The 56,556-nt window shown below is 72.1% G+C and carries 55 protein-coding genes and 1 riboswitch (2 of these 56 running past the window's edge); of the genes, 8 read left to right on the forward strand and 47 right to left on the reverse strand.

What is annotated here, in order from left to right:
• Together lnt and BMZ30_RS06075 are read left to right on the forward strand one after the other, a co-directional pair.
• Positions 1–1,214: the 3' portion of an apolipoprotein N-acyltransferase gene (gene lnt, locus BMZ30_RS06070; protein ID WP_093376193.1), read on the forward strand. Its footprint begins 319 nt before the window's first position; the window shows 1,214 of its 1,533 coding nt (coding positions 320–1,533); its start codon lies off the left edge, out of view; its stop codon occupies positions 1,212–1,214.
• A gap of 27 nt (positions 1,215–1,241) precedes the next feature.
• On the forward strand, positions 1,242–2,000 hold the full coding sequence (locus tag BMZ30_RS06075) for a polyprenol monophosphomannose synthase (RefSeq protein ID WP_093376195.1): 759 nt from the start codon (positions 1,242–1,244) through the stop codon (positions 1,998–2,000).
• 92 nt (positions 2,001–2,092) lie between these two features.
• Here BMZ30_RS06075 and BMZ30_RS06080 read toward each other — a convergent pair whose 3' ends face one another.
• Positions 2,093–2,437: an RNA polymerase-binding protein RbpA gene (locus BMZ30_RS06080; RefSeq protein ID WP_093376197.1), complete on the reverse strand. Its 345-nt coding sequence runs from the start codon at positions 2,435–2,437 to the stop codon at positions 2,093–2,095.
• A gap of 341 nt (positions 2,438–2,778) precedes the next feature.
• Here BMZ30_RS06080 and BMZ30_RS06085 point away from each other — a divergent pair, with 341 nt between their 5' ends.
• Positions 2,779–3,093, forward strand: a complete 315-nt coding sequence (locus BMZ30_RS06085; RefSeq protein ID WP_093376199.1) for a GNAT family N-acetyltransferase — start codon at positions 2,779–2,781, stop codon at positions 3,091–3,093.
• A 134-nt stretch (positions 3,094–3,227) separates the two neighbouring features.
• Here BMZ30_RS06085 and BMZ30_RS06090 read toward each other — a convergent pair whose 3' ends face one another.
• Complete coding sequence (locus BMZ30_RS06090; protein ID WP_093376201.1) at positions 3,228–5,324, reverse strand: SpoIIE family protein phosphatase; 2,097 nt, start codon at positions 5,322–5,324, stop codon at positions 3,228–3,230.
• Between the two features lie 125 nt (positions 5,325–5,449).
• On the opposite strand from BMZ30_RS06090, the gene BMZ30_RS06095 reads away from it, so the two are divergent.
• A complete protein-coding gene (locus BMZ30_RS06095) occupies positions 5,450–6,703 on the forward strand; it encodes a phospholipase D-like domain-containing protein (protein WP_093377328.1) in 1,254 nt (417 codons plus the stop codon).
• Between the two features lie 6 nt (positions 6,704–6,709).
• Here BMZ30_RS06095 and BMZ30_RS06100 read toward each other — a convergent pair whose 3' ends face one another.
• From BMZ30_RS06100 to BMZ30_RS06125, 6 genes are all read right to left on the reverse strand, one after another.
• Positions 6,710–7,291: a MerR family transcriptional regulator gene (locus BMZ30_RS06100; RefSeq protein ID WP_093376203.1), complete on the reverse strand. Its 582-nt coding sequence runs from the start codon at positions 7,289–7,291 to the stop codon at positions 6,710–6,712.
• A 191-nt stretch (positions 7,292–7,482) separates the two neighbouring features.
• Complete coding sequence (gene ftsR / locus BMZ30_RS06105) at positions 7,483–8,253, reverse strand: transcriptional regulator FtsR (RefSeq protein WP_229828557.1); 771 nt, start codon at positions 8,251–8,253, stop codon at positions 7,483–7,485.
• Positions 8,250–8,744: an FHA domain-containing protein gene (locus BMZ30_RS06110; protein ID WP_093376205.1), complete on the reverse strand. Its 495-nt coding sequence runs from the start codon at positions 8,742–8,744 to the stop codon at positions 8,250–8,252. The genes ftsR and BMZ30_RS06110 overlap by 4 nt, the downstream gene beginning before the upstream one ends.
• Positions 8,745–8,874: 130 nt before the next feature.
• On the reverse strand, positions 8,875–9,711 hold the full coding sequence (locus BMZ30_RS06115; protein WP_093376208.1) for a DUF881 domain-containing protein: 837 nt from the start codon (positions 9,709–9,711) through the stop codon (positions 8,875–8,877).
• On the reverse strand, positions 9,708–10,040 hold the full coding sequence (locus BMZ30_RS06120; RefSeq protein WP_093376211.1) for a small basic family protein: 333 nt from the start codon (positions 10,038–10,040) through the stop codon (positions 9,708–9,710). Before BMZ30_RS06120 ends, BMZ30_RS06115 begins: the two co-directional genes overlap by 4 nt.
• Positions 10,037–10,984: a DUF881 domain-containing protein gene (locus BMZ30_RS06125; protein ID WP_143073138.1), complete on the reverse strand. Its 948-nt coding sequence runs from the start codon at positions 10,982–10,984 to the stop codon at positions 10,037–10,039. Before BMZ30_RS06125 ends, BMZ30_RS06120 begins: the two co-directional genes overlap by 4 nt.
• Positions 10,985–11,265: 281 nt before the next feature.
• On the opposite strand from BMZ30_RS06125, the gene BMZ30_RS06130 reads away from it, so the two are divergent.
• Positions 11,266–13,122, forward strand: coding sequence for a DEAD/DEAH box helicase (locus tag BMZ30_RS06130; protein WP_093376215.1), 1,857 nt, complete (start codon positions 11,266–11,268; stop codon positions 13,120–13,122).
• 135 nt (positions 13,123–13,257) lie between these two features.
• On the opposite strand, the gene BMZ30_RS06135 is transcribed toward BMZ30_RS06130, so the two are convergent.
• From BMZ30_RS06135 to efp, 28 genes are all read right to left on the reverse strand, one after another.
• On the reverse strand, positions 13,258–13,722 hold the full coding sequence (locus BMZ30_RS06135; protein WP_229828555.1) for a PH domain-containing protein: 465 nt from the start codon (positions 13,720–13,722) through the stop codon (positions 13,258–13,260).
• A gap of 11 nt (positions 13,723–13,733) precedes the next feature.
• Positions 13,734–14,579, reverse strand: coding sequence for an ATP phosphoribosyltransferase (hisG, locus tag BMZ30_RS06140; RefSeq protein ID WP_093376218.1), 846 nt, complete (start codon positions 14,577–14,579; stop codon positions 13,734–13,736).
• Positions 14,580–14,611: 32 nt separating this feature from the next.
• On the reverse strand, positions 14,612–14,875 hold the full coding sequence (locus BMZ30_RS06145; protein WP_093376220.1) for a phosphoribosyl-ATP diphosphatase: 264 nt from the start codon (positions 14,873–14,875) through the stop codon (positions 14,612–14,614).
• Positions 14,876–14,949: 74 nt separating this feature from the next.
• On the reverse strand, positions 14,950–15,417 hold the full coding sequence (ribH, locus tag BMZ30_RS06150) for a 6,7-dimethyl-8-ribityllumazine synthase (RefSeq protein ID WP_093376223.1): 468 nt from the start codon (positions 15,415–15,417) through the stop codon (positions 14,950–14,952).
• Complete coding sequence (gene ribB, locus BMZ30_RS06155; RefSeq protein ID WP_177191295.1) at positions 15,414–16,691, reverse strand: 3,4-dihydroxy-2-butanone-4-phosphate synthase; 1,278 nt, start codon at positions 16,689–16,691, stop codon at positions 15,414–15,416. Before ribB ends, ribH begins: the two co-directional genes overlap by 4 nt.
• The gene (locus BMZ30_RS06160) at positions 16,688–17,392 is read right to left on the reverse strand and encodes a riboflavin synthase (protein WP_093376225.1); all 705 of its coding nucleotides are present in this window, start codon (positions 17,390–17,392) and stop codon (positions 16,688–16,690) included. Before BMZ30_RS06160 ends, ribB begins: the two co-directional genes overlap by 4 nt.
• Positions 17,393–18,493 (reverse strand): bifunctional diaminohydroxyphosphoribosylaminopyrimidine deaminase/5-amino-6-(5-phosphoribosylamino)uracil reductase RibD, encoded by a 1,101-nt coding sequence (gene ribD, locus BMZ30_RS06165; RefSeq protein WP_093376227.1) that lies wholly within the window; start codon positions 18,491–18,493, stop codon positions 17,393–17,395.
• Between the two features lie 73 nt (positions 18,494–18,566).
• Positions 18,567–18,710, reverse strand: a riboswitch (FMN riboswitch).
• Positions 18,711–18,760: 50 nt separating this feature from the next.
• On the reverse strand, positions 18,761–19,423 hold the full coding sequence (gene rpe, locus BMZ30_RS06170) for a ribulose-phosphate 3-epimerase (protein WP_093377339.1): 663 nt from the start codon (positions 19,421–19,423) through the stop codon (positions 18,761–18,763).
• A 10-nt stretch (positions 19,424–19,433) separates the two neighbouring features.
• Positions 19,434–20,933: an RsmB/NOP family class I SAM-dependent RNA methyltransferase gene (locus tag BMZ30_RS06175; RefSeq protein ID WP_093376229.1), complete on the reverse strand. Its 1,500-nt coding sequence runs from the start codon at positions 20,931–20,933 to the stop codon at positions 19,434–19,436.
• Positions 20,930–21,886: a methionyl-tRNA formyltransferase gene (gene fmt, locus BMZ30_RS06180; RefSeq protein ID WP_093376231.1), complete on the reverse strand. Its 957-nt coding sequence runs from the start codon at positions 21,884–21,886 to the stop codon at positions 20,930–20,932. Before fmt ends, BMZ30_RS06175 begins: the two co-directional genes overlap by 4 nt.
• Positions 21,887–22,005: 119 nt before the next feature.
• The gene (locus BMZ30_RS06185) at positions 22,006–24,045 is read right to left on the reverse strand and encodes a YhgE/Pip domain-containing protein (RefSeq protein ID WP_177191296.1); all 2,040 of its coding nucleotides are present in this window, start codon (positions 24,043–24,045) and stop codon (positions 22,006–22,008) included.
• A 422-nt stretch (positions 24,046–24,467) separates the two neighbouring features.
• On the reverse strand, positions 24,468–26,459 hold the full coding sequence (locus BMZ30_RS06190; protein ID WP_177191297.1) for an acyltransferase family protein: 1,992 nt from the start codon (positions 26,457–26,459) through the stop codon (positions 24,468–24,470).
• A gap of 89 nt (positions 26,460–26,548) precedes the next feature.
• Positions 26,549–28,654 (reverse strand): primosomal protein N' family DNA-binding protein, encoded by a 2,106-nt coding sequence (locus tag BMZ30_RS06195; protein ID WP_229828553.1) that lies wholly within the window; start codon positions 28,652–28,654, stop codon positions 26,549–26,551.
• Between the two features lie 13 nt (positions 28,655–28,667).
• Positions 28,668–29,876 carry a methionine adenosyltransferase gene (gene metK / locus BMZ30_RS06200; RefSeq protein ID WP_093376237.1) on the reverse strand — a complete coding sequence of 403 codons (1,209 nt, stop codon included), beginning with the start codon at positions 29,874–29,876 and terminating at the stop codon, positions 28,668–28,670.
• A 57-nt stretch (positions 29,877–29,933) separates the two neighbouring features.
• Positions 29,934–31,184: a bifunctional phosphopantothenoylcysteine decarboxylase/phosphopantothenate--cysteine ligase CoaBC gene (gene coaBC, locus BMZ30_RS06205; protein ID WP_093376239.1), complete on the reverse strand. Its 1,251-nt coding sequence runs from the start codon at positions 31,182–31,184 to the stop codon at positions 29,934–29,936.
• A gap of 59 nt (positions 31,185–31,243) precedes the next feature.
• Positions 31,244–31,522, reverse strand: coding sequence for a DNA-directed RNA polymerase subunit omega (gene rpoZ / locus BMZ30_RS06210; protein WP_093376241.1), 279 nt, complete (start codon positions 31,520–31,522; stop codon positions 31,244–31,246).
• An 86-nt stretch (positions 31,523–31,608) separates the two neighbouring features.
• Complete coding sequence (gmk, locus tag BMZ30_RS06215; protein WP_093376243.1) at positions 31,609–32,226, reverse strand: guanylate kinase; 618 nt, start codon at positions 32,224–32,226, stop codon at positions 31,609–31,611.
• The gene (gene mihF / locus BMZ30_RS06220; RefSeq protein ID WP_093376245.1) at positions 32,219–32,530 is read right to left on the reverse strand and encodes an integration host factor, actinobacterial type; all 312 of its coding nucleotides are present in this window, start codon (positions 32,528–32,530) and stop codon (positions 32,219–32,221) included. Before mihF ends, gmk begins: the two co-directional genes overlap by 8 nt.
• Before the next feature lie 97 nt (positions 32,531–32,627).
• The gene (gene pyrF / locus BMZ30_RS06225) at positions 32,628–33,491 is read right to left on the reverse strand and encodes an orotidine-5'-phosphate decarboxylase (protein ID WP_219810197.1); all 864 of its coding nucleotides are present in this window, start codon (positions 33,489–33,491) and stop codon (positions 32,628–32,630) included.
• A complete protein-coding gene (gene carB / locus BMZ30_RS06230; RefSeq protein WP_093376247.1) occupies positions 33,488–36,826 on the reverse strand; it encodes a carbamoyl-phosphate synthase large subunit in 3,339 nt (1,112 codons plus the stop codon). Before carB ends, pyrF begins: the two co-directional genes overlap by 4 nt.
• A complete protein-coding gene (gene carA / locus BMZ30_RS06235; protein WP_093376250.1) occupies positions 36,826–38,076 on the reverse strand; it encodes a glutamine-hydrolyzing carbamoyl-phosphate synthase small subunit in 1,251 nt (416 codons plus the stop codon). Before carA ends, carB begins: the two co-directional genes overlap by 1 nt.
• Complete coding sequence (locus BMZ30_RS06240) at positions 38,073–38,618, reverse strand: PH-like domain-containing protein (protein ID WP_093376253.1); 546 nt, start codon at positions 38,616–38,618, stop codon at positions 38,073–38,075. Before BMZ30_RS06240 ends, carA begins: the two co-directional genes overlap by 4 nt.
• A complete protein-coding gene (locus BMZ30_RS06245; protein ID WP_093376256.1) occupies positions 38,618–39,991 on the reverse strand; it encodes a dihydroorotase in 1,374 nt (457 codons plus the stop codon). Before BMZ30_RS06245 ends, BMZ30_RS06240 begins: the two co-directional genes overlap by 1 nt.
• A complete protein-coding gene (locus tag BMZ30_RS06250; RefSeq protein ID WP_093376258.1) occupies positions 39,988–40,959 on the reverse strand; it encodes an aspartate carbamoyltransferase catalytic subunit in 972 nt (323 codons plus the stop codon). Before BMZ30_RS06250 ends, BMZ30_RS06245 begins: the two co-directional genes overlap by 4 nt.
• A complete protein-coding gene (pyrR, locus tag BMZ30_RS06255; RefSeq protein WP_093376261.1) occupies positions 40,956–41,546 on the reverse strand; it encodes a bifunctional pyr operon transcriptional regulator/uracil phosphoribosyltransferase PyrR in 591 nt (196 codons plus the stop codon). Before pyrR ends, BMZ30_RS06250 begins: the two co-directional genes overlap by 4 nt.
• Before the next feature lie 115 nt (positions 41,547–41,661).
• Positions 41,662–43,398 carry an AMP-binding protein gene (locus tag BMZ30_RS06260; RefSeq protein ID WP_093376263.1) on the reverse strand — a complete coding sequence of 579 codons (1,737 nt, stop codon included), beginning with the start codon at positions 43,396–43,398 and terminating at the stop codon, positions 41,662–41,664.
• A 126-nt stretch (positions 43,399–43,524) separates the two neighbouring features.
• Positions 43,525–43,941: a transcription antitermination factor NusB gene (gene nusB, locus BMZ30_RS06265; RefSeq protein WP_093376264.1), complete on the reverse strand. Its 417-nt coding sequence runs from the start codon at positions 43,939–43,941 to the stop codon at positions 43,525–43,527.
• Position 43,942: 1 nt separating this feature from the next.
• Entirely contained in the window at positions 43,943–44,506 is a 564-nt protein-coding gene (efp, locus tag BMZ30_RS06270) for an elongation factor P (protein WP_093376265.1), read from the reverse strand.
• 241 nt (positions 44,507–44,747) lie between these two features.
• Here efp and BMZ30_RS06275 point away from each other — a divergent pair, with 241 nt between their 5' ends.
• The 3 genes from BMZ30_RS06275 (at position 44,748) to BMZ30_RS06285 (ending at position 46,834) form a co-directional block, all read left to right on the forward strand.
• Positions 44,748–45,410: a winged helix-turn-helix transcriptional regulator gene (locus BMZ30_RS06275; protein WP_143073139.1), complete on the forward strand. Its 663-nt coding sequence runs from the start codon at positions 44,748–44,750 to the stop codon at positions 45,408–45,410.
• On the forward strand, positions 45,407–45,820 hold the full coding sequence (locus BMZ30_RS06280; protein ID WP_229828549.1) for a hypothetical protein: 414 nt from the start codon (positions 45,407–45,409) through the stop codon (positions 45,818–45,820). The genes BMZ30_RS06275 and BMZ30_RS06280 overlap by 4 nt, the downstream gene beginning before the upstream one ends.
• Positions 45,821–45,922: 102 nt before the next feature.
• Positions 45,923–46,834 carry a type IV toxin-antitoxin system AbiEi family antitoxin domain-containing protein gene (locus BMZ30_RS06285; protein WP_093376267.1) on the forward strand — a complete coding sequence of 304 codons (912 nt, stop codon included), beginning with the start codon at positions 45,923–45,925 and terminating at the stop codon, positions 46,832–46,834.
• 74 nt (positions 46,835–46,908) lie between these two features.
• On the opposite strand, the gene BMZ30_RS06290 is transcribed toward BMZ30_RS06285, so the two are convergent.
• The 11 genes from BMZ30_RS06290 to BMZ30_RS06340 form a co-directional block, all read right to left on the reverse strand.
• Complete coding sequence (locus tag BMZ30_RS06290) at positions 46,909–47,340, reverse strand: type II 3-dehydroquinate dehydratase (protein ID WP_093376269.1); 432 nt, start codon at positions 47,338–47,340, stop codon at positions 46,909–46,911.
• A 44-nt stretch (positions 47,341–47,384) separates the two neighbouring features.
• Positions 47,385–48,503: a 3-dehydroquinate synthase gene (gene aroB, locus BMZ30_RS06295; RefSeq protein WP_093376271.1), complete on the reverse strand. Its 1,119-nt coding sequence runs from the start codon at positions 48,501–48,503 to the stop codon at positions 47,385–47,387.
• Positions 48,503–49,069 (reverse strand): shikimate kinase, encoded by a 567-nt coding sequence (locus BMZ30_RS06300; protein ID WP_093376273.1) that lies wholly within the window; start codon positions 49,067–49,069, stop codon positions 48,503–48,505. The genes aroB and BMZ30_RS06300 overlap by 1 nt, the downstream gene beginning before the upstream one ends.
• Before the next feature lie 18 nt (positions 49,070–49,087).
• On the reverse strand, positions 49,088–50,305 hold the full coding sequence (gene aroC / locus BMZ30_RS06305; RefSeq protein ID WP_093376275.1) for a chorismate synthase: 1,218 nt from the start codon (positions 50,303–50,305) through the stop codon (positions 49,088–49,090).
• Positions 50,306–50,413: 108 nt separating this feature from the next.
• Positions 50,414–51,139, reverse strand: a complete 726-nt coding sequence (locus BMZ30_RS06310) for a hypothetical protein (protein ID WP_177191298.1) — start codon at positions 51,137–51,139, stop codon at positions 50,414–50,416.
• Between the two features lie 8 nt (positions 51,140–51,147).
• Entirely contained in the window at positions 51,148–51,882 is a 735-nt protein-coding gene (locus BMZ30_RS06315) for a hypothetical protein (protein WP_093376279.1), read from the reverse strand.
• Positions 51,879–52,946, reverse strand: coding sequence for a type IV pilus assembly protein PilM (gene pilM, locus BMZ30_RS06320; RefSeq protein WP_093376281.1), 1,068 nt, complete (start codon positions 52,944–52,946; stop codon positions 51,879–51,881). The genes BMZ30_RS06315 and pilM overlap by 4 nt, the downstream gene beginning before the upstream one ends.
• A gap of 110 nt (positions 52,947–53,056) precedes the next feature.
• Positions 53,057–53,824 carry a prepilin peptidase gene (locus BMZ30_RS06325; protein ID WP_093377349.1) on the reverse strand — a complete coding sequence of 256 codons (768 nt, stop codon included), beginning with the start codon at positions 53,822–53,824 and terminating at the stop codon, positions 53,057–53,059.
• A 12-nt stretch (positions 53,825–53,836) separates the two neighbouring features.
• Positions 53,837–55,492 (reverse strand): hypothetical protein, encoded by a 1,656-nt coding sequence (locus BMZ30_RS06330; RefSeq protein WP_244887038.1) that lies wholly within the window; start codon positions 55,490–55,492, stop codon positions 53,837–53,839.
• Positions 55,493–55,557: 65 nt separating this feature from the next.
• Entirely contained in the window at positions 55,558–56,247 is a 690-nt protein-coding gene (locus BMZ30_RS06335; RefSeq protein ID WP_093376284.1) for a PulJ/GspJ family protein, read from the reverse strand.
• Positions 56,244–56,556, reverse strand: partial view of a prepilin-type N-terminal cleavage/methylation domain-containing protein gene (locus tag BMZ30_RS06340; RefSeq protein WP_093376286.1) — the 3' end only. It continues 1,049 nt past the right edge of the window; only the last 313 of its 1,362 coding nucleotides appear in the window; its start codon lies off the right edge, out of view; it ends in the stop codon at positions 56,244–56,246. Before BMZ30_RS06340 ends, BMZ30_RS06335 begins: the two co-directional genes overlap by 4 nt.

The raw sequence follows: 56,556 nt of genomic DNA on the forward strand, positions 1-56,556 counted from the left end.
CTGTGCTGCGCAGCGCGGTCCTCGCACCGCTCGTGTTCGCCGTCGTGTGGACCGCCGGTGAGGTGCTGCGGTCCTCCTGGCCCTTCGGCGGGTTCCCCTGGGGTCGGCTCGCGTTCGCGCACGCCGACTCGCCGCTGGGACGCCTCGCGTGGCTCGGTGGTCCGACGCTGGTCAGCTTCGCCGTCGCGGTCGTGGGCGTCCTCGTCGGTCTGGCGCTCTGGCGCCTGACGCGGCTCCAGGTCGGCCACGCAGCCGGCGCGGTGATCGTCGCGTCGCTCGTCCTCGTGAGCGGGCTCTTCGTGCCGCTCAACACCCAGGCCCAGGAAGGGCGCCTCGCCGTGGGCATCGTCCAGGGCAACGTCGCGGAGCCTGGGCTCGGTGCCTTCGCCAACCGCCGTGAGGTGCTCAACAATCACCTCACCGGCACGTACGCGCTGCTGGACACGACAGCACCGGGCTCCCTTGACCTCGTGCTGTGGCCGGAGAACGCCTCCGACGTGGACCCGCGCGTCGACGCCGACGCGGCCCAGCAGATCGACGCAGCCGCGGCTGCGGTGGACGCGCCGATCCTCGTCGGGACCCAGCGCTACGCCGACGGCGGCCGGTACAACGAGGGCGTGCTGTGGGAGCCCGGGCAGGGCATCACCAACGTGTACGCCAAGCAGCACCCGGTGCCGTTCGCCGAGTACGTGCCGCTGCGGGACCTCGCGCGGCGCTTCTCCTCGGCGGTCGACCTGGTCACGACGGACATGCTGGCGGGTGAGGGGGCGGGACATCTCGCGCTCGACTCCGAGCGCCTGGGCCGGGTGGTCGGCATCGGCGATGTCATCTGCTTCGAGGTGGCCTACGACGACGTCGTGCACGGAGCCATCAAGGCCGGGGGAGAGGTGCTCGTCGTGCAGACCAACAACGCCAACTTCGGGATGACCGCCGAGTCGACGCAACAGCTCGCGATGGCCCGGATCCGCGCGGTCGAGACCGGCCGCGCGACGGTCCAGGTCTCGACGGTCGGGGTGAGCGCCGTGATCGACCCGGCTGGTCGGGTGCTGCAGGAGACCGAGCTGTTCACCCCCGCGCAGATGGTCGCTGACCTCCCCCTACGCTCCAGTCTCACCCCTGCGGTACGTGCCGGGGCGGTCCCGAGTTGGATAGTGTGCGTGCTTGCCGGTGCTGCCGCGGTCCTGGGTGCGACCCGGCGCCGCCCCACGGCCTGACGGCCACCTCGACAGAGCTGAGGAACGATGCCCGCAGAGCAGCCAGCCCGCCGCACAGTCGTAGTGATCCCCACGTACAACGAGAGCCTCACGCTGCCGACGACCCTCGCACGCCTGCGCGCCGCCGTGCCAGCGGCGGACGTCCTGGTGGTCGACGACGGCAGCCCCGACGGGACCGGGGCGCTGGCCGACGCCGCGGCCGCCGCGGACGACGCGGTGCACGTGCTGCACCGGTCGGGCAAGCAAGGGCTCGGTTCGGCCTACGTCGCCGGCTTCCGGTGGGCCCTCGAGCAGGGCTACGACGTGGTGTGCGAGATGGACGCGGACGGGTCGCACCTGCCCGAGGAGATGCCGCGGCTGCTCGCCGCGCTCGAGGAGGGCGTGGACCTGGTGATCGGGTCGCGCTGGGTCCCGGGCGGCGCCGTGCAGAACTGGCCCCGGTCGCGCCAGGTCCTGTCCCGCGGCGGCAACACGTACACCCGGCTGATGCTCGACCTGGGCGTCGCGGACGCGACCGCGGGCTTCCGGGCGTTCCGGGCCGAGACGCTGCGGGCGATCGAACTCGGGGCCGTCGCCAGCCAGGGCTACTGCTTCCAGGTCGACATGACGATGCGCGTGCGCGCGGGCGGAGGCGTGGTTCGCGAGGTCCCGATCACGTTCGTCGAGCGTGAGGCGGGGGAGTCGAAGATGAGCCGCGCGATCGTGAGCGAGGCCCTGTGGCGCGTCACCGTCTGGGGCGTGCAGAAGCGCGGGCGGCAGCTCCTCGGGCTGATCCGGCGCCGCTGACCGCTCGTGGGTTGAGCACTGCCCGCAGCCTCCGCACGCACGAAGGGCCCGTCGTGGTGACGACGGGCCCTTCGGGTCGGGTGCGGCTCAGGTCAGGCGCTGCGACGCAGCTTGCCCTCGCGGAGCAGGGTGAGGCGCTCGTCGAGTAGGTCCTCGAGCTCCTTGATGGTCCGGCGCTCGAGCAGCATGTCCCAGTGGGTGCGGACCGGCTTGGTGGCCTTCGGCTCGGGGCGGTCGGCGTCGCGCAGGAGCGCGGTCTCGTTGCAGCGGCACTCCCACTCGAGCGGGACCTCGGCCTCGGTCGAGAACGGCAGGATGATCGTGTGGCCGTTCGGGCAGTCGTAGTGCGCCTGGAACCGGGGGGCGAAGTCCACACCCTCGTCCGTCTCCATGCTCTTGGCGCCGATGCTCATGCCGCGCAGTGAACGGTCTGCCATTGTTCCTCCAAGGCTGGTGTCACCAGCCGGTTGCTTGTCGGTGTCCTGCAGTCTGAACGTCGAGCCTGCGTGCGATGTTCCGCAACCAGGTGAAGGTCCCGTGAACGCGTCCTCAGGCAGAGCTCGGTCGCTTCGTCGCGTCGTCGTTCCCATCGGGCGCACCTGCGCGGGTACGAGGAAGCGGGTGAGATCACGGCCGAGACCTCGGTCACTCCCGGGTTCTAGTGTGGGGAGAAACGGATCGGGCCGCGACCGGAGCGTACACGAGTGCGCTGGGACCGCCGTCCAGATTCCCGCAAGCACGGTGGCACCGCGGGCCTCGGTCGTGCGACGCTGACCGCATGGCAGCCGGAAAGTGGGCCACCGACGTGGTGCTCGCGACGGACCGACTGGTCCTGAGGCCGTGGCGGGCCGCTGAGGCGGACGTGCTGCGCGAGCTGTGGACGGAACGTGACCCGCGCGTGCCGGAGCATCGCCGGATCGACACGCTCGGACGTCCCACGCAGGCGGACCTCGCGAGGCGGATCGTGGCGCGGCCGTCTTCGATGGCTGGGCTGCTGGCGATCGAGCGGAAGGTCGTCGGCGACGTCGTCGGCTACTGCGGCGCCGTCGAGGCGACGCCAGCACGGAGCATCATGGCCCCCCGGATGCTCTGACGGCGGCGGCGGCGTCCGTGGCGGCCTGGAGTCTCTTCCGCCAACCGCCGATAAGGTACATTATGTCAAAACAGCGTGACGGCGCGGTGGGCGCGGCCCGACCGACGTCCTCGTCCCCCGCTCGCGCGACGCGCTCAGGTCAGCCGCACCGCGAGGATCGCGACGTCGTCCCCGCGGTGCTCAGGAAGCATGAGCCGCAGCGCCTCGTCGACGATCTCGTCGAGGCTCAGCCGCTGCGCGACCAGGTCGCCGAGCACCGCCGTCAGCTCGGCCATGCCCTCCCGGACCCCGCGGTCGCGCCGCTCGACCAGGCCGTCGGTGTACAGCAGCACGATCGAGCCCGCCGCGAGCGGCAGCTCGTCCTCGCGTCGCAAAGCCTCTCGCCGCACGCCGAGCAAGATGTCGGGCCGGTGCGCGTCCAGCAACGTCACCCCGCCGTCGGGGTCGACGACGATCGGGTACGGGTGTCCGGCGTTGGACCAGCGCAGGTACGCGCCCGGCACGGAGCCGTCGTCGCTCATGGGTTCGATGCGCGCGATCACGGCCGTGGCGATCGCCTCTCCCCCGAGCCGGAGGTGCGCGTCGTCGACGGACCTGAGCAGCTGGGACGGGCCTGATCCGGTCGTCATGGCCACACCCCGAACCAGGGCGCGCAGCTCTCCCATGGAGGCGGCGGCCTCGATGTCGTGGCCCGCGACGTCGCCGATCACCACCGTGGTGGAACCGTCACCCTGGCAGAACGCGTCGTACCAGTCACCCCCGACCCTGGCGGCCTCGGCGGCCGGGCGGTAGCGCACGACGATCTCGAGCTCCTCGCTCTGCGGTGGCTGGGTGAGCAGCGACCGCTGCAGCCCCTCGGCCAGGCGCCGCTGCTGCTCGTACAGCCGCGCGTTGTCGAGCGCCAGGCCGGCGCGGCCGGCGATGTCCTCGGCGGCCTGCGTCTCCGCGTCGGTGAGCGGAGCGCGAGCCGGGCCGTTGAAGAGGGTCAGCGCCCCGATCGTGCGCCCGCGGGCACGCATGGGCAGCACGCACGCAGACTCGGGGGCGAGCGACTCGAGGAGCTCGCGTGCCTCGCCGGGCTCGAGCACCGCGGCGATCTTCACGGTGGCGTCCGTCGGAATCTTGATGGCGCCGCTGACCTCGAGCGCCCGGAGGAGGTATGCCCCGGGACGCAGCGACGTCAGCCGGAGCTCCGCGTACCGCGCGACGGCCTCGCGGGCCTCGGGCTGGGCGTGCCAGGTCCCGATGTCCCGCAGGCGTGGCCGCCCGTCGCGGTCGGTCTCCGTGGCGAGCGTGACCACGCACCAGTCGGCGAGGCTCGGCACGAGGAGCTGGGCGAGGCGCGCGACGGCCTCCTCCGTGTCGAGGGTCTGGGTGAGCTCAGACGTCACGGCGGCGAGGAGGCTCGCCCGACGCGCGGCCTCCGCTGTCTCCTGCTGGAGCTTCTTGTGGGCGGTGACGTTCAGGAAGTACACGGCGAGCCCGTCGGGCCGCGGCGCCGCGTGGACCTCGTACCAGCGGTCGAGCGGCTCCGGGTAGTGAGCCTCGAATGCGGTGACCTCGCCGGTCTCGACTGCGCGTCGGTACTGCACCTCGAAGTCCGAGCCGACCGCCGCAGGGAACGCGTCCCACACCACCCGGCCGAGCATCGCTTCCCGTGGCGTCAGCAGGACACGCTCGGCCTCGGTGTTGACGTAGGTCATACGCCACTCGCGGTCGAGGGAGAAGAAGGCGGTGGGGATCGACTCGAGGATGCTTGCGACGTGATCGGACTTCGCGCGCTCGGTGGTGGCGTCGAACGCGGCCCCCACCAGGGCCTGGGAGACGCCGTCAGGCCCGCCGATGGCGCGGCCCCGTGCGGTCACCCACCGGCGCCCGTCGGTGCCCGGCACCGCGACGCGATAGGTGAGGGTGAAGCGACCGCCCTCCGCGATCACTCGGCTGAGCTCCTCGTGCACGCCCGGGAGGTCGCGCGGGTCCACCCGCGCGTCGAAGGAGTGGAGGCGGCCGTCGAACTCCCCCGGCGCATAGCCGAAGAGCTCGAGCATCCGCGCGTCCCAGGAGATCCGGTCGCTCGGCAGGTCCCACGTGAAGGTGCCGAGGCTTGCGGCCTCGATCGCGACCTCGGCGAGCAACCGGTCGGGGACGCCGTGCTCGTCGGGGCGCACCACGGCGGACGTCCGGTCCCGCGAGGAGACACCTCCGACCGGCCTGCGCTCGAGCTCGTCCATCCTGTGCTGCCCTCCTGGGCCCCGGCTGGCGCCCGGACACTCGTCCTACCGGCGGATTCTGCCAGCAACCGGTGCGCAGTGTCTGTAGCCACGCTGGATCAGTGCGGCTCGACTACCGTGGTGGCATGTCGCGCCAGGTCACCGCCCCCGCCCGCACCCTCGGTGCGCTCGCCGCTCGCGGCGCCCTCGCCCTCGGCGCCCTCCAGGCCGTCGTCGCCTCCGGGATCGTCGTCTTCGACTACGTGCGCAGGTTTCGGCGCAAGGGTACGGCGCGCTTCCCGCACCGCCCCCCCATGGACGGGGAGCTCGGCCACAACACCACGCGGCTGTACACCTACGGCCAGGACCTCTACGACGACATGCTCGCGTCGATCGAGCAGGCGCGGCACACCATCTTCCTCGAGACGTTCATCTGGAAGGGCGACGCGACCGGGCAGCGCTTCAAGCGCGCGCTCATCGATGCGGCCGAGCGCGGGGTCGAGGTGTTCGTCATCTACGACGGCTTCGCCAACCTCGTGGTCCCTCGGTCGTTCTACGACTTCCCCCCGTCCGTCCGGGTGCTGCGGTTCCCGATCTTCCGCCCAGGGCTGCTGGTGCTGAACGTGCGGCACTCGGGCCGCGACCACCGCAAGATCCTCGTGGTCGACGACGAGGTCGGCTATGTCGGTGGCTTCAACATCGGGACGCTGTACGCCACGACATGGCGGGACACCCACCTGCGCGTCGTCGGGCCTGCGGCCTGGGACCTGCGCAACGCGTTCGTGGACTTCTGGAACGCCGCCCGGCCGGGTGGTCTGCCGACCCTCCCCGACCCCGGCTCCGAGGTGTGGGACCCGAGCATCCGTGTGGCTCGCAACGCGCCGGCGCACCTGCTGTTCCCGATCCGCGGCATCTACCTCGCTGCCATCGACCGTGCGCGCAGCCACATCTTCATCACCCAGGCGTACTTCATCCCGGACCACGAGATTTTGCACGCCCTGCTCGCTGCGGCTCGCCGAGGCGTGGACGTGCGCGTGATCGTTCCTGAGTACTCGAACCACGTCATCACGGACTGGCTCTCGCGCGGCTTCTACAGCACGCTGCTGCGCGGCGGGGTGACGATCTGGCTGTTCAAGCACGCGATGGTGCACGCCAAGACCGCGACGATCGACGGACAGTGGACCACGATCGGGACGGCGAACATCGACCGACTGAGCCTGTCCGGCAACTACGAGATCAACCTCGAGATCGTCGACCAGCCGCTCGCGCGCCAGATGGAGCAGGTGTTCCTCACGGACCTGTCCAACTGCCGCCAGATGACGATCGACGAGTGGGAGCGGCGCTCATGGATCGCGCGCTTCAGCGAGTCGGTGCTCGCTCCCCTGCGTCCCCTGCTCTGACCTGCGTCAGCCAGCGGTGCGCGCCTTGCGCCGCGCGGCGAGCTCGTCCTGGGCGGACGGCGCAGGCTGCTCGTCGTCGAGGCGCTCCGTCGGCAGCTCGGCGAGTGAGCCCTCGACCTCGCGCCACACGCGCCCGACGGCGATGCCGAACACGCCCTGACCGCCCTGCACCAGATCGATGACCTCGTCGGCACTCGTGCACTCGTAGACGCTAGCGCCGTCGCTCATCAGGGTGATCTGAGCGAGATCGTCGACTCCGCGCTCGCGCAGGTGCGAGACGGCCGAGCGGATCTGCTGTAGGGAGACGCCCGTGTCGAGCAGCCGCTTGACGACCTTGAGCACGAGGATGTCGCGGAAGCTGTAGAGCCGGTGGGTGCCGGACCCGGAAGCAGGCCGGACGGTCGGTTCGACGAGCCCGGTGCGTGCCCAGTAGTCGAGCTGACGGTAGGTGATTCCCGCGGCACGGCACGCGGTCGGTCCTCGGTACCCGGTCGAGCTGTCCAGCTCGCTCAGGTCCTCGCCGAACAGCAGCCCCTGGGCAGGAGCCGCCTGTGGGCTCTTCTCCGCGCCGACCTCTGTGCCGCTCACTCGTGCCTCCGTCTCACCGCACCCGTGCCGCGCATGTCGAGCGCCGCTCCCCTGGTGACACTCGTACGCTACGGGCGCCCTCTGACGTCGTCAACGACCGAGGGCGCGACGCGCCCGGCGTGTCGCGCCGTGCGTGTCTTACCTTCAGGTTGAAGTTGAGAGTTGTCCGAACTGTCCGGTTCGGCGACGAGTCAGGCGAGGTCCGCCACGCCTTGTCGCAGCAGCACGGTGTGCAGCTCCGCGAGCGACTCCCCCAGGTCCGCGCCGAGCGCTCCTGCCCGAGCCCGTGCCGACGGTGTGCCGGCGGCACGTAGCGGGGCGACAGCGGCCGCGACCAGGTCGATCGAGCGGTCCGCAGCCAGCCGGGCCGCCCGCAGGTGCCGCGGCTCGACGCCGTGGGCCCCCACCGACGCCGCGATCCGGACTACCTCGAGCGTCCACGGGTCGAAGTGGCCTCGGGAGTCCGGGCGGATGACGCCCGCCTCCATGAGCCCGGTCACGAGCGCGACGTCGACGTCGGCCGACTCCGCGAGCGACTGGGCCGTCAGGCGGTCAGCCGGGCGCAGGTCACCGGCGCCGTCCGGCACCGCACGCGCGAGCGGGACCGAGCCCTGCCCGGCGTCGAGCGCCGCCAGCTCTTCCTTGATGACCTTGAGCGGCAGGTACTTGTCGCGCTGCGCTGCGAGCACGTAGCGCAGCCGCTCGACGTCGGCCAGCGAGTACTGGCGGTACCCGGCGGGCGTGCGCACGGGCTCCACCAGGCCCTGCTCCTCGAGGAACCGGAGCTTCGAGGGCGTCAAGGCGGGAAACTCCGGGCGGAGCGCCCCGAGGACGTCCGAGATCCGCATCGTCGCACGCGTCGAGATCCCGGGGGGCCAGGACTCGACCGCACGAGGGCCGCTGCGCTCAGCCGCAGCGGTCTCGACGTCGGGCGCGGCCTGCTGGACGGACCGCGAGCTCACGCCCGGTCGCTCCCCTGCGCGCCGCGGGCGCCGCCGGGGCGAGGGTGGAACGTCATCCGGAACTTGCCGATCTGCACCTCGTCGCCCGGCGACAGGGCGATCTCGTCGACGCGCGCACGGTTGACGTACGTCCCGTTGAGCGAGCCGGAGTCACGGACGACGAAGCCGTCCCCCGAGCGAACGAACACCGCGTGCTTGCGCGAGACCGTGACGTCGTCGAGGAAGATGTCCGCGCGCTCGCTGCGCCCCACGAGGGTGCGGTCGGAGTCGAGCAGGAACCGCGAGCCGGCCCCCGGCCCTCGCTGCATGAGCAGCAGCGCACAGCCTTGCGGGAGCGCGGCGACGGCAGCCTGCTCCTCGGCGGAGAGACCGGAGACGTACGCGATGCCCTCCGCGGGAGTGGCCGGCACCACGCCGAACACCGCCGTCGCGTCGGCGGCGTGACCGGTGAATGCGCCGCGCTGGTCCCTCGGCTCGGAGCTCTCGGTCATTCGCCCTCCTCGGCGGTGCAGTGATCAGTGGGTGCGAGCAGCAGCAGGCGACCAGTGACGACATCGGCAGTTGCAGACTCCCACCTTAGGCGTAGGGGTCGGCGAACCTCTACGGATGAGGGTGTCACAGTCACGCCGAGTCCGTCCCGGTGGCGGGCTCGGCGTAGCGCAGGGGCGCGGGTTCGCGGACGGCGTTGATCTCCAGCTCGTCCACCGCGTCGATCCGTCCCATCCCGCCTCCGGTGCGGATGGTCGACATCGCACCGCCGGGGATCTCGAGGGCCGGTCCCAGTGCGCTCGGGTCGCCGATCGCCGCCCAGAGGAACGGCGGGCTGACGATCTGGCCGTCCACGACGATGCCCTCGCTGGTCTCGATCAGGTACGACGATGCGACCAGACGGACGCCGTTGAGCTCGATGACCTCCGCGCCCGCGTTGCGGAGCTCCTCAAGCACCGTCAGGAGGGCGGTGGCCCGCAGCCGCGTGTCGCCCTCGGTGATCCGCACCGTGACGCCCGGACCGACGGCGGGCAGCCGCCCGGAGAGGATGCCCTGGCGCTCGGCGCGCTCGACAGCGACCTCGAGCGCGGCGGCGTCGTCCGCCGTCCCGGACTGGAGCTCGTCCCGCTGCTCCCGGAGCGTGCGAACCTCGTTCTCCAGGTCCCCTCCGCGCTGGGTCACCTCGTCGAGAATCCGCACGAGCTCCGACTGGCGCAGGGACGACAGCGACTCCGTCTGGGTCTGCTGCACCTGGACGACAAGCGCGAAGCCCAGCAGCGCGCACAGCAGCGCGGCCACCACCCGCGACGTGCTGAGCCGCGGGGACAGCGCACGACGCAGCGTCCGCCACGCGTGACCGCGCTCGGGCGCCGCCTCGGCGTGCCGCGGCGCGACGTCCTGGTCGGCAGGCGCCGAGGCGTCGTCGTCCTGGCGGTCCTCGGGGGTCGGGGTCGCGTCGGGAGCCGTCATGCCTTGAACAGGTGCCGGCGGATGGCGGCGGCGTTGGAGAAGATGCGGATCCCGAGGACCACGACGACGCCGGTGGACAGCTGCGTGCCGACGCCGAGCTGGTCGCCGAGGAAGACGATGAGCGCGGCCACGACGACGTTCGACAGGAACGACACGATGAACACGCGGTCGTTGAACGTGCCGTCGAGCAGGGCGCGCAGGCCCCCGAAGAGCGCGTCGAGCGCAGCGACGACGGCGATCGGGAGATAGGGCTGCAGGCCGGCGGGCACGGCGGGCTCGAAGAAGAGCCCCACCAGCGCTCCGACGACGAGGCCGAGGACGGCGATCATCTGTGCTCCTCCTGGGGTGCCTGGCTCATGGTGCGGCTGGCCTCGGACGTGCCGGAGCCCGTGCTCAGTGATCCTACGGTCTGGCCGTCCGCGGTCGGCGCCTCCGTCTCGAGGGCGTCGGCGTGGAACAGCTCGGTCGCGCGGCCGGCGCGCGCTTCGATCCGCTCGACCTCGCGCATCGAGGAGGAGATGCCGTAGCGAGAGCCGAGGACAGACAGCTGCTGCTGCCCCACGGACCGGGCGAACCCGACCGACAGCGCTTGCGGGTCACCCACGGCGGCGATCGTGTAAGGGCTCGCGAGCCCGATCAGGTCCACCAGGATGGCGTCCCCGGCGGAGCGGATCGCGCTCGTCGTCGTCAGCCGGATGCCGTTGACGGTGACGGCCTCGGCCCCGGCGGACCACAAGGCGTTCACGACGATCTGCAGGTCGTAGTCCTGGACCCGGGATCCCCGCTCGGCGTCCGCGCCCGGGACGGTGACCGCGTCCGCGACCACCAGCTCGATCCCGGGACCGGTCACGGCGACCGTGCCAGCCACGGCAGCATCGCGGCGGGTCGTGGCGAGCAAGTTGGGGAACGTCTCGGCCAGGGCCGCTGACTGGAGGTCGTCGATCTCCGCGTCGAGCGCGTCGAGCTGACCGGCGAGCTGGTCCGCAGCGGCCTGGCGCTGGCCGATCTCCTCCTCGAGCAGCGCCCGGGCGGAGAGAACCTCGGGCGCGGGTGCGCGCAGGACAGCGGCGGCGGTGGCGGTCACCGCGCCCAGCACCACGGCGATGAGGACGACGATCGCCTGGCCGAGGAGCGTCCGTCGAGGTTCGGTTCCCGCCGCGCGTCGCGCGGCGGCCTCCGCGTAGCCCGGATCGAGGGGCCGGTTCATCACCTCGTCGAGGAGCACCATGGACGCGTCGGGGCGCGGGACGGACCGCGTGGTCGATCTCGGCACTCGTGCCCCCTCTCCTCGCCGCCCATCCTAGGGGCGGCCTGTGTCCCACCTCACCGCGACCGGCGCGCGAGGAACCGCCCAAAAGACGCCAGCGTCCCGTAGAGTGGGCACTTCCTTGTGGAGTTCGTCGCGTTTCCCGCGTGTAGCTGTTCAGTTGGTAGCTGCCCACCGCGGTGGGAGCAGGTGGCCGTCATCGGCCGTGTGTGTCTCGGGATTGCGACGGCGTCGGTATCAAGACCGCGCCAGCTCCGGACGCATCTACGAACGGTTGAAGCACCTCTATGTCTTCTGACACCACCATGCCCGCGCCCACCACCACCGAGACCCCGGACCTCACGTTCGCCGAGCTCGGTATGCCCGAGGCGCTGAACCAGGCCATCGCGGACCTCGGCTTCACGATCCCCTCCCCCATCCAGGCCCAGGCCATCCCGGCGCTGCTGGCCGGTCGCGACATCACCGGCGTCGCGCAGACCGGAACCGGCAAGACCGCCGCGTTCGGCCTGCCGATGCTCGCCGCGCTCGACGCGAACCTTCGCGAGACGCAGGCCATCGTGCTCACGCCGACGCGCGAGCTCGCCATGCAGGTCGCCGAGGCCATCGAGACCTTCGCCAAGCACCTGCCCGGGATGGAGATCGTCGCCGTGTACGGCGGCGCCCCCTTCGTCCCCCAGCAGCGCGCGCTGGGCCGTGGCGCCCAGGTCGTCGTCGGCACGCCCGGTCGTGTGATCGACCACATGGAGCGGGGCACGCTCAAGATGGACGGCATCCGGTTCCTCGTCCTCGACGAGGCCGACGAGATGCTCCGCATGGGCTTCGCCGAAGAGGTCGAGAAGGTGTTCACCGCCGCGCCGACCGAGCGCCAGGTCGCGCTCTTCTCCGCGACGATGCCCGCGCCCATCCGCCGCGTGGCCCAGGCGCACCTGCGCCAGCCCGTCGAGATCGCCGTCTCCCGGCAGTCGTCCACGGTCTCGGCCGTCAAGCAGACGTTCGCGGTCGTGCCGTTCCGCCACAAGGTGGGCGCGCTCACCCGCGTCCTCGCGACGTCCGACGCCGACGCGGCGATCGTCTTCTGCCGCACCCGTGGTGCTGCCGAGGAGGTCGGTTCTGCGCTGATCGAGCGTGGCATCTCCGCTGCGACCATCTCCGGTGACGTCGCCCAGAAGGAGCGCGAGAAGATCGTCGAGCGGCTCCGCTCGGGCGCCCTCGACGTCCTGGTCGCCACCGACGTCGCCGCCCGCGGGCTCGACGTCGACCGCATCGGTCTCGTCGTGAACTTCGACCTCCCGGGCGAGCCCGAGGCGTACGTGCACCGCATCGGCCGCACGGGCCGCGCCGGCCGCACCGGTGTCGCGCTGTCGTTCGTCACGCCCGCCGAGCGCGGTCGCCTGCGCGGCATCGAGCGCACCACGCGCGTCACGCTCGAGGAGATCGAGATCCCGACTCCCGCCGACGTCTCCGCGCACAAGTCGGCGTCGACCCTCGCCCAGGTGAGCGAGCGCGTCGGTGCCGGTCGCCTGTCGCTCTACCGGGGCCAGATCGAGGCGCTCCTCGCCACCGACGAGCTGGACCCGCTCGACCTCGCCGCGGCCCTGCTCGCGCTGTCCGTGGGCGACGACGGCCCCAAGGCGCGTGCCGAGCAGCTCGCGGCCGAGGCCGAGCGCGACGAGGCCAAGCGTCTCGCCGAGCGCGCCAAGACCCGCACGAACGACCGGGGCGAGAGCCGCGGACGCTACGAGGACCGCGGCGAGCGTGGCGGGGACCGCGGCGGCGACCGGCGTGGCGCGATCGGCACCCGCTACCGCCTGGCGGTGGGCTTCACGCACGGCGCGCAGCCCAGCGGCATCGTCGGTGCGCTCACGAACGAGGGCGGCCTCAACGGCAAGGACCTCGGCAAGATCGACATCTTCCCGAGCTTCTCCCTCGTCGACATCGCCGCGCCCATGGACTCGCAGACCCTCGACCGCATCTCGCGGGCGCGCGTCGCCGGCAAGCCGTTGCGCATCGCCGTCGACCAGGGCCCCGCGCCGCGGCGAGACAGTGCCGAGCGCCCGGGCCGCGACCACGCTCCGGCGGGACGCCGCCCGGCGCGTGAGGACCGCTACGAGACGCGACCGAAGCGCCAGCGCACCTTCAGCTGAGCCCGCCGCGGGTCGCCTTCGCCGGCGGCCCGCGGACAGCGGACGAACGAACGCCCTGCCCTCCCGGTGATCCGGTGGGGGCAGGGCGTTCGTCGTCGAGCCGCGGCGGGCCTCGGTGGGCTCCGCTGCGTGCCGTCAGCCGGCCGGCGGGCGGGGTGTGCCGTGCGCGCCGACGAGCGTCGCTAGGCGGCGCGCCTCCTGGGTGGCGAAGGCACCGTCGGCGCTCTGCACGGCCATGACGGCGAGCTCGTTGCCGTCCACCAGGTCGAGCGAGACCCACGGCTGGCCCGAGCCGAACCGGACACCCTCGATCTGGTCCCAGGCGAGCACGGTCGTGTGCACCAGGTTGCGTACCCGGATGCCCTCGGGCGTCACGAGCGCGTGCACCGTGGCGTGCCGCCAGACGAGCAGGAGCCCCAGGCTGAGCACGGCGACGAGCCCGGCCGTGTTCAGGGCGTCGTAGCCGGTCCCGGGCGCCCCGGGCGAGGTCAGCCACAGCACGACGCCGCTCACGGTGAGCAGCCCACCGATGCCGGCGCCGACGACGCGGGTCATCCGCGGCCGGAACGGCGTGTAGAGGGTCGGTGCGTCACCAGCCACGGTGCTGCGCCTCAGAGCCGGCAGGCGTGGATCGACGTGACGATGATGGCGCGGGCCCCGACGTCGTAGAGGTCGTCCATCACCCGGTTGGTCTGTGCGCGCGGGACCATCGCGCGGACCGCGGCCCACTCGGCGTCGTGCAGCGGGGAGACGGTGGGCGACTCCAGGCCCGGCGTGATGGCCACCGCGGCCTCCACCTTGGTCAGGGGTACGTCGTAGTCCATGAGGACGTACTGACGGGCCGTGAGCACTCCCTGCAGCCGACGCGTGAGCGTGGCCAGGCCGTCGGGCTCGGGGCCGTCGCGGCGGATCATCACGGCCTCGGAGCGCAGGATCGGCTCGCCGAAGATCTCCAGCCCGGCGGCACGGAGCGTCGTCCCGGTCTCGACGACGTCAGCGATGAGGTCGGCCACACCGAGCTTGACCGAGCTCTCGACGGCCCCGTCCAGGTGGACGATGGCGGCAGGCTCGACGCCGTTTGCCGCCAGGTGGTCGTGCACCAGGACGTTGTACGACGTCGCCACGCGCTTGCCGGCGATCTGCGCGATGTCGGTGATGGTGCCGACGGGAGCGGCGTAGCGGAACGTGGACCGGGCGAAGCCGAGCGGCAGGTGCTCGACGGCGGCGGCGCCGGAGTCGAGCAGGAGGTCCCGACCGGTGATGCCGACGTCCACGGTGCCGGCGCCGACGTAGACGGCGACGTCGCGCGGGCGCAGGAAGAAGAACTCGGCGTCGTTGTCCGGGTCGGTGAGCACGAGCTCGCGGGTGTCGCGGCGCTGGCGGTAGCCCGCCTCGCGCAGCATCTCGGTGGCGGGCTCGGACAGCGAGCCCTTGTTCGGTACGGCGATGCGCAGCACAGGAGTCCTCGTCGGTGGTGGGGTCGGCGGGTTCAGAGGTAGCGGTAGACGTCCGCGGGCGTCAGCCCCCGGGCGATCATGAGCACCTGGGCGTGGTAGACGAGCTGAGAGATCTCCTCCGCGAGCTCGGCGTCGCTCTGGTACTCGGCGGCCATCCAGACCTCTGCCGCCTCCTCGACGATCTTCTTGCCGATCGCATGGACGCCCGCGTCCAGCTCGGCCACCGTGCCCGACCCGGCCGGCCGCTCCACGGCCTTGCGCGAGAGCTCTGCGTAAAGATCATCGAAGGTTTTCACGCGCCCCAGCCTAGTTCCCGGGACCCGGTCGCGAGATCACGTCCGGGAGACGGTCGTCACACCGCCGCGCGGCCTCAGAGAGTGCGGAGGGCGAGGGCCGTGGCGATGGCCGCCTCGACGGCCTCGGCGCCCTTGTCCTCGCTCGAGCCGGGAAGCCCGGCCCGTGCGATCGCCTGCTCCTCGTCGTCGACCGTCAGAACCCCGAAGCCCACGGGCACCCCCGTACGGATCGCGACCTCCGTCAGGCCCTGGGTCACGCCCTGGCACACGAACTCGAAGTGGGGCGTACCGCCCCGGATCACCACGCCGAGGGCGACGACGACGTCGTACCCGGCCTCTGCCGCACGCGCGGCGACGACGGGGAGCTCGAAGGAGCCCGGCACCCGCACCGTCGTCACGTCGGTGAGGTTGGCGCGCTCGAAGGCGCGCTGGGCACCGCCGATCAGGCCGTCCATGATCTGGGTGTGCCAGCTCGCGGCGACGAGCGCGGCGCGCAGGCCCGTCCCGTCGACCGTGACCGTGGGTGCTCCGGCGCCGCTCATCGCGGGTCCTCCTCCATCGTCGTGGTCGCACCGTCGAGGAGCAGCTCGTGCCCCATGGCGACCTTCTTCGTCAGCAGGTAGTCGTGGTTCTGCGGGGTGTGGCCGACCTCGATCCGCTCGGTGCCCTCGACGTGGACGCCGCTCGCCGTCAGTCCGGTGACCTTAGCCGGGTTGTTCGTCAGCAGGGTCACGGTGTCGAGACCGAGGTCCTTGAGGATCGCGGCCGCCGCACCGTACTCACGGCGGTCGGCGGGCCAGCCGAGCTCGAGGTTCGCCTGCACGGTGTCGTATCCGGCGTCCTGCAGCGCGTAGGCCCCGATCTTGGCGAGCAGCCCGATGCCGCGCCCCTCGTGGCCCCGCAGGTACACCACGGCTCCGCCGCGCTCGGCGACCAGGCGCATGGCCGTGCGCAGCTGCGGACCGCAGTCGCAGCGCAGGGAGCCGAACGCGTCGCCCGTCAGGCACTCGGAGTGGACGCGCACCACCGGCGTCGCGTCCGGCGAGGCGACCTCGACCGGAAGGAGCGCGACGTGCTCGGCTCCGGTGCGCAGGTCGCGGTAGCCGCGCACGTGGAAGTCCCCGTGCGCGGTCGGCAGCCGTGCCACGTCCGTGGCCTCCACGCGGTTGCCCGGCGCGACGTCGTCCTCGGACTCGCCGTGGGCCGGGTCGTGCGCCAGGCGCCACGCGATGAGGTCGGCGATGGTGATCAGCACGAGGCCGTCCCGCTCGGCCAGCGCGGCCACGTCCGGCAGCCGCATCATGGTGCCGTCGTCGTTCACCAGCTCTGCGATCGCACCGACGCTGCCCGCGCCCGCGAGCCGCACGAGGTCGACCGCGGCCTCGGTGTGCCCGGCGCGGTGCAGCACTCCCCCGGCGACGGCGCGCAGCGGCAGGACGTGGCCGGGTCGGATCAGGTCCACCGGGCCCGAGGCCGGGTCAGCGAGGACGCGCAGGGTGCGCGTGCGGTCGGCGGCGGAGATGCCCGTGGTGACGCCCGTCGCCGCGTCGACCGTCACGGTGTACGCGGTGCGGCGCGGGTCCTGGCTGTGCGGCACCATGAGCGGCAGCTCGAGCGCGTCAGCGCGGCCGGCCGGCATGGGCGCGCAGAGGTAGCCCGACGAGTGCCGGATGGTCCACGCGACCCACTCGGACGTCGCCGTGCTCGCGGCGAGCACGACGTCCGCCTCGTTCTCACGGTCGGGCGAGTCCGCGACGAGCACGGGACGGCCCGCGGCGATGGCCGCCAGGGCCTCGGGGATGGTCGACAGTCTCATGCGTCCTCCTGGGTGAAGCGCTCGACGTAGGTGCGCGCGAGGGCGACCTCGGCGTCGTCGAGGTCAGCGGGGTCCGCGGTCTCGGCACCTGGGGTGCCCGCCGCACCGGGGGTACCAGCGGCGACGAGGCGCTCGACGTACTTGGCCATCACGTCGACCTCGAGGTTGACCCGGCTGCCCGGCACGAGGGAGCCCAGCGTCGTGGCCTCGAGCGTGGTCGGGATGAGCGACACCCCGAAGACGTTGCCGGTCACGTGCGTGACGGTCAGGGAGACGCCCGAAATCGTGATGGAGCCCTTGCGGGCGAGGTACCGAGCGAGGTCGGCGGGGACCTCGACGTCGACCTCGTCCCACCGCTCCCCGGGCGTGCGGGCGACGATCGTGCCCACGCCGTCGACGTGGCCCTGCACCGCGTGCCCGCCGAGGCGCGCGCCGGCCTGGAGGGCTCGCTCGAGGTTGACGCGGGCACCCGGGACGAGCCCGCCGAGCGCGGTGCGCGTGAGCGTCTCCGGCATCACGTCGGCGTCGAAGGTCCCGTCGCCGAGTGCGGTGACGGTCAGGCACACGCCGTCGACGGCGATCGAGTCGCCCAGCCGGGCGTCGGACGTCACGAGCGGGCCGCGGACCACGATCCGCGCGTCCTGCCCGAGGTCCTCGAGCGCGACGAGCTCCCCGAGCTCCTCGACGATTCCGGTGAACATCTATCTCTCCTGCTCCGAGCCCACAGGCTCCTGGCTGAGGTCGCAGACCAGGACTACGTCCGGTCCGAGCTGGGTGACGCTGCGCGGGTGCAGGCGCACGGCGTCGGCGATCGTGGCGACGCCGAGGTCCTCGACGGCGCTCTTGCCGGCCCCGAGCAGCACGGGCGCGACGTAGGCGTACACCTCGTCGACGAGCCCGGCCCGCAGGAACGCGGTCACGAGGCGTGGTCCGCCCTCGACGAGGACGTGCCGGACCTCGCGGGCGTGGAGCACGGCGAGCACCGCCGCGGGGTCGTGGCTGCGCACGTGCACGAACCGCTCGCCGCGCACCCGGGCGTCGTCGGGCAGGTCGCGCAGCCCGACGACGACGCGCCAGGGCTCGGGCTGCTCGTCGCCGCGTGCGGTGGTCGTCGGGCTCGACGAGGTGTGCGTGCCCGAGGGGTCCGCGGGCAGTCGGACGGTGAGGGCGGGGTCATCGGCCAGCGCGGTGCCCGTGCCGACGACGATCGCGCCCACGCGGGCCCGGAGGCCGTGCGCGTGGGTACGGGCCTCGGACGAGGTGATCCAGCGGCTCGTGCCGTCCGCTGCCGCGATCCGCCCGTCGAGGCTCGCCGCGGTCTTCACCGTCACGAAGGGGCGCCCGCGGCGTACGGCGGTCGACCACTCGCGCACGAGGGCGGTGGCAGCGCCGGACGGGTCGAGCGGGCCGTGCACGTCCACGCCGGCGGCGCGCAGCCGCGCAGCGCCACCCGCGGCGACCGGGTTGGGGTCGGCGACCGCGTAGGTGACGGACGCGACCCCGGCGTCGATCAGCGCCTCGGCGCAGGGGCCGGTGCGTCCCGTGTGGGCGCACGGCTCGAGCGTCACGTAGGCGTGGGTGCCGTGCAGCGCGGTTTCCTGGGCGGCGGCGGCCGCGAGGGCGGCGGCCTCGGCGTGCGGGGTGCCGGCTCCCCGGTGCCAGCCCTCGGCGACGATCACGCCGTCGGCGTCCGTCACGACGCAGCCGACCCGCGGGTTCGCTCCCCCGACGGGACCGCGCTGGGCCAGCGCGACGGCGCGGGCGAGCGCGTCGTCGGGCCCGGTGACACGGTGCTCTGGCATGGAACCTTCCCGGATCAGGGCTCCGGGGGTGGGCGCGCGCAACGCGTCGCGGACGGCACGAGGCCGTCCGCGTCACATGCGCCTCTCATCCGGACTTTGACCGTCGGTCCTGGAGTTCCACCAGGTCGGCCCGTCCCGCGTCACCCGGTGGGAGACGTGGAGCAGGTTCGCGGACTGTGACCGCCGGCTCGGATTTTCACCGACCCCGGAGCATGTGCTCTGGCGCTAACAATGCCACAACCGGCCGGGGTATTCCGCAACCGTGCCTCAGTGGGTGTGCCGCGCCGCCATCGTGCGCAGGGTCGCGATCTCGGCGGGGATGTCCGCGGCCCCGAACACGGCTGATCCCGCCACGAAGACGTCGGCGCCGGCCTCGGCAGCGCGGTCGATCGTCTCGCGCGAGATGCCGCCGTCCACCTGGACGGAGATCTCGAGGTTCGCCGCGCTGATCGCCTCGCGGACGCGGCGGATCTTGCCGAGCGTGCCGTCGAGGAACGACTGGCCGCCGAACCCGGGCTCGACCGTCATGACGAGGACCATGTCGAACTCCGGCAGCAGATCGAGGTAGGGCTCGATCGGGGTGGCTGGGCGCAGGGCGATCGCGGCGCGCGCACCCTGCTTGCGGATCTCCCGGGCGAGGCGCACGGGCGCGGCCGCGGCCTCGGCGTGGAAGGTCACCGAGGAGGCCCCGGCCTCGGCGTACGCGGCGGCCCAGCGGTCCGGGTCGGCGATCATCAGGTGCACGTCGATCGGCAGCGGGGTCACCGCGAGCAGCGCCTGCACCACCGGCAGGCCGAGCGTCAGGTTCGGCACGAAGTGGTTGTCCATGACGTCGACGTGCGCGGCGTCGGCCGACGCGATCGTCTTCAGGTCGCGTTCCAGGTTCGCGAAGTCCGCGGAGAGGATGCTGGGGTTGATCTGGGCAGCCATGGCGCTCACCCTAGCGCTCGGCCGGCGGCCTGCGCCGGAGCACCGTGAGATGCATGGCGTCGGTGCCGTGCACGTGCGGCCACAGCTGCACGTGCGGGCCGGCGTCGAGCTCGATCTCCCCGACGCTGACGTCGCGTACGAGCGTCGCGGCGTCGAGCAGCTCGACGTCCGCGTGCCGCGCGAGGACGTCCTGCACGACCAGGCGCGTCTCCGCCAGGTGCGGCGAGCAGGTGACGTACCCGACGACGCCGCCCGGGCGCACCGCCAGGAGCGCCGAGTCGAGCAGCTCGTGCTGCAGCGTCGTCAGGACCGGCACGTCCGCCGGGGTGCGCCGCCAGCGCGCCTCGGGACGACGGCGGAGCGCGCCGAGCCCGGTGCAGGGCGCGTCGAGGAGCACGCGGTCGAACCCGCCGGGATCCGTCTGGCCGAACCGGCGGCCGTCACCCACGACGACGTCCTCGACGGCGTCGGCGGGGACGGCTGCCAAGGACTGCTCGACCAGCCGGGCGCGGTGCGGTGCGACCTCGTTCGCGAGGACACGTGCCCCGCGCTCCCCCGCCTCGGCGGCCATGAGCGTGGCCTTGCCGCCGGGGCCGGCGCACATGTCGAGCCACCGGGCGTCGGGACCGTCGACCGCGGCGGCGAGGAACGCGAGCGTGACCAGCTGGCTGCCCTCGTCCTGGACGCCCGCCGCGCCCGCCCGCACCGCGGGGATCGCGCCGGGGTCCGTCCCGGAGAGGATGCCCGCGGTCGCGGCGTAGCGACCGGGCCGGAGCGTCGCGCCGGCTTCCGTGGCCTCCGCGGCGAGCGCGTCGACGTCGAGCAGGCCGGGGCGGGCGACGAGCGTCACCCGGGCGGCGTCGTTGTGCGCGGCGAGCAGCTCGTCGAGCTCGGCCACGTCGCGCCCGGTCGCCCCGAGCGACTCCCGCAGGGCGCGCGCGATCCACACCGGGTGGCTCTCCAGCAGGGCGCTGCGCTCGACGCCGTCGACGTCGGCCGAGATCCGCGCGAGCCACTCCTCGAGCGGGGTGCGGGACACGGCCCGCAGGACGGCGTTGACGAGCTGCGCGCTGCCGGCGCCGACGTGCGCGCGGGCCAGCCCGACGGTCTCGGACACGGCTGCGTGGGTGGCGACGCGCATCCCGAGGATCTGGTGCGTGCCGAGGCGCAGGATGTCCAGCACCGGCTCGTCGAGCGACGCCAGCGGGCGGGTCACGCAGTGCGCGAGGATCGCGTCGTAGCGCCCGCGCAGGCGCAGGGTGCCGTAGGTGAGCTCGGTCGCGAAGGCCGCGTCACGTCCGGACAGGTGCCGACGACGCAGGGCCGGCGGCAGGACGAGGTTGGCGTACGCATCCGACCCGCTGACCTCGCGCAGGACCTCGAAGGCCACCTCGCGCGCGGCGTCGGTGCCGCGGCGGCGCTGGCCGGGCGCGAGCGCACCGCGCGGTGCGGGGATGTCGCGACCGCGGCGCTCGCGGCCCTGGGCGTCGCGGTAGGGCTGGCCGCTCATGCGGCACCGAGCCGGAGACCGTCGGCGACGGGTGTGCCGTCGGTCAGGCGGGCACCACGGGCCCAGTCGGCCGCCGGCATGTGCTTCTTGCCCACCGGAGCCACGTCCCCCAGACGTACCGCTCCCCCGGCCACGCCGACGACGACGTCGCGCTTGGTCACGCGGATCTCGCCAGGCGCGAGGGGCGCTGCGGCGGGGTCGTCGACGACCGTGACCGGGCCGAGGCCGAGGCGCGCGCCGTCGGGAAGCGTGGTCCAGGCGCCGGGCGCGGGAGTGCATCCGCGGACCTGGCGGTCGACGGCGAGGGCCGGGTGCTCCCAGCGCACGCGTGCGTCGTCGGCGGTGATCTTCGCGGCATGGCTGACGCCGTCGGCGCTCTGCTGCACCGGGGTGAGCTGGCCCGTCTCCAGAGCGTCCATGGTGGCGACCATGAGCGGCGCGCCGGCGAGCGCGAGGCGGTCCAGGAGGTCGCCCGAGGTGTCGCGCGGACGGATGGTCTCGGTCAGGGTTCCGAGCACGGGTCCGGTGTCGAGCCCGGCCTCGATGAGGAAGGTCGTCGCGCCCGTGACCTCGTCGCCCGCCATGATCGCGCGCTGCACGGGTGCCGCGCCGCGCCAGGCCGGCAGCAACGAGAAGTGGAGGTTGACCCAGCCCAGTCGCGGGATCTCCAGGGCGTCCGGGCGCAGCAGCTGCCCGTAGGCCACGACCGGCGCGCAGTCGACGTCGAGCGCCCGGAGCCGGTCCTGGACCTCGGGATCGCTGGGGCTGCCCGTAATCACCTCGATGCCGAGCTCCTCGGCGCGAGCGCGCACCGGGCTGGGCGTGAGGTGTCGGCCGCGTCCGGCACGGGCGTCCGCGCGCGTCAGGACGGCGGCGACCTCGTGGGGAGAGGCGACGAGGGCATCGAGGGTGGGGACCGCCACGTCGGGGGTCCCTGCGAACAGAAGGCGCATGATCACTCATCCTAGGTGGCCCGTCAGCGCCGCCGAGCGTCCGCTCCCCTGTTGCGTGGGGCCAGAACGCGACCGGCCCCCCGCCGCGGGTGCGACGGGGGGCCGGTGGCTGGAGCAGGTCAGGCGTCGCGGCGCATGCCGAGCGCCGAGATCCCCGCGCCGAGCGCGAGCAGCGTCAGGATGCCGCCACCGATCGCGAGGGGCTTCTGCGGACCCTCCTCGACGTCCGCCTTCAGCTTCGCGTTGCCGTCCGCCACCTGCACGGTCCCGCTCTGCAGCTCGCCGGCACCGGCCGAGAGCTGGTTGGTGCCGTCGGAGAGGTCCTTCGCGCCCTGCGCGAGGGTGGTCGTGCCCTCCTTGAGGGTGGTGGCGCCCGTGGCGAGCTCCTCAGAACCGTCCGCGAGCTCGGTGGCCCCAGCGTCGAGGCGCGTGACGCCGTCGGTCAGCTGACCGGCGCCGGCGGCGAGCTTGCCAGTACCGGCGACCAGCTCAGAGGCGCCGGAGGCCAGCTGCGCGTTGCCGTCGCGCAGCGTGAACGCGCCCGACCGCAGCTCGGCCGCTCCGGCCGCGAGGCGGCTCGCACCGGTGTTCAACTCCTTGGTGCCGGCGGCGAGCGTGCCCGTGCCGTCGACGAGGGCCGAGGTCCCGGCCGAGAGCTGCTTGGCACCGGTGCGGAGGTCGCCTGCGCCCTGCGCGAGCGTCTCGGCACCCGTGGCCACCTGGTCCGTGCCGCCGGCGAGCGCCTGGGCGCCCGCGTTCAGCTTCTTCGTCCCTGCGGAGAGCTCACCGGCGCCGGCGGCCAGCTGCGCTGTCCCGCCCTCGAGCCGCGGCGTCGCTTCGGCCAGCTGGCCGGTGCCCGCCTTCAGCGCCTTCGCGCCGTCCACGAGCTTGTCGGCCCCGACGCCCAGCGGGCCCATGGCCTCGGTGTTGAACTTCTTGCTGCCCGCCGTCAGGGACTGGACCGTGCTGAACGTCCGCTGCAGCTTGTCGACGAGAGGAGGTCCGTCGATCCCCTTGCCCGTGACGATCTTCGCCTCGAGGAGCGACGCGCCGTCCGACACCTGCCTGGCGCCCGCACGAAGCTGGGTCGATCCGTCGACGAGACCGGTCTGCACGCCCTCGATCCCGTCGAGGTACACGCGCACCGCCGCCAGCTTGGCCGACGGCGCGAGGTCGGTGTCGCCCACGATCCGGTCGATCGCTGCGATCCCGTCCGCGATCTGCGCGGCGCCGTCCTCGACCTGCTGCGCGCCACCCGCGAGCTGCGGGACACCCGCCTTGAGGTCCTTGATCCCCGGCGGCACATCGGCGGCGAGGCCCGACTCGAGCTGAGCCAGTGCCGAGAAGAGGCCGGTGTCCTCCGCAGACTTGAACGGCTTGTTCAGGGCCTGGTCCGCGGCAGCGACACCACCCTGGAGCTGCTGTGCACCAGCGCTGAGCTCGCCCGCGCCGGCGTCGACCTGGTTGATGCCGGCCGCCAGCTCGACCGCAGACCCCTTGAGCTGGCTGGTGCCGGTCGCGAGCTCGCCGGCTCCCGCCGAGACCTCCTGCGTCCCGGCGTAGAGCGCCGCGGCGCCGTCCGCAGCGGCCCGGGCCCCGTCAGCCAGGTCCCCGGCCCCGCTCCGCAGCGTGCGCGTGCCCTGGTAGAGCTTGGCGGCGCCGGTCTGGAGCTGGCCAGCCCCGTCCTCGAGGTCGCCGGCGCCCGTGTTGAGCCGCTTCGTCCCGGCGGCGACATCCCCGGCACCCGCGCTCAGCGTGCTTGCGCCGTCGGCCAGCTTGCCGGCTCCGGCAGCGGCGTCGCCGGCACCTGCGGCGAGCCGACCGGCACCTGCGTTGGCGTCGTTCATCCCGGCGGAGAGCGTCGTGGCGCCGTCGAGGAGCTCCGTGCTGCCCTGCTTGAGGGCGCTGGCGCCGTCGTTGAGCCGGGTCGATCCGTCCGCGAGCTTCGCCGCTCCTGCGTCGAGGTCCCCTGCCCCGGCCGCGAGCTTCGTCGCGCCCTCGGCGGCCGAGGTAGCCCCGGACGCCAGCGTGACGGCGCCCTCGGACACCTGGCCCGACCCGTCGGTGAGCCGGACGGAGCCGTTGTGGACCTTGTTGTTGAAGAGCATGAGGAAGACGATCAGCCCGATGGCGGTGATCGCCAGCAGGACCAGTGCCACCACGTGCAAGGTGGTGGCGGGCCTGCGGCCCGTTGAAGCAGAGCTCATGTGATGTCCAATCCCTGCGTGCTGCTGCACGCGAAATCGTGAACGGCCGCGAGGCGACCTGGCTTGCATCCCTGCGAGTCAGGGGTGGCACCGGTGTGCCGGGTCTTCGCCCTCGGCGCACGCCGGAGGCAGCCAGGTGCCGCCCGGGGCCTCCTTGCCCCGCGCCGCACCCAGCAAGCACCTGGAGCGCCCCGTCACCAGCGACGAGACAATTAACTAAAACTCCAAGTATCAGGTAATTCCACATTCAGCGTAGCAAGGGCGGCGCGCAAATGTGAAGCACATCACAAGGAATGTGGTGCGTGCGTGTCGTATTCAGGTCCTAGGACCCAGGCGGAGCACCGACGGGAGGCGTATCGAGGGTCGGGTGCGCCTCAGAGCCGCGCGGCGGCCTCGACGCATGCGTCGTGCACGAGCCGCGCATAGCGGCGTGCTCCCGCCTCGGACGGGTGGATGCCGTCGCCCGCGAGCTCGTCGGTGTGCTTCTTGATGGTTCCCGCCCAGTCCGCCACGGCGACGTTGGGATAGCGCTCGGCGGCGCGCGCCAGCTCCTTGTTGGTGCCGCGGATCCACCGACGCTCGGCGAACCCGTTCACGAGCACCACCTGGCGTTCCGGGCCGACGACGGACATGACGTCGTCCATCTGCTTGTCGGTGAGCGTGGAGTTGGTCGCGAGACTCAGAACGACGACGTCCCGCAGCTTGCCCTTGCGCTCGAGCTTTTTCAGGAGCGCGGGCGCGTCCGCCATAGGCCGGGCCACGTCGGCGTCGATGCGCGCCTTGGGCAGAGCCTCGGCGAGGGCCGCAGCACTGGCGAGCGTCACGGAGTCGCCGATCACCGTCACCTGCCGTCCGTCCACGGGCGCGGCCGGCTCTTGCTCGGCTGCCGGCGCGTCTGGCGCCGCGGCGTCGACCGACGGGGCCTCGGGGGGCGACGCCTGCGGGGACGGGGTGGCTTCAGCTTCGGGGACGGCGACGACGGCCTCCGGAGTCGGGTCCGGAGCAGCCGGTGGTGAGGACGGGGCAGGGGGCACTGTGGTCGGCGGCTCGGTGGCCGGGCGCTCGTCCGACTCCTCGTCCTCCTCGTCGCCCTCGATGACGAGCGCCTGGCCCGCGAGGATCTGCCGCTCGGTCGCCGACTCGCGCGGCGCGATAGCCGCCGCTGCGGTGGTCATGGACACGGTCACGACCAGCCCTGCGGCCACGGCGACCGCCCGCGGGTGCAGCGGGCCGCGCTCCCCCGGGGCGACCGGCAGCGCCCATGCTCGCAGCGCGCGGGCCGCACCGCGCCAGCCGAGCTCGACGACGGGCCGCTCGACCCAGCGGTAGGAAGCCGCGGAGAGCGCGACGGTGAGCACGATCGTCGTCGTCCACACGAACGGCACGCCCGAGCCGTCCCGGTACTGGGGGGCGAACATCTGCGTGAGCAGGACCAGGATGGGCCAGTGCCACAGGTACATCCCATAGCTGCGCCGGCCCACCCACACGGCGGGGGGCGTCGCGAGCGCCCGGACGAGCAGACCCGGCGCCGCGCCGGGCGTGACCAGCGCAAGCACCACGACGGCGGCGGCGACGGACACCGCGAGCAGCCCACCGCGGTACGTCACTGCGGACTCCCACGGGAGGGCGGCAGCGGCGAGGAGCAGGGCGCCGAGCGCCCACGGGGCGCCGCGGCGGACCCAGCCGATCCCGCGCGACGCAGGGGCCCAGGTCCACCGCGCCGCGACGAACGCGACGACCGCCCCGACCATCAGGCCGAAGACGTGCGTGTGGGTGGCGTAGTACACCGCCGTGGGATCGGCGTCGGCGCGGAATCCCAGCGCCATCGCACCCGCCGACAGGCCCGCGATCGCCGCGGCCGCGCCCGCCGCCCACCGCCGCCGCAGGACCGCGAGCAGCGCGACGAGCAGCAACGGCCACACGAGGTAGAACTGTTCCTCCACGGCCAGGGACCAGAGGTTGGCGAACAGCTGGGGTGCCAACGCCGCGAAGTACGAGTCGCCGCCCGTGATGGCGAGCCAGTTGCTGGAGAACGTCGCGGCGCCCAGGACCTGCCGATCGACATCGACGAGGAGGTCCCCGCCCACGACGAGGGCCGCCGACGTGCAGGCCAGGACGACCAGCGCCAGGGCGGGGAGCAGGCGACGGATGCGCCGCTCCCAGAACGCGCGGAAGCTCACTCCCCCGCCGGCGTGCTCACGCAGCAGCCCGGCGGTGATCAGGTACCCGCTGAGCACGAAGAACACATCGACACCGATGAACCCGCCAGGCACCGCGAGGGGCGCCAGGTGGAACGCGACGACCATGAGGATCGCCACGGCCCGGACCCCGTCGAGGGCCGGGATGTGCGCGGGTCTCGAGCTCACCAGTTCCCCTGCTTCCATCCTGCTGCATGCTGCAGCACAACTCTCGCACGCGGGCTGCGCCCGCCCCGCCATGACACGCGGCGGCGGCGCTACAGCAGCTCTGCCGGGTCCAGCTGGACGACGACGGCACCCGGGTCCTTGCGGGCCGTGCGCCCGCCGAGAGCACCCTTGACGGCGTGCGCGAGCGCGCGGCCCTGCCCCCGCGGCGCGCGGACGATCGCGCGCACGGGGGCGCCCGCCAACGTCGACTCTCCGGCCTCCGCAGCGAGCTCCACGGGACCGAGCACGGCCCCGCCCGGCGGCAGCGTGAGGCGGTCGAGGAACGCGGCCACGGACATCCGGTCGCCCGTGACCGAGGCGACCCGCACAGCCGGGGGCAGTCCGAGCTCCACACGCTCGGCGTGATCACGTGCCGCAAAGCCCGCAGGGTCCCACCGGACGAGTGCGGCGGTGGCGGCGGGATCGCCGTCGCCGACCAGCGCCACGATCCCGCCCTGCCCGGAAGGGCGCACGAGCTGCGCCGCAGAGATCCATCGGTGCAGCGCGTCGTGCGTTGCGAACATGCTCATGCCGAGCGACGCGAGCGCCGCGTCGAGCAGCACCGCCGCGGCATACCCACCAGCGACCGCGGGCTCCGCACCCGGCGTGGCGACGACCAGCGCCGGACGGGAGGGCAGCGCGTCCAGCACACCCGTGCTCGCGCCCGAGACCCGAACCGTCGCACCGGGGAACGCCCGGCCGAGCTCCTCGGCGGTCCGGTCCGAGCCGATGCGCGCGAACCGCAGCTGGGTGCCCGCACACTCGGGACACCGCCAGCCGGCGGCGAGCCTGCCGCACCACCCGCACTGCGGGTCGCCCGCGACGGCGCCCAGCCCGAGCGGTCCGTGGCACTCGCGGCACCGCGCCGCCTCACGGCAGCCCTGGCAGACGACCACGGGCACGTAGCCCTTGCGCGGGACCTGGACGAGCACCGGACCGCGCTCGAGACCGTCCCGCAGCAGCCGCCACGCCGCCGACGGGATCCGTGCGACCGCGCCCTCGGAGGCGAGCTCGGCCGACGTCAGCGCGCGTACCCGCGGTGCGCGGGCCCGGACCGTCGCGCGGTCCGCGACGATCTCCTGGACCCATCCGGCCGCCACGAGCGCCTGCGCAGGCGCGGAGCGCGCCGGCGACCCGATCAATAGCGCGCAGTCCTCGAGCTCTGAGCGCAGGGCGAGGACCTCGCGCGAGTGCGGGGCGGGGCTGCGCTGCTCGCGGTGGTTCGGGTCCGCATCGTCCCAGCAGACGACGAGGCCCAGGTCCTGCACCGGAGCGAACGCCGCAGCGCGCGTCCCGATCACGATCCGCACGTCGCCCCGCAGCGCCGCGAGGAAGCTGCGGTACCGCGCAGCGGGGCCGTCGTCGGCCACGAGCCGCCCGACCGCTCCCCCGTTCCGGCCCACGACCGGCAGCCCAAGGCGCTCGAGCTCGACCTGGAGGCGCGCCACGTCCCGGCCGTCGGGAAGGACGACGATCGCCCCGCGCGCGACGTCGTGGCAGGCGCGCAACAGCTGAGCGAGCGCCACGGCCCACCCGTGCGTCGCCGCCTCGGGGTCCAGCTCGGCGGCAGGCAGTGCCGTCCACACCGCGCGGGGCGCGTGCCCGGCCTGGACGTGCTGCACGAACGCTGCACCGCCCGCGTAGGCGGCCCACGCGCTCGCGGACTCCCCCGGAACGGGCGCCGCAGCGGTCGGCTCGGGAGCACTCCCGGCGGGACGCTCGGCGTCCTCGGTGCGCGCGTGCCGTCCCGGGATCGCGAGGCGCAGGACGTCGGGAAGCGTGCCCGCGTAGTGGTCGGCCACGGCGCGGCACAGCGCGAGCGTCGCCGGGGTCAGCACGGGCTCGGCCGAGACGACGCGGCGCAGGAACGCGAGGGTCCCGGTGTGGTCCGACGCGCCGGCGCGCTCGACGACGTAGCCGTCCACGTCCTTGGCTCCGAACCGGACCTTGACCCGGGTGCCCGGCTGCGCAGCGTCGGCCATGGACGACGGCACCAGGTAGTCGAAGAGCCGGTCCAGGTGCGGCACCGGGACGTCGACGACGACGCGGGCGACCGGGTCGACCGTCGCGGGCTCGATGTCCTGGGCACCGACGGCCCGCGAGCGTCGCACCGGCATGCCCGGCAGGGCAGGCTGCTGCGCGGCGGGCTCGGTCACACGGGTGATCGTGTCAGACGCGACCGACAGCCGCGCGCAGCTCGTCCACACGGTTCGTCTGCTCCCACGTGAAGTCGGCGAGCTCACGGCCGAAGTGTCCGTAGGCGGCGGTCTGGCGGTAGATCGGGCGCAGCAGGTCCAGGTCGCGCACGATCGCCGCTGGCCGGAGGTCGAACACCTCGCGGATCGCGGCGCTGATGGCTGCGGCCGGGACGGTCTCCGTGCCGAAGGTCTCGACGTACACGCCGACGGGGTGCGCGCGGCCGATCGCGTAGGAGACCTGCACCTCGCAGCGCGTGGCCAGGCCCGCCGCGACGACGTTCTTGGCGACCCACCGGGTCGCGTACGCGGCCGAGCGGTCCACCTTCGAGGGGTCCTTGCCGGAGAAGGCGCCGCCACCGTGGCGCGCCATTCCGCCGTAGGTGTCGACGATGATCTTGCGACCGGTCAGACCCGCGTCGCCCTGGGGTCCGCCGATCTCGAACCGGCCGGTGGGGTTCACGAGCAGCTCGTACCCGGTCGTCTCCATGTCGAGGTCCACCGAGGCGAGCACGGGACGCACCACAACCTCGTCGATGTCCGCCGCCAGGCGCGCCTGCTTGACGTCGCCGTCGTGCTGGGTGGAGAGCAGGACGGTGTCGAGGCGCACGGGGCGGTCGCCGTCGTACTCGATCGTCACCTGCGTCTTGCCGTCGGGCCGCAGCCCGGCGACCTCGCCGCTCTTGCGCACGCTCGCGAGACGCTCGGCGAGCCGGTGGGCGAGCCAGATCGGCAGCGGCATGAGCTGCGCGGTGTCGGTGCTGGCGTAGCCGAACATGAGGCCTTGGTCGCCGGCCCCCTGCGCGTCGAGGGCATCGGCGTCAGCGGTGTCCGTGCGCGTCTCGAGCGCGTGGTCCACGCCCTGCGCGATGTCCGGGGACTGCTGACCGATCGAGACGGACACGCCGCAGGACGCGCCGTCGAAGCCTACCTTGGACGAGGTGTAACCGATGCCGGTGACGACCTCGCGCACGATCTGCGGGATCTCGACGTACGCCTCGGTGCTGACCTCGCCCGCGACGTGCACCAGCCCGGTGGTCACCATGGTCTCGACCGCCACGCGCGCCCGCGGGTCCTGGTCGAGGATCGCGTCCAGGATGGCGTCGGAGATCTGGTCGCACACCTTGTCAGGGTGGCCCTCCGTCACGGACTCGGACGTGAAGAGGCGCAGCTGGTCGGTCATGCCTGCCAGCCTAGACGCCCCGACGGCACGCGCGAGGACCCGTCCGTGAGACGGCCGTCACGCGTCCGCGGTGGCGGCGCGCGCGTCCGGTGCGTCCAGCAGCGGGACCACCGCGTCGAGGATCGCGTCGGCGACCTCGCGCTTGCTCCCGGTCGCCTCGGCGACCACGGCGCCTTCCTGGTTCACGACCACGACCGCGTTGTCCGGGCTACCGAAGCCGCGTCCGGCCGACACGTCGTTGATCGCCATGAGGTCGGCGCCCTTGCGACGAGCCTTCGCGCGGCCGTGGTCGACGACGCTCGCGTGCTCGTCCCCGGTCTCCGCAGCGAAGCCGACGACGACCTGACCGGCGCGGCGCTGTGCCGCGAGGCCGGCAAGGACGTCGGGGTTCTCGACGAGCTCGATGAGCGGCGCCGCGCCACCGGGCGCCTTCTTGATCTTGCTGTCAGCCGTGCGGACCGGGCGGAAATCCGCGACGGCCGCGGCCATGACGACGACGTCGGTCTCCGGCGCGAGGGCGGTCATGGCGGCGTCCAGCTCGGCCGCCGTCTCGACGCGGACGACGTCGATCCCCGCGGGGACCTCGAGGTGCACGTTCGCGGCGACCAGCGTGACGGCTGCGCCGCGCGCGGCTGCGGCCTCTGCGATGGCGATGCCCTGGCGTCCGGTGGACCGGTTGCCCAGGAACCGGACCGGGTCGAGGGGCTCGAGCGTCCCGCCGGCGCTCACGACCACCCGGCGCCCGGAAAAGTCACCGCGAGGGACGCCGGCGTCGTCGGCACGGCCGTTCACGAGCGCGAGGGCGGCGGCCGCGATCTCCTGCGGCTCCGGCAAGCGGCCTGGCCCGGAGTCGGCGCCGGTGAGCCGTCCCGTGGCGGGCTCGAGCACGTGCACCCCCCGCGCGCGCAGCGTCGCGACGTTCGCCTGCGTCGCGGCGTGCAGCCACATCTCCGTGTGCATCGCCGGCGCCACGAGGACCGGACAGCGCACGGTCAGGAGGGTCGTCGTGAGGAGGTCGTCCGCGCGACCCGTGGCGGCCTTGGCCAGCACGTCCGCAGTGGCGGGGGCGACGATGACGAGATCAGCGCCCTGTCCGAGCCGGACGTGCGCGACCTCGGGCACCGCGTCGAAGACCTCGTGCGTGGCCGGCTCGCCCGACAGGGCCTCCCAGGTGGCGCGGCCGACGAACGCGTAGCTCGACTCGGTCGGGACGACCCGGACCGCGTGGCCGGCCTCGCGCAGGAGGCGCAGCAGGATGGCTGCCTTGTAGGCCGCGATCCCGGCGCTCACGCCCAGGATGATCCGCACGGGTCTTCTCCTTCAGCGCTGTCCCGGGCGCTGTGGCGCCCGGGACTGGCGGGACTGGCTCAGGCGCCAGCGGCCTCGGGCTCGGTCTCGGTGACCGTCAGCAGGCCCTCGTTGATCTCGCGCATGGCGATGGAGAGGGGCTTCTCCTGGTGGCGGGTCTCGACGAGCGGGCCCACGAACTCGAGCAGGCCCTCGGAGAGCTGCGAGTAGTACGCGTTGATCTGCCGCGCGCGCTTGGCCGAGTAGACGACGAGCGCGTACTTGGAGTCGGCCCGCTCGAGCAGGTCGTCGATGGGCGGGTCGGTGATGCCCACGGGCTGAGCGACAGTTCCAGACACAGGTGAACTCCGAGAGTTGAGGGGTTGATCAACGGACCATGCTATCAGTGCACGCGGGCGTCCGGCCGGGCGCCACGCGTCGACGCTCAGGGGCGCGGCGAGAGCCCCATCACGCTGACGAGCTCGTCGGTCGCGCGCCGCACGTCGTCGTTGACGATCACGTGGTCGAACTCGGGGGCCGCGGCCATCTCGACCCGCGCCGTCGCGAGGCGCCGCTCGCGCTCCTCCGCGTCCTCCGTCCCGCGGCCCACCAGGCGTCGCACGAGCTCGTCGAAGCTCGGCGGGGCGAGGAACACGAAGCGGGCGTCCGGCATGGACTGACGCACCTGCCGCGCGCCCTGCAGGTCGATCTCGAGCAGGGCGGTCTCCCCCGCGGCGAGCCGCTCGGCGACGGGACCACGCAGGGTCCCGTAGCGGTTGCGGCCGTGCACCACGGCCGACTCGAGCAGCTCGCCCGCGGCGTCGAGGCGGTCGAACTCCTCGGTCGACAGGAAGTGGTAGTGCACCCCGTCGACCTCGCCCGGCCGCGGCGCGCGTGTCGTCGCGGACACGGACAACCAGACGTCGGGGTAACGGGCACGCAGGTCGGCTGAGACAGTGCCCTTGCCGACGGCGGTGGGGCCGGCGAGGACGGTCAGCCGGGAGGGTGTCCCGGCGTTGCCAGCAGGGTCGACGGCAGGAGTCTCGGTGGAAATCTCAGCCAAACCTCTCGATGAGTGCCGCAGCCTGGTGGTGCCCGAGGCCGCGGACACGGCGGGTGGACGCGATGCCGACCTCAGCCATGATCGCGCGAGCCTTGACCTTGCCGACGCCGGGCAGCGCCTCGAGGAGGGCTGACACCTTCATCTTGCCGATGATGTCGTCCGTCTTGCCGGACTCGATCACGGAGGACAAGGAGTCCTGAGAGTACTTCAGGCGCCCCTTGATCTCCGCGCGCACACGCCGCGCCTCGGCTGCCTTCTCGAGCGCCGCAGCTCGTTGTTCAGGGGTCAGGGAGGGAAGAGCCATGAGCCGCCACCTTCTTCGCCGTTCGCCGGACACGTCCAGGCACTGGGTGCACCTACTCCCGAACCTAGCGACCCGCGCGGCACGCGGCAATGGCTCGTCATCCGCGCAAGGCCGCACGGGCCTGGGCCGATGCCTCCCGGGCTGCCGCGCGCAGCGCCTCCCGGTCCGGCCCTGCCGCGAGGATCGCCCGGGAGGACGTCGCGAGGACCGCGCGGCCCGCGCCGGCGAACACGGTGGCGAGCTCCCTCGCCCCGGCACCCTGGGCGCCCACGCCGGGCGCGAGCAACGGGCCGTTGACGTCCGCGAGGTCCGTGCCCGTCGCTCGGACCGCGTCACCCACGGTGGCGCCGACGACGAGCCCGATCGAACCCAGCGGCGCCGCACCCTCGTTGAGCCGAGCGGCCGCAGCCGCGATCTGGGCGGCCACCGTCACGGTGCTCGCCCCGGCCCCACGCCGTGCGTGCTGCACGCTGGGCCCCTCGGGGTTCGAGGTGAGGCAGAGCACGAACAGCCCCCGGCCCGACTCGAGGGCGGCCGTGACCGCCGGGTCGAGCGCCCCGAAGCCGAGGTACGGCGAGACGGTGAGCGCGTCGGCGGCGAGCGGCGAGCCGTCGCGCAGGTACGCGTCGGCGTAGGCGGCCATCGTGGAGCCGATGTCGCCCCGCTTGGCGTCAAGCACCGTGAGCAGCCCGGCGGCGTGGGAGGCCGCGAGGACCTCCTCGAGCGCCGCCACACCGGCGGACCCGTGCCGCTCGAAGAACGCCGCCTGGGGCTTGACGGCCGCGACCGCGCCGGTGAGCGCCTCGACCACCCGCAGGCCGAGCTCCCGCACGCCCGTCGCGTCGTCAGGCAGACCCCAGTCGGCCAGGACGCCGGGGTGCGGGTCGATGCCCGCGCACATGGGCCCGGCGTCGTCCATCGCCGCCGCCAGGCGCGCCCCGAAGGGCTCCCGCGCGCTCACGAGCGCGCCGCCGTCGGGGTGGCGGACGCCGCCAGGGCGGTCATGTGCTCCTGGAGAGACTGCACCGAGAACGGGCCGGCGAGGATCGCCTCGATCCCCTGCACGGCAGCCGAGAGCTGCTGGATGGTCGTCACGATCGGCTTGTCCGCGGCCGTGGTGGCGGCGCGGATCTCATAGCCGTCCGCACGCGCCCCCTGGCCCGAGGGCGTGTTCACCACCATGTCGACCTCCCCCGCGGTGATCAGGTCGACGATCGTGGGCTCGCCGTCGGGGCCCCGCCCCGAGGAGAACTTGCGGACGACGGTGGAGGGGATGCCGTTGCGCCGCAGCACCGTGGCCGTCCCCTCGGTCGCGAGGATCTCGAAGCCGGCGTCCACGAGGTGCTTGATGGGGAACACCAGGTCGCGCTTGTCGCGGTCGGCGACCGACACGAACACGCGCCCGCTGGTGGGCAGCCCGCCGAACGCCGCCGCCTGCGACTTCGCGAACGCCGTCGGGAACTGCGCGGCCAGGCCCATGACCTCACCGGTCGAGCGCATCTCCGGCCCGAGCACCGTGTCCACGACGGCGCCCTCGGCCGTGCGGAACCGCTTGAAGGGCAGCACGGCCTCCTTCACGGCGATGGGCTGGTGCATGTCGATGACCGCGGCGTCACCCTCGGTCGGGAGCATGCCCGACGCGCGCAGGTCCGCGATCGAGTGGCCGACCATCAGCAGTGCGGCGGCCTTCGCCATCGACACCCCGGTGGCCTTGGAGACGAACGGCACGGTGCGCGACGCCCGCGGGTTGGCCTCGAGGACGTAGAGCACGTCGGAGACCAGCGCGTACTGCACGTTGAGCAGTCCCCGCACGCCCACGCCGCGGGCGATGGCCTCGGTCGAGGTGCGGATGCGGTCGAGCTCGGCCTGGCTGAGCGAGACGGGCGGCAGCACGCAGGCCGAGTCGCCCGAGTGGATGCCGGCCTCCTCGATGTGCTCCATGACGCCGCCGAGGTACAGCTCGGTGCCGTCGTAGAGGGCGTCGACGTCGATCTCCATCGCGTCGTCGAGGAACCGGTCGATGAGGATCGGGGCCAGCCGGTCGCCCGCGAGGGCGGCCTCGCCGAGCGCGCGCTGCACGTAGCCCGTGAGCTGCTCGGCGCTGTAGACGATCTCCATCCCGCGCCCGCCGAGGACGTAGGACGGCCGCACGAGGACCGGGTAGCCGATCTTCGCGGCGATCGCGACGGCGTCGGGCAGGGTCGTGGCCGTGCCGAAGGCCGGGGCGGGCAGGCCGGCCTCGGCCAGGACGCGTCCGAACACCGAGCGGTCCTCGGCAGCGTCGATCGCCTCGGGGCTCGTGCCCAGGATCGGCAGGCCGGCGTCGGCGAGCCGCTGCGCGAGGCTCAGGGGCGTCTGTCCGCCCAGCTGCACGATGATGCCCTTGACGGGTCCGGCGGCGAGCTCGGCCTCGTACACCTCGAGGACGTCCTCGAACGTGAGCGGCTCGAAGTACAGGCGGTCCGCGGTGTCGTAGTCGGTCGAGACGGTCTCGGGGTTGCAGTTGACCATGATGGTCTCGTACTCGTCCTTGAGCGCCAGCGTCGCGTGCACGCACGAGTAGTCGAACTCGATGCCCTGTCCGATCCGGTTGGGCCCGGAGCCCAGGATGATCACGGCCTCGCGCTCGCGCGGGGCGACCTCGGTCTCGGCGTCGTAGCTCGAGTAGTGGTAGGGCGTGCGCGCGGCGAACTCGGCGGCGCACGTGTCCACGGTCTTGAACACCGGGCGGATGCCGAGCGCGTGCCGCACCTCGCGGACCACTGCGTCGCCCTGCGGCCCGATCCCCCGCAGCGCGGCGACCTGGACGTCGGACAGGCCGTGCCGCTTGGCGCGCACCAGCACGTCGTGCGTGAGCGCCGGAGCGGCCGCGACCTCGGCGGCGATCTCGTTGACGAGCTGGATCTGGTCGAGGTACCACGGGTCGATCTTCGTGGCCTCGAACACCTGCTCGATGCTCGCACCGGCGCGCAGCGCCTGCTGCACCTGCACGAGGCGCTGCTCGGTGGGCCGCGAGGCCTGCGCCAGGAGGGCGTCCAGGGCCTCGCCGGCCACCGGCTCCCCGTCCCAGTGGAACGTCGTGCCGGACTTGTCGATCGAGCGCAGCGCCTTGCCGAGCGCCTCGGTGAAGTTACGGCCCATCGCCATGGCCTCCCCCACCGACTTCATCGTGGTCGTCAGGGTGTCGTCGGCCGCGGGGAACTTCTCGAACGCGAACCGCGGCACCTTGACCACGACGTAGTCGAGCGTGGGCTCGAAGGACGCGGGTGTCGACCCCGTGATGTCGTTCGGGATCTCGTCGAGGGTGTAGCCGACCGCGAGCTTGGCGGCGATCTTCGCGATCGGGAACCCGGTCGCCTTGGACGCGAGGGCCGAGGACCGCGACACGCGCGGGTTCATCTCGATGACCACGACGCGCCCGGTGTCCGGGTGCACCGCGTACTGGATGTTGCAGCCGCCGGTGTCGACGCCTACCTCGCGGATCACCGCGATGCCGATGTCCCGGAGCTTCTGGAACTCGCGGTCCGTGAGCGTCAGCGCCGGGGCGACCGTGATGGAGTCGCCCGTGTGCACGCCGACCGGGTCGACGTTCTCGATCGAGCACACGACGACGACGTTGTCCGCCTTGTCGCGCATGAGCTCGAGCTCGTACTCCTTCCAGCCGAGGATCGACTCCTCGAGGAGCACCTCGGTGGTCGGCGAGTAGTGCAGGCCCTGGCCCACGATCCGGCGCAGGTCGCCCTCGTCGTAGGCGATGCCGGAGCCGAGGCCGCCCATCGTGAAGGACGGACGCACGACCATGGGGTAGCCGAGGTCCTCCGCAGCGGCGATCGCGTCGTCGATCGTGTGCACGATGTGCGACCGCGCGCTCTCCCCCCCGCACTTCTCGACGACCTCCTTGAACTGCTGGCGGTCCTCGCCCTTCTGGATCGCGGCGATGTTCGCGCCGATCAGCTCGACGCCGTACTCCTCGAGCACGCCGGCCTCGTCGAGCGCGATCGCCGCGTTCAGGGCCGTCTGGCCGCCGAGCGTCGCGAGCACCGCGTCGGGGCGCTCCTTGGCGATGATCGCCGTGAGGACCTCGGTGGTGATGGGCTCGACGTACGTGGCGTCGGCGAACTCGGGGTCGGTCATGATCGTCGCCGGGTTGGAGTTCAGCAGGATGACCCGCAGGCCCTCCTCCTTGAGCACCCGGCACGCCTGGGTGCCCGAGTAGTCGAACTCGCACGCCTGCCCGATCACGATCGGGCCGGACCCGATGACGAGGACGCTGGAGATGTCGGTTCTGCGAGGCATCAGTTCTCCTTGGTGCTGGCAGCGTCGGTCGCGTCCGAGGCCGAGAGGCCGGACGCCGAGCGCGCGCCTGAGCTCATCAGGTCGGCGAAGCGGTCGAACAGGTAGGCGGCGTCGTGCGGGCCGGCCGCGGCCTCAGGGTGGTACTGCACCGAGAAGGCGGGGACGTCGAGGCACTCGAGGCCCTCGACGACGTCGTCGTTCAGCCCGACGTGGGACACGACCACGCGGCCGTACCTGCCGCCGTCGTGCGGGGCGGTGGCCTCCTGCCCGATCGGGGCGTCCACCGCGAACCCGTGGTTGTGCGAGGTGATCTCCACCTTGCCGGTCCGCACGTCGAGCACCGGCTGGTTGATGCCGCGGTGCCCGTACTCCAGCTTGTAGGTGCCGAAGCCCAGCGCGCGGCCGAGGATCTGGTTGCCGAAGCAGATGCCGAAGTACGGCAGGCCCGCATCCAGGACCTCGCGAAGCAAGGCGACGGCGTGGGTGGCGGCGCTCGGGTCTCCGGGGCCGTTCGAGAAGAACACCCCGTCCGGCGCGAGCGCCTGGATGTCCGTGATCGTCGCGTCGGCCGGCAGCACGTGCACGCGCATCCCGCGCTCGGCGAGGCGCTGGGGTGTCATCGACTTGATCCCCAGGTCGATCGCGACGACCGTGTGCGGGGCGCCGGGCCCCGACGGCTCCACGACGTACGCCTGCGGGGTGCTGACCTCGCCGGTCAGGTCGGCGCCGGCCATCGCCGGGGCGCCGGCGACCTCCTGGACGAGCGACTCGATCCGCCGGGGGTAGCCGTGCTCCAGCAGCGCCGGGCCCGAGAACACGCCGCCGCGCATGACCCCGCGCTCGCGCAGGTGCCGCGTGAGCGCGCGGGTGTCGATGTCGCTGATGCCGACGACGCCCTGGGCGCGCAGCTCCTCGTCGAGCGAGCGCTCCGACCGCCAGTTCGACGCCCGGCGCGCGGGGTCGCGCACCACGAAGCCCGACACCCAGATCTTGTGCGACTCGGGGTCCTCGTCGTTGACGCCCGTGTTGCCGATGTGCGGGGCCGTCATCACGACGATCTGGCGGTGGTACGACGGGTCGGTGAGCGTCTCCTGGTAGCCGGTCATCCCGGTGTTGAAGACGACCTCGCCGGTCGTCGTGCCGGTCGCCCCGAAGGCGCGGCCGGAGAACGCGCGCCCGTCCTCGAGGACCAGGACCGCGGCGTCCTCGGGGTGCTCGCCGAGCAGAGGGCTGATGGTGTCGGCAGTCATGACTGCTCCTTGGGGTCGTGGGTCGTGGCGGAGTCAGCGGGGAGCAGGGAGGCGATCGCCTGCTCGAGGGGGTCGCGGTCGGCGCGGTGGTCGGGGCGCAGGCCGGTGTCGAGGCCCCCCGCCTCCCCCGGGATGTCCCAGGTGACGACGACGATCGAGCCGTCACCGACGAACTTGCCCGCCATGCCTGAGGAACGGCGGACGCCGCGCAGCGAGGCGGCGGGGACGAAGACGTCGGCGGCGCCCTTGCGCCAGATCGCGACGCCGGCGTCGAACACCTGCACCGTGGCGCGCGAGCGGAACCCGAGGCTCCGCGTCGACACGCGGGCGAGCCAGTCCCCCGACGTCGTGGACGTGACGTAGACCGCGGGGACCTGGGCGCTGCGCGCCGCACCCACGTCGTCAGGCAGCTGCGGGAGGTCCGCGACGAGCGGGACCGCGCGGGCGCGCTGGCGCCGCCACCCGAGCAGCATCGCGCCCCAGACGACGAGCAGGAGGGCGACGAGGAACCCGATCGAGACGGGGACCGGGACGCTGCCCATCAGGCGTCCGCCCCGTCGAAGGCCGTGGCTCCGGCCGGGGCGACCGGCCGGGCGTCGAGCACGGTGGCCCGCCCGCGCAGGAACGTCGCGACGACGCGCCCGGGCAGCTCGGCACCCCGGTACGGCGAGTTCTCGCTCTGCGTCGCCTGCTCGCGCGGGACGACGACGGCGCGTACCGCCGGGTCGATCAGCGTCAGGTTGGCGGGCTCCCCCACGGCGAGGGGCCGTCCCTGCGCCGTCGGGCCCTCGTCGACGCGTCCGATCCGCGCAGGGTTGGCGGACATGACCCGCGCGACGTCGGCCCACGTCATGCGACCGGTGTCGACCATGGCAGCCTGCACCACGCCCACGGCGGTCTCGAGGCCCGTCATGCCGAACGCGGCGGCATCCCACTCGCAGTCCTTGTCCTCGCGGCTGTGCGGGGCGTGGTCCGTGGCGACGATGTCGATCGTGCCGTCGGCGAGCCCCGCGCGGACGGCCTCGACGTCCGCCTCGGTGCGCAGCGGCGGGTTGACCTTGAACACCGGGTCGTAGCCCCGGGCGTGCTCGTCGGTCAGGAACAGGTGGTGCGGGGTGACCTCGGCCGTGACCGGCAGACCGCGGCTCTTGGCCCACCGGATGATCTCGACGGACCCGGCCGTGGACAGGTGGCACACGTGCAGCCGGGAGCCCACGTGCTCGGCGAGCAGCACGTCGCGGGCGATGATCGCCTCCTCGGCGACCGCCGGCCAGCCACGCAGGCCGATCTCGGCCGACACCACACCCTCGTGCATCTGCGCGCCCTCGGTCAGGCGCGGCTCCTGTGCGTGCTGGGCGACGACGCCGTCGAACGCCTTGACGTACTCGAGAGCCCGGCGCATGAGCACAGGGTCGTGCACGCACTTGCCGTCGTCGGAGAACACGCGCACGCGCGCCGCCGACGTCGCCATCGCGCCCAGCTCCGCGAGCTGCGTGCCCTCGAGGCCGACCGAGACCGCGCCGACGGGGAAGACGTCGACCCAGCCGGCGTCGCGCCCCAGGCGCCACACCTGCTCGACGACGCCCGCCGTGTCCGCGACCGGGGTCGTGTTGGCCATGGCGTGCACGGCGGTGAAGCCGCCGGCCGCAGCGGCCCGCGTCCCGGACAGCACAGTCTCCGCGTCCTCGCGGCCGGGCTCGCGCAGGTGCGTGTGCAGGTCGACGAGGCCGGGGAGCAGGACGAGGCCGGTGCCGTCGACGTGGCGGACGTCCGCCGCGCGCGGGTCGGCGGCCAGGGTCCCGGCGTCGGCGATCGCAGCGATCACGCCGTCGAGCACGAGGACGTCGCGCAGGTCCTCGCCCAGGAGCGCGGCGCCGGTGACGAGCACGGAGTCGGTGGTGGTGCGGGGGCTCATCGGGTCTCCTCGATCGGGGCGCTCGCGGACGAGCCGGCCAGGGTCAGGTACAGCACGGCCATGCGGACGGCGACGCCGTTGGCGACCTGCTCGACGATCACCGAGCGCGGGCTGTCGGCCGCCTCCGCGGAGATCTCGAGGCCGCGGTTCATCGGGCCGGGGTGCAGCACGATCGCGTGGTCGGGCAGCATGCGCAGGCGCGCGCCGTCGAGCCCGTAGCGCCGCGCATACTCGAGCGGGCTCGGGAAGAAGCCGCCGCCGGCCCCGGACATCCGTTCGCGCTGCACGCGGAGCATCATCACGGCGTCAGGCGCGGCGGCCAGCGTGGCGTCGAGGTCGTAGCTGACCTCGCACGGCCAGGCCTCGACGCCCACGGGCACGAGCGTCGGGGGGGCGACGAGCGTGACGTGCGCGCCCAGGGTGTGCAGCAGGTGCACGTTGGACCGGGCGACCCGCGAGTGCAGGACATCGCCGACGATCGCGACGCGCAGCCCGGCCAGGTCCTCGCCGAGGCCCGGGCGCAGGTGCCGACGCAGGGTGAACGCGTCGAGCAGCGCCTGCGTCGGGTGCTGGTGCGTGCCGTCGCCGGCGTTGATCACGGCCGCGTCCACCCAGCCGGCGTGCGCGAGCAGGTGCGGCGCGCCCGAGGCCTGGTGGCGGATCACGATCGCGTCCGCACCCATCGCCTGCAGGGTGAGGGCGGTGTCCTTGAGGGACTCGCCCTTGGACACGCTCGACCCCTTCGCGGAGAAGTTGATGACGTCCGCCGACAGCCGCTTGGCGGCCGTCTCGAACGAGATGCGCGTGCGGGTGGAGTCCTCGAAGAAGAGGTTGACGACCGTCCGGCCGTGCAGCGTCGGGAGCTTCTTGATCTCCCGGGACTGCGTGGCGGCCATCTGCGCGGCCGTGTCCAGGACGACGACGGCCTCCGCGCGGTCAAGGTCGGCGGTGCTCAGGAGGTGCCTCACGCGACGCCTCCCCCGCTGATCACGACGGCGTCCGTGCCGTCGGTCTCGGCCAGCTGCACGCGCACCCGCTCGACGAGCGACGTCGGGAGGTTCTTGCCGACGTAGTCGGGGCGGATCGGCAGCTCCCGGTGGCCACGGTCCACGAGGGTCGCCAGCTGCACGGCGCGGGGGCGGCCGAGGTCCTTGATGGCGTCGAGCGCGGCGCGGATGGTACGGCCGGAGAACAGGACGTCGTCGACGAGCACGACCGTCTTGCCGTCGATGCCGGCCCCAGGCAGCCGCGTGGTGCCGATCGGCCGGGTGGGGTGCCGGTGCAGGTCGTCGCGGTACATCGTGATGTCGAGCTCACCGACGAGGTCGGCGGCGACCAGCGAGGGCTCGACCGCGCACAGGCGCTGGGCGAGGCGCTGAGCCAGCGGGAGCCCGCGCGTCGGGATGCCGAGGAGCACGAGGTCCGTGCCGCCCTTGTTGCGCTCGAGGATCTCGTGCGCGATGCGTGTCAGGGCCCGGGCGATCTCCGGGGCGCCGAGCACGGTGCGCGAGCCTTCGCTCGGCTCGGACGTGGGCATAGGTGTACCGGAGGACATCCGGCGACCTCCTTCTCCGCCTCACAGGACGGCTCTTAAAGGAATGTCTGTCGAGCACCGATGCTAGCCCCGCGCGGGGGCGGGACCGCGCGGTGTCCACACCTCGGGCGTGGCGCTACTCCGAGGGGCGCTTGAGGATGCCCTCGCGCACGACGCGACGCAGGACCTTGCCGATCTGTGACCGCGGCAGCTCCTTGACGATCTCCAGCTGCTTGGGGATCGCGTACCGCGCGAGTCGCTCGCTCGACCACGCGCGCACGGCGTCCAGGTCCACGTGCACCGCGTCCTTGGCGAGCACGATCGCCGCGACGACCTTCTCCCCCAGGTCGCCACCGGGGATGCCGACGACGGCGACGTCCTCGACCCCGGGCATGCGCCGCAGGTGCTCCTCGACCTGCGAGGGGTAGACCTTGAAGCCGCCGGTGATGATCATCTCCTTGATGCGGTCCACGAGCTCGACGAAGCCGTCGTCGTGCATCACGACCACGTCACCGGTGCGCAGCCAAGTGCGGCCGTCGATCTCGACCAGGACCTCGGCACTCTCCTCGGGCCGCTGCCAGTAGCCCGGGAACACCTGCGGCCCGGCGATCAGCAGCTCCCCGCGCTCACCGATCTCGACCTCGCGGTGCGGGTCTTCCTGGTCGGTGATGCGGATGTACGTGGACGGGAAGGGCAGGCCGAGCCGGCCGGGCTGTCGCGCAGGGCTCGTCGGGTTGCCGAGGGCGACCGGTGAGGTCTCCGTCATGCCGTAGCCCTCGATCGCGAGGCCTCCGGTGGCCTCCTCCCAGAGGGCGGCGACCTCCCCGCTCAGAGGCATCGCTCCGCAGATCGCGTACTGGAAGGTCGAGATGTCGGCGCCGGTCTCCACCGCGCGCTTCGCGAGACGCTCGAGCATCGGCGGGACCGCGGGCAGGAACGTGCCGGGACGGCGCTTCTGGGCCTCGAGCACGGCGTCGACGTCGAACTTGGGGAACAGCACGAGCGTCGCGCCTACCCGGAGCGTGAAGCTCAGGCAGAGCGTGAGCCCGAACGCGTGGAAGAACGGCAGCACGCCGTACACGGTCTCGGCGCGGCGCGGGACTCCGTCGTCGTCCGTGCCACCCATCTGGGTCCACTCCTGGCCCTGCCGGGCGTTGGTCACGAGGTTGGCGTGCGTGAGCATCGCGCCCTTGGGCGTGCCCGTGGTGCCGCCCGTGTACTGCAGGAGCGCCAGGTCGCCGGGCTCCGGGTGCGGCGCGGACGTCGACAGCGGCGTCACGCCCTTGGTCAGGTGCTCCCAGCGCACGACGCCCGCGGGAATCTCGCCGCGCATCGACGCACGGGTCTCGCGCGCCTTGGCGATCGGCAGGGTCAGCAGGAACCGCTTCAGCCCCGGCAGGTCGCGCGAGAGGTCGACGGCGACCACGGTGCGCACGTCGGTCCGGTCCTGCACCGCGGCGATGCGCGCCGCCGTCGGCTCCCACGCGATGGCGACCGTCGCGCCGGAGTCGGCGAGCTGGTGCTCGAGCTCGCCCTCGGAGTACGTCGGGTTGTGCTCCACGACGACCGCCCCGATGCGCAGCGCGGCGTAGAAGGTCACGACGTGGGTGGTGCAGTTGGGCAGCGCGATCGCGACCCGGTCGCCCTTGCGGACACCGAGCTCGAGGAGGGCCGCCGCGCCGCGGGCGACCTCGTGCGCGAGGGCCGCGTACGTCGTCGTGCGGCCCATGAAGTCGAGGGCGACGCGGTCGCCGAACTCGCGCGCGTTGCGCTCGATCGGCGCCGTCAGCGCCTCGTCGGCGACCGGGACGTCAGGGGCGACGCCCGGTGCATAGGTGCTGAGCCAGGGCCGGTGGTCGAACGCGGATGCCATGCGTCACACATTAACCTACGGGAGCGTAGGTTAGCGCCGCGAAGGTCCCTCCCGAGCGCCCGGGGCTCGCCCCGAACGGCGACGGCCCCGCACCCAGGAGGGTGCGGGGCCGTCAGGGCCTGGGCGTCAGCCGAGCAGCGTCGGCTTCAGGTCCAGGATCCGAGCGAGCAGGCCGTTGATGAACGACGGCGACTCGTCCGTGGACAAGCCGGTCGCGAGCTCTACGGCCTCGTCGATCGCGACGGGGTCAGGGACCTCGTCGTTGAACAGGATCTCCCACGTCGCGATGCGCAGGAGGGCCCGGTCGACCGCCGGCATGCGCGCGAGCGTCCACCCGTGGGAGTACGTCTCGAGCACCTCGTCGATCCGGTCCCGCCGTCCCAGCACGCCCTCGACGATGTCGACGGAGTACTGCGGCAGCGCCGTCTCGGTGCCGGGCTGGGCGATGCGGTCTGCGAGGAGGACGGCGGGATCGACCGCACGCTGCTCCGCCTCGAAGAGCACATCGAGCGCCCGCTTGCGGGCCTTGGTCCGGGCTCCCACGTCAGTCGGTCACGCGGCCCAGGTAGCTGCCGTCGCGGGTGTCGACCTTGACCTTCGTACCCTGCTCGAGGAAGAGCGGAACCTGGATCTCCGCGCCCGTCTCGACCGTGGCGGGCTTGGTGCCGCCGGTCGAACGGTCGCCCTGGAGGCCGGGCTCGGTGTACGTGATCTCGAGGACGACGGACGCAGGCAGCTCGACGTACAACGGGATGCCGTCGTTCGTCGCGACCGTGACCGTGAGGTTCTCCAGCATGTAGTTGACGGCGTCACCCACGACAGCGGCCGAGACCGGCATCTGGTCGTAGGTCGAGGTGTCCATGAAGATGAAGTCCTCGCCGTCCTTGTACAGGTACTGCATGTCGCGCTTGTCGACGTTGGCCGTCTCGATCTTCAGGCCAGCGTTGAACGTGCGGTCGACGGACTTGCCGGAGGTCACGTTCTTCATCTTGGTGCGGACGAAGGCGCCACCCTTGCCGGGCTTGACGTGCTGGAACTCGATGACGGTCCAGAGCTGGCCGTCAATCCTGAGCACGGTGCCGTTCTTGATGTCGTTGGTGGTGGCCACGTTGCATCTTCCTGTCGAGGTAAACAAGCCGCCCCATCCTACCTGCTGCGCTCCACGCCCTCCCCCAGGCGATTTTCCGCTGGGATTCTCACGCGGTCCCTGCTCTGCGCGACGCCCCGCCGACGATTCTGTGCAGATCGACGGGTCACGTGTCGATTCGCGCAGAATCGTCGGCTCCGGGTGGTATCAACGTGAAGGCCTGAGGCTGGATTATGCAGTGTTAAGGGTCTAGCCTTACCGCATGTGGGTACTGACAATCGACCAAGAATCCAGCACCCGGCTCGGGGATCGCGTGCCGGAGCTGCTGGACGCACTGGGCGGGCGGCTCGATGACCATCCCGGTCTCGCGCTGCCCTTCGAGCGCACGGTCGGCGACGAGGTCCAAGGTCTCCTCTCGAGTCCTGACGCAGCCTGGCTCGCGATCCGCGAGACGGTCCGCACCGGCGGCTGGTCCATCGGTGTGGGCGTCGGCGGCGTCGACCGCCCGCTCGGCCGGTCCGCCCGTGCGTCGACCGGGGCAGCCTTCCTCCACGCCCGCGAGGCCGTCGAGCGCGCCAAGTCCGCGACGTCCGCGGTCGCGCTGGCCGTCGAGGGCCCAGACCCGGACCGTGCGCGCCATGCTGAGGTCGTGCTGCGCCTCGTCGGCGCGTTGCTCGCGGACCGTAGCCCGGCGGGCTGGGAAGCTGTCGACGCGCTGACGTCCGACGACGCCTCCAGCACGCAGCGCGAAGCCGCCCGGCGGCTCGGCATCAGCCCGTCCGCGCTCAGCCAACGTCTGCGCGCCGCGCACTGGTCCGAGGAAGCCTCCGCCACGGAGCTCGTGGTCCACCACCTCCGAGCGTCCGACCCCACCGCTACTGTCGATCCTGATCAGGACTCGCCCACTGACAGGAGCACGCGGTGACCGGCTGGACCACGGGAGACTGGGCGATCGCACTCGCGATCGCTATGGCCGCGCTCACTGCCTCCGTGACGCTCGGCAGCCCACTGACACGGGCCGTCCTCAAGGCCGCGGGCAATGCGAGTGACACCGCAGAGAGGGCGCCCGGCAAGGAGACGATCGACAGCGCGGAGGCCGTCCTGAGCGGCGGCAGGTGGATCGGCATGCTGGAGCGCTTCGCCATCACGGCGAGCCTCCTCGTCGGATACCCAGCGGCGATCGCTGTCGTTGTCGCCGTCAAGGGACTGGGCCGTTTCCCCGAGCTCAAGGACAAGCCCGCCGTCTCGGAGCGGTTCGTCATCGGAACGCTCGCCTCCATGGTCTGGTCGGGGGCGCTGGGTGCGATCGGTGCATGGGCGATCCGTCTGCTCTGAACCCGCGCTTCCCTCCCTCCACAGGTGCCGCAGCACCGCGCCGTTGTCCCCTCCTGAAGCGGTCAGCCGACATCCTGCTGGCGAGGATGCGCCTCTTGACCTATGCCTCGACGAGTCGATCAGCACTGGGAGCCGCCGCACGCCGCGTGGCAGCGCGGTCTCTTCACCGCCGCGCAGGCCCGCGCCGCCGGCATGAGTGCCCGGCAGACGGCGTACCGGCGCCAGACAGGCGTGTGGGTCACCGTCGCGGGCGCCGGCATACGGTTGGCCGCGCACGAGCCTGACCGCGACGCGGGGCCCATGGCCGTCGCGCTCACGTGGCCGGACGCCGTCGTGTGCGGTCCCGCCGCCGCGCGGTTCCACGGTGCGCCCGCGCCGGTGAACCTGATGGACGCGTGGACTCCCGTGGACCGCCGTCCCCTGAGCGGACTCGTTGCCCACCGCTTCCCTCTCGACGAGTCAGACGTCCTCACCGTCGCCGGGATGCGCGTGCTGGCTCCCGAGCCGGCATACATCGATGCGCTGCGGCGGCTGCCTGAACGCGACGCCGTCGGACTGTTCGCGTGGTTGAGCACCCGTCGACGGCTTGGCGGCGACGCTCTCGTCACGGCTCTGGCCCGGCGACCGCGCACACCGGGCAACGCGGTGCTGGCCGGGCTCGTAGCCCGGGCTGACTCTGGTGCACTGAGCCCTGCCGAGGACGTGCTGCACGAGATCCTTGCGGACGCACAGATCGTGGGGTGGCAACCGAACGTCCCCCTGCGTGACGCCCGCGGCATCATCGGTGTCGTTGACGTGCTGTTCGCGGCGGAGCGCCTCGCCCTCGAGGTCGATGGGCGGTCCGCCCACGGCCGGGAGCAGTTCCAGGCCGACCGGAGCCGGCAGAACCGGTTGATCGCGGCCGGCTACCTCGTGCTCCGGTTCACGTGGCAGGACCTCACCCGATGTCCGCGTGACGTCGCGGGTCAGATCGCCGCGATCCTGCGCACCCGTCGCGGGAGCTCTCGCGACTAGCTGCGGCCCTCACGCTCTTTCTGCGTGATTCGACAACTTATCTGTCGATTCGCGCAGATGCAGCGGGCACGAAATCACGTGAGGGCGCGGAGGGCCAGGTGGTAGCTCTCGAAGCCGAAGCCCGCGATCGTTCCTGTGGCGACCGGGCCGATCACCGACGTGTGGCGGAAGGTCTCGCGCGCGTAGGGGTTCGAGATGTGCACCTCGACCAGGCGCAGCCCGGCCTTGGTGACCTGCGCCGCGGCGTCGCGCAGCGCGTAGGAGTAGTGCGTGAACGCGGCGGGGTTGAGCACGACGTCGTACCGGGCGTCGACGGCCTCGTGCAGCCAGCCGACGAGGGCCGACTCGTCGTCGGTCTGGCGCACCTCGACCTCAAGGCCGAGCTCGCGGCCCCAGCCGTCCGCCGCCGCGACGAGGTCGGGGAACGACAGCGCGCCGTAGACGTCGGGCTCCCGCACGCCGAGGCGACCGAGGTTGGGACCGTTGAGGACGAGGACGCGGCTCATGCCGCACACCCTAGCCGGGCAGCTGCCCGACGACGGCGCTAGTCTCAGAGCGAGACCGCGCGGCTCCCGGGCGCCTCCGAGGAGATCTCCGCGTACGCCGCGGCCAGGAGCGTCGGGTCCGGACCCTCGAGCCGCGTGGGCCGCCCGACGTCGTCGAGCACGATGAAGCGCAGCACGGCACCGCGACTCTTCTTGTCCCGCCGCATCGCCCCGAGCAGCTGCTCCCAGCGGTCGCCGCGGTAGGTGACGGGTAGCCCGACCGACGTGAGCACGGCGCGGTGGCGATCGACGACGTCGTCGTCCAGCTTGCCGGCGAGGCGCGCGAGCTCGGCCGCGAAGACCATGCCGACGGACACGGCCGCGCCATGGCGCCAGGCGAACCGCTCGACGAGCTCGATCGCGTGGCCGAGCGTGTGCCCGTAGTTCAGGAACTCGCGGTCGCCGGCCTCCTTGAGGTCGCGCGCGACGACGTCGGCTTTCCACTGCACCGCGCGCTGCACGAGCTCGGTCAGCACGTCGTCCGGCGTGGCGGACGCGCCCTGCGTGAGTGCGCCGGCGTGCTCCTCGACGAGCGTGAGCACGCGCTCGTCGGCGACGAAACCGCACTTGATGACTTCGGCCAGCCCAGCCACGAAGTCCCAGCGCGGGAGCGTCTCCAGGGCGGCGAGGTCGCACAGCACGCCCGCGGGCGGGTAGAAGGCGCCCACGAGGTTCTTGCCCTCGGCGGTGTTGATGCCCGTCTTGCCGCCCACGGCCGCGTCGACCATGGCGAGCAGCGTGGTCGGGATGTGCACGACCTTGATGCCGCGCAGCCACGTGGCGGCGACGAACCCGCCGAGGTCGGTGGTCGCTCCCCCGCCGATGGTGACGACGGCGTCGGACCGCGTGAAGTCGGCCTGGCCGAGCACCTGCCAGCAGAACGCCGCGACCTGCGCCGTCTTGGACTCCTCGGCGTCGGGGACCTCGGCCTGGATAGCGTCGTAGCCCTGCGCGATGAGGTCGTCACGGACGGTGTCGGCTGTGGTGAGCAGCGACGTCGGGTGCACGATGAGGACCTTGCGGACCTTCTCCCCGAGCATCGTGGGCAGCTCGCCGAGCAGGTGGCGGCCGATGACGACGTCGTAGGGAGCCTCTCCCTCGACACGGACGCGGACGTTCGACATCAGGCGTTCTCCTCGGTCGGGGTCGGCGCGCCCTCGAGCGCGTCCAGGATCTCGCGGGCGATCTCGTGCTGCGCGCGGCCGTCCGTGATGATCCGGAGCGTCGCGACGGACTCGTACACCGGGCGGCGCGCGTCCATGAGCTGTTGCCACTGCGCGCGGGGGTTGCCGAGCAACAAGGGCCGTGACCGGTTGAACCCGACGCGAGGCGCGGCGTGCGCGAGCGACACGTCGAGGAAGACGACGACGCCGCCCCGGCTCGCGTAGTCGGCCAGCACTGTCTGGGTCTCCGGGGCGAGCACGGCTCCCCCGCCCAGGGCGACGATCCCGTCGTGCTCGGCGACGGCGGCGGCGACGGCCGTACGCTCGAGGTCGCGGAAGTGCTGCTCACCGTCGTCGACGAAGATCTCGGTGACGGGCTTGCCCACGGCGGCGACCACGTCGTCGTCGGTGTCCCGGACCGTCCAGCCCGTCAGGCGGGCGAGGGCGGCGGCGACGGTGGACTTCCCTGCGCCGGGCGGGCCGGCGAGGACGACGCGGGGGGCGGTGGACGGGGTGGGGGCGGGCACGGGATCGAGGCTACCGGCTCAGCGAAGCAGCTCTGGGATCGCGTCCAGGTAGGCGCGCGCGTTGCGCGCAGTCTCGGCCACGCTGTCACCGCCGAACTTCTCGACGACCGCCTCGGCCAGCACGAGTGCCACCATCGCCTCTGCGACGACGGCCGCCGGCGGCACTGCGCACACGTCGGACCGCTGGTGCTGTGCCTGGCTCGGCTCGCCCGTCGCCACGTCGACGGTGCGCAAGGCGCGCGGCACGGTGGAGATGGGCTTCATCGCGCCGCGCACCCGCAGCACCTCGCCGTTGGACATCCCGCCCTCGACTCCCCCGGCGCGGTTCGAGAGCCGCTGCAGGGTGCCGTCCTCGCCCCGCACGATCTCGTCGTGGGCGGCTGAGCCGCGCCGTGCGGCGGTGCGGAAGCCGTCACCGATCTCCACACCCTTGAACGCCTGGATGCCCATGACAGCAGCGGCGAGCCGTGCATCCAGGCGGCGGTCCGCGTGCACGTACGTGCCCAGGCCGGACGGCACGCCGTACGCCAGGACCTCCACGACACCGCCCAGGGTGTCACCGTCCTTGTGGCACTGGTCGATGAGCGCGACCATCGCCTCGGACGTCACCGCGTCGTGACAGCGCACGGGGTCTGCGTCCAGGGCGGCGACGTCGTCGAAGGTCGGGAGCGCAGCGTCGTCCGGAACCGCGACGGGGCCGATGCTCACGACGTGCGACACCAGGCGCACGCCCACAGCCTGCTCGAGGAACTTCGCGGCGATGGTCCCGAGCGCGACACGCGTGGCGGTCTCCCGGGCCGAGGCACGCTCGAGGACAGGACGGGCGTCGTCGAAGCCATACTTGCGCATGCCGACGAGGTCGGCGTGCCCAGGGCGCGGCCGCGTGAGCGGGCGGTTGCGGGCCACCTCGCGGACGTCACCGGTGCCCGCATCGACCTGGAGCGCCTCCGGCGGGACGGGATCGGCCGACATCACGTCGACCCACTTGGGCCACTCGGTGTTCCCGATCTCGACCGCGAGCGGGCCGCCCTGGGTCACCCCGTGCCGGAGACCAGCGAGAACACGAACCTCGTCCTGCTCGAACTTCATCCGCGCACCTCGGCCGTAGCCGAGACGCCGCCGCGCGAGGGCGGCCTGGATGTCGGCCGTCACGACCTCGACGCCGGCGGGCAAACCCTCGAGCATCCCGACGAGGGCGGGACCGTGCGACTCACCTGACGTCATCCACCTGAGCATGCGGCAAGTGTTCCACGACTCAGCGGGCCGGCAGGCCCTCGACCGCAGTACGGACCGAGGGGGTCACCGCGCATGCGCGGTGACCCCCCTCGGTGTGAGCGCACGGGCTCAGGTGTTCTCGACGTCCTCGTCCCCGGCGCCGTCCTCGTCCTCGGTCTCAGGTGCGCCAGCATCACCCTCGGTCGCCGCCTGGGTCGGGGTCGCGGTCCCCGGCTCCTGAGCCGTCTCTGAGAGCACGAACAGGTGTCCCACCAGCACCTGCTCCGAGTCGTCCGGCGACGTGGCCGGACGGCCGTTCGACTCGGGCGCGTCGCCCTGGCGTGTGAGAACCAGACCCTGGACCGCCATGAGCCGCTCCGTCTTGAGCTGGAGCTCGTCCATGAACCGGGTGACGTCGTCGTGGTCACCCAACGTGGTGATCGTGACGGGCACGGCGTAGAGCCCAGCCAGCGGGCTGGTCGACGCGCCGCCGTCGGGACCTGCGATCGGGAGCACGGCGGTCGCAGCGCCAGCCTCGATGCTCAGCACGACGACGTCATGACGCTTCGCGTACTCGTCCACGATCGCGTTGTACTCGTCCAGCTGAGCCGACGCGGGCACGTGCTTGCGGAGCTGCTCGAGCTCCGCCTCGAACTCAGGCATCCGCGCGAAGTCGGCCTTGAGCTGGGTGATCGTGCGCTGCAGCTGCGCGTTGCGCAGCTCCGTCGTCTCACGGTCCTCATCGGCGACCGAGGCCTCGTCCAGCGCGGGCGCGACCCCGAGGAACCAGGTGGCGACGAGCACGAGCACGGACACGATCGCCGCTGCACCGACCCAGGTCGAGGTCCTGTTCACGGCCTTCATCAGTTGCCCTCTTCCTCGGTAAAACGGAACACGAGCGCGGAGGCGTCGATCTGCGCGGAAGCCTCCACCGTGTAGACGGTGTCGCCCTCGGCGTTCTGACCGAGCGCCTGCGTGGTGAACACGGGGTCGACGACGCCGGGCACCTCCGCGAGGCCCTTCAGCCACTCAGTCGTGTCGATCAGGTCGTCGCTCTCAGCCGTCATGAGCACGGTCGCGACGCCCTGGCGCGTGATCGCGTCGGCCACGACGGGCGCCCCCTGCATCGGCGTCATGGTGGTGACGTTGACGACCGTGATCGTCGATCCGTCCGGTGCGGTGTCGTACAGCTGGGTGGTCATGGGCAGCCACGGCACGTCGAAGGCGACCGCAAGGTTCCGGGCAGCCATCGTCGCGGTGATCTGACCCTTGATCGCGGGCACGGCGGCGTACTGCGACTGCTCACGGAGGAGCGCCGCGGTGCGGGTCTGCTCGGTCTCGAGGGCCTCCTTGGCGTTCGAGGCCATCGTCTGCGCCGTGAACCACGCGGTGACTGCCAGGAGCACGACGGCGAGCACCGCGATTCCCAGCAGCACCTTGAGCCTGCGCAGGTTCCGCCCCTCGCGCACCCACTGCGGGAGGAGGTTGACCTGCGGGAGCGCGCTGGCGCCGGCGACGACGCCTCCGGTGCGCGTGACCTTGGTTGACGGCTGGGCCGCCGCCTCGGTGCGCTTCTTGGAGAACAGTGCGGAACTCATGATGCGACTCCAAAAGCGAGGCCGAGCGGAACGCTCGCGACGAACTGCAGCGCGTCCAGGTCCGCTCCTCGCGGCATCTCAGACCCGAGCTTGACGGTGGACAGCGGTGCGGCGAGGGACACGCCCACGCGGGCCGCGGTCGCGATGTACTGGCCGAGACCGGGCAGCTGGGCTCCGCGGCCCGTGAGCATCACGGTGCTGAGCGAGCCGCCCGGGGTGTTCATGGCGTAGTAGGACAGGGTGTTGCGCACCGCCTCGACCAGGACGTGGCCGACCTGCGCGATCGCGTCGGCTGCGGGGCGGTACTCGTCGGGGACCGTGATCCCGATCCCGACCTGGAACTTCAGGCGCTCGGCGTCGTCCTCGGACATGCCCATGGCGCTGGCGATGGCGTCGTTCATGTCGTGCCCGCCCGTGGGCAGCACGCGCACGAACTTCGGCATGCCGCGCTCGACGATGACCACCGTCGAGATGCGCGCGCCAAGGTCGACGACGGCGAGCGTCTGGTCGGCGAGCGGCCCCCGCGCGAGGCTCCGCGTCAGGGCGAGTGCCGTGAGATCGACCATCGTGGCGCGTAGTCCTGCAGCCTCGACCGCGCGCAGGTTCGCAGCGACGGTGTCCTTGGTCGCGGCGACGAGCAAACCCTGCACCATGGGGCCGTGCGGGCTCTCGACCATCCCCGTGGGCACGTAGTCCAGGTGCGCGTCGTCGACCGCGATCGGGAGGAACTCCTGGACCTGGTAGGGCAGCGTCGCGCGGAGCTGGTCCAGCGGCATCGCGGGCAGGTCGAGCTCTCGGACGAGCACACGCTGGTTCCCGACGCCGATCACGACCTCCTTCGAGGAGAACTTCGTGTCTCGCCACATCTGCTTGATCGCCGTCGAGACGACCGCTGGTTCGACGACTTCGCCGTCCCGCACCGCTCCGCTGGGCAGGGGGCGCTCCGCGTACCGCACCACCGTGGGCTGGTCCGTCCGCGAGGGGCCACCCGACCCATGCTGGACCTCGACCGCCCGGACGTGGGTGGTTCCGATGTCGAGCCCGATCACACGTGCCTTTGCCACCGATTCTCTCCTTCTGCAGTGAGACCCGTGGCCTCGCGTGACTTATCGGCCCGCGGCAGAGCGAACTTGAGCGTTCCGCGCGCCGGACCCGGCTGTGGCTGAACGGTTCGTCAGATCAGACCGAGGTACGCGTCGAACAACGCACCGCCCGCGGCGAAGCCGACCGCGGCGCCGGCGATCATCCACGGGCCGAACGGGATACCGCTCTTGCGGCCCGCGCGCTTCAGCAAGAGCAGCCCGATCGAGAAGATGCCGCCGAGGAGGAATGCCGAGAAGCCGCCCACGGCGAGCTCGCCCCAGCCGAGGTAGCCGAGACCCGCGCCCAGGAGCCCCGCGAGCTTGACGTCGCCGAAGCCCATGCCACCGGGATACGCGAGTGCCATCGCGAAGTAGGCCCCGAAGAGCACGGCAGCTCCGACCAAAGCTCGGATCAATGCGGTGCCGTCTCCCTCACCCCATCCGGCGAGCCCGATCAGGACGGCGACCACCGGGTAGGAGGGCAGGACGATCGCGTTGGGCAGGCGGTGGGTCTGCAGGTCGATCACGAGGAGCGCGACGCCAATCGCTGTGAGGTACAGGTACACCGGCACCGACCACGTCCAGTCGAGCCGGACGACGACCAGGACGAACAGCACGGCCGTCACCAGCTCGACGAGCGGGTACTGCACCGAGATGGGCTCCCGGCAGCTCCGGCAACGGCCGCGCAGCAGCAGCCAGGAGACCACCGGGATGTTCTGCCACGCCCGGATCGGCGAGCCGCACCCGGGGCAACGGCTTGCGGGCCGGACCACGGACTCGCCTCGGGGAACCCGAGAGATCACGACGTTGAGGAAGGAACCGACGGCGAGTCCGAACACGCCGACGAGGGCCAGGAGCACGATCTCCAAGACCTAGGACCCGTCCACGTCGAACGCCGGCTCGACCTCGGCGTGCTTCGTCACGCCGTAGGTCGTCTTGACTGGGTTGAGGAACTTGGGCGGTGCCAGATACATATACCGGTCGTCGTACATATAGTCTTTCTTGTAACCCGTTGATGTACCAGTAGCCACAGTTCCTCGAAAGTTCTGAATGATCGATCCGTTGACTTTGAGCGTGCCGCGGTAGGATCCCTTGTTGTAGTTCTGGACTTGGAAGGTGTGCCCCACGGACATCATCGCCGCGTCGATGTGCCGGTCATAGTCCCTGAGAATCGTCGCGCTTCGGCTGGTTACCGGGTTCCATACGAACACCGCGTTGTTGCCGATCAGTCCCAGGACGTCGTCGTCATTGTCGACGTAGCGGATATCGCCCGTGATGTAGATGTAGTTTTCGGCGGCTATAGTCATCCGGCCGTTCATGCGGCCCTGGATGAAGACGTCACCGCTTTTGCACTGGTATGAGTCTACCTTCGGAGCTACTTCATTCGTGGTCGGATAGCCGATGCCGTTTCCAGTCTTGTGCGATTCCGCGCCCTTGCAAGCCTCGACTGGCGGAACGGCATAGTTCGGGTCGCCAGTTGTGCCAGGGATGTCCTGCACGTAGACGACGTTATTCTCCGGCACCATGACCTCGGCGCCGTCTATGCTGCCGAGTTGACCCGGCCCGGTCCCGGGCGTGCCGCATTCGGACGGCATTGAGCCGTTCGTCACCGGGGAGCCAGCGATGCGCGTGGCCTTCGTCCATGGCGACCGCACCGTCATCGTGCCATCGCTGTTCAGTGTGATCCTGGTGGGACCCGTGTAGAGGCACCCGGGACGCGGGACGTCACCGGGGAGGTCGGTGCGCACCTCGCGCTTGAGCTCGGCGTTGGTCTCCGGGATGTCAATCGGGTCCTTCGTCACCGTCGGGGCCCCCTTCTCGAACACCTGCCCGTTGCATGTCTGGTCGAGCGAGTTCTTCTTCAGGTAGTTCACGCCGCTCGTCGGCTTGTACGCAGTGGTCACCATCCCCTTGAACGTGGCTTCACAAATGCGCATCGCGTCGTTCGAGTGCACCTTTCCGTTCAGCGAGTCGTTGCCACCAAATGCGATGACGCCGCAGCCTTTGGAAGGTCGGCCCGCGTAGTGGTACTTGACACACTCGTCCTCATCCGCGCCCGACACTTCGGGGTCCATGATCTCGTAGTTAGTGAAGTAGAGGTAATCGATGAACGCCCGCTGACGGAGGTCGGCGACGATCGTCCGGGTTTCCCCGCCGGCGCGGCCGGTCGACCGAAGCCGCAGCGTACCCGAAGCCATGAATTCGGAGTTGTCGACCTCGTATCGGAAATCAGCCGCTCCCCCGCTCCCTGCCACGCGCGCCCAGCTCCCGGCGGCGCCCGTGCCAAACGCCGGGTTTGTCGCCTCCACCGGGGGGAGCGACACGGACGATCCCGACGAGAACGCTGCCACTGGATTGCCGTACTGGAAGTAGGTCGTATCGTTCGCGAGCCGGCTCTGGTACTCCTCGACACCGGCGTAGGCCGCCGCGAGCGCCGCGCTCTGATCCTGGCTGCCCCGCGCGTTCTTCTGCGCGAAGATTCCCACCGAGATGGCGGTGACGACGAAGACCGCGAGCACAGCGGTCACGCCGATCACCATCACGAGCGCGATCCCGCTGTCGTCTCGCTTGAGCCGGCCTACTCCCCGACGCATCATGTTCCCGCTCCTAGTGTGGCGACCCGGTTGGGTATCCCGATGGTGTTCTGGAGTTCCACCGTCGCAGCGCGACCGCTGTCGTCGGCTTCGACGCGCAGCACGACTTCCACCGCGCGGACAAGGTCGCGGTTCGCCAGCGACAGTCCCGCGGCGGGCGCTAGGCGCTTCCCTTCGCCGTCAAGGTAGGCGAAGAGCGGCGCGGCGCTGGAGGCCACCACGTCACGGGCGATGACGCGCGTTGAAGTGGCCTTGGCTGGGAAGGTCCAGCGTTCCTTCCCGGCAGGTACCGCCAGCCATCGGCTCTCGGTGAGCTCCTTGGCCGCATTTACCTCGTAGGCAACCTTGAGCGGGCGCACCGCGGTCGCTTCCGTGTCGACGTACGAGTAGAACGTGAGGCTCGAATAGTTCGCGACATCGATACCGACGCTCGTACCAGTGCCCAGCGTGATGTCGCTCAAACCATGCACAGTACGCGTGAGCTGATCCATGGCCACTGAGGCGGCGTTGGTGCTGTCGTTCGCGGCGCGATCGCGTGTGAGGGTGCGAGTGACACCGGTGAAGAGGGAGACGATGAGCACACCGATCAACGACATGAGGAACATCGTCACCAAGACCTCGGGGAGGGTCATCCCCGCGTCGCGCTGAGCGCTGACGGTCCGTCCCGCGCGCCGGCGCAGCGTGTTCATTCTGCTGGCTCCGGCGCGATCTCGATCGCCGAGCCGTGCTTGTGCCCCGTGGTCAGGGGAGTGACGCGACCGACGCCGGTGCTGAAGCTCCAGGTCCCGTACGGCACTGCGAGGTAGACCGTGCCGGTGCCAATGTCCAGCCCGCTGCCGTAGTCGTAGGTGAGGTCGACCGTGCAACCAGGGTCGTCGCCCTCCTTGGCTTTCGACGTGATCGTAATCGTCTCGCTGCTGCTCACGCCCGTGATCTTGACGACGCCCATCGGGACGTCCACATCGACGCTGGTCCCTCCGCGCGCTGCCCCGAAACCG

The organism is Flavimobilis marinus, assembly GCF_900113055.1.
GTDB classification, from domain to species: Bacteria; Actinomycetota; Actinomycetes; order Actinomycetales; family Cellulomonadaceae; genus Flavimobilis; species Flavimobilis marinus.

Coding starts and splice junctions, on each gene's coding strand:
- BMZ30_RS06075 (WP_093376195.1), top strand. CDS start 1,242: ATGCCCGCAGAGCAGCCAGCCCGCCGCACAGTCGTAGTGATCCCCACG.
- BMZ30_RS06080 (WP_093376197.1), bottom strand. CDS start 2,437: ATGGCAGACCGTTCACTGCGCGGCATGAGCATCGGCGCCAAGAGCATG.
- BMZ30_RS06085 (WP_093376199.1), top strand. CDS start 2,779: ATGGCAGCCGGAAAGTGGGCCACCGACGTGGTGCTCGCGACGGACCGA.
- BMZ30_RS06090 (WP_093376201.1), bottom strand. CDS start 5,324: ATGGACGAGCTCGAGCGCAGGCCGGTCGGAGGTGTCTCCTCGCGGGAC.
- BMZ30_RS06095 (WP_093377328.1), top strand. CDS start 5,450: ATGTCGCGCCAGGTCACCGCCCCCGCCCGCACCCTCGGTGCGCTCGCC.
- BMZ30_RS06110 (WP_093376205.1), bottom strand. CDS start 8,744: ATGACCGAGAGCTCCGAGCCGAGGGACCAGCGCGGCGCATTCACCGGT.
- BMZ30_RS06115 (WP_093376208.1), bottom strand. CDS start 9,711: ATGACGGCTCCCGACGCGACCCCGACCCCCGAGGACCGCCAGGACGAC.
- BMZ30_RS06120 (WP_093376211.1), bottom strand. CDS start 10,040: ATGATCGCCGTCCTCGGCCTCGTCGTCGGAGCGCTGGTGGGGCTCTTC.
- BMZ30_RS06130 (WP_093376215.1), top strand. CDS start 11,266: ATGTCTTCTGACACCACCATGCCCGCGCCCACCACCACCGAGACCCCG.
- ribH (WP_093376223.1), bottom strand. CDS start 15,417: ATGAGCGGCGCCGGAGCACCCACGGTCACGGTCGACGGGACGGGCCTG.
- ribB (WP_177191295.1), bottom strand. CDS start 16,691: ATGAGACTGTCGACCATCCCCGAGGCCCTGGCGGCCATCGCCGCGGGC.
- BMZ30_RS06160 (WP_093376225.1), bottom strand. CDS start 17,392: ATGTTCACCGGAATCGTCGAGGAGCTCGGGGAGCTCGTCGCGCTCGAG.
- ribD (WP_093376227.1), bottom strand. CDS start 18,493: ATGCCAGAGCACCGTGTCACCGGGCCCGACGACGCGCTCGCCCGCGCC.
- rpe (WP_093377339.1), bottom strand. CDS start 19,423: ATGGCTGCCCAGATCAACCCCAGCATCCTCTCCGCGGACTTCGCGAAC.
- BMZ30_RS06175 (WP_093376229.1), bottom strand. CDS start 20,933: ATGAGCGGCCAGCCCTACCGCGACGCCCAGGGCCGCGAGCGCCGCGGT.
- fmt (WP_093376231.1), bottom strand. CDS start 21,886: ATGCGCCTTCTGTTCGCAGGGACCCCCGACGTGGCGGTCCCCACCCTC.
- metK (WP_093376237.1), bottom strand. CDS start 29,876: ATGACCGACCAGCTGCGCCTCTTCACGTCCGAGTCCGTGACGGAGGGC.
- mihF (WP_093376245.1), bottom strand. CDS start 32,530: ATGGCTCTTCCCTCCCTGACCCCTGAACAACGAGCTGCGGCGCTCGAG.
- carB (WP_093376247.1), bottom strand. CDS start 36,826: ATGCCTCGCAGAACCGACATCTCCAGCGTCCTCGTCATCGGGTCCGGC.
- carA (WP_093376250.1), bottom strand. CDS start 38,076: ATGACTGCCGACACCATCAGCCCTCTGCTCGGCGAGCACCCCGAGGAC.
- BMZ30_RS06240 (WP_093376253.1), bottom strand. CDS start 38,618: ATGGGCAGCGTCCCGGTCCCCGTCTCGATCGGGTTCCTCGTCGCCCTC.
- BMZ30_RS06245 (WP_093376256.1), bottom strand. CDS start 39,991: ATGAGCCCCCGCACCACCACCGACTCCGTGCTCGTCACCGGCGCCGCG.
- pyrR (WP_093376261.1), bottom strand. CDS start 41,546: ATGTCCTCCGGTACACCTATGCCCACGTCCGAGCCGAGCGAAGGCTCG.
- BMZ30_RS06260 (WP_093376263.1), bottom strand. CDS start 43,398: ATGGCATCCGCGTTCGACCACCGGCCCTGGCTCAGCACCTATGCACCG.
- BMZ30_RS06275 (WP_143073139.1), top strand. CDS start 44,748: ATGTGGGTACTGACAATCGACCAAGAATCCAGCACCCGGCTCGGGGAT.
- BMZ30_RS06285 (WP_093376267.1), top strand. CDS start 45,923: ATGCCTCGACGAGTCGATCAGCACTGGGAGCCGCCGCACGCCGCGTGG.
- BMZ30_RS06290 (WP_093376269.1), bottom strand. CDS start 47,340: ATGAGCCGCGTCCTCGTCCTCAACGGTCCCAACCTCGGTCGCCTCGGC.
- aroB (WP_093376271.1), bottom strand. CDS start 48,503: ATGTCGAACGTCCGCGTCCGTGTCGAGGGAGAGGCTCCCTACGACGTC.
- aroC (WP_093376275.1), bottom strand. CDS start 50,305: ATGCTCAGGTGGATGACGTCAGGTGAGTCGCACGGTCCCGCCCTCGTC.
- BMZ30_RS06315 (WP_093376279.1), bottom strand. CDS start 51,882: ATGAGTTCCGCACTGTTCTCCAAGAAGCGCACCGAGGCGGCGGCCCAG.
- BMZ30_RS06335 (WP_093376284.1), bottom strand. CDS start 56,247: ATGAACACGCTGCGCCGGCGCGCGGGACGGACCGTCAGCGCTCAGCGC.